Annotated in this window: 48 protein-coding genes (1 of these 48 running past the window's edge); 25 read left to right on the forward strand and 23 right to left on the reverse strand. The window is 58.1% G+C overall.

Going from position 1 to position 57,671, the window contains the following annotated elements:
- The first annotated feature begins 227 nt into the window (after nt 1–227).
- The 4 genes from NTD86_RS07275 (at nt 228) to NTD86_RS07290 (ending at nt 5,085) form a co-directional block, all read left to right on the forward strand.
- Nucleotides 228–872 carry a sorbitol dehydrogenase family protein gene (locus NTD86_RS07275; RefSeq protein ID WP_262201493.1) on the forward strand — a complete coding sequence of 215 codons (645 nt, stop codon included), beginning with the start codon at nt 228–230 and terminating at the stop codon, nt 870–872.
- Nucleotides 869–2,461, forward strand: a complete 1,593-nt coding sequence (locus NTD86_RS07280) for a GMC family oxidoreductase (RefSeq protein ID WP_262201495.1) — start codon at nt 869–871, stop codon at nt 2,459–2,461. Before NTD86_RS07275 ends, NTD86_RS07280 begins: the two co-directional genes overlap by 4 nt.
- 1 nt (nt 2,462) lies before the next feature.
- A complete protein-coding gene (locus NTD86_RS07285) occupies nt 2,463–3,818 on the forward strand; it encodes a cytochrome c (RefSeq protein ID WP_262201496.1) in 1,356 nt (451 codons plus the stop codon).
- A 118-nt stretch (nt 3,819–3,936) separates the two neighbouring features.
- Nucleotides 3,937–5,085 (forward strand): MFS transporter, encoded by a 1,149-nt coding sequence (locus NTD86_RS07290; RefSeq protein ID WP_262201497.1) that lies wholly within the window; start codon nt 3,937–3,939, stop codon nt 5,083–5,085.
- Between the two features lie 73 nt (nt 5,086–5,158).
- On the opposite strand, the gene NTD86_RS07295 is transcribed toward NTD86_RS07290, so the two are convergent.
- The 4 genes from NTD86_RS07295 to NTD86_RS07310 all read right to left on the reverse strand — a co-directional run bounded on the left by NTD86_RS07295 (nt 5,159) and on the right by NTD86_RS07310 (nt 10,171).
- On the reverse strand, nt 5,159–7,576 hold the full coding sequence (locus tag NTD86_RS07295; protein ID WP_410016961.1) for a TonB-dependent siderophore receptor: 2,418 nt from the start codon (nt 7,574–7,576) through the stop codon (nt 5,159–5,161).
- Nucleotides 7,577–7,732: 156 nt separating this feature from the next.
- Nucleotides 7,733–8,710, reverse strand: coding sequence for a FecR family protein (locus NTD86_RS07300; protein WP_262201499.1), 978 nt, complete (start codon nt 8,708–8,710; stop codon nt 7,733–7,735).
- Nucleotides 8,710–9,204, reverse strand: coding sequence for a sigma-70 family RNA polymerase sigma factor (locus tag NTD86_RS07305; protein WP_262201500.1), 495 nt, complete (start codon nt 9,202–9,204; stop codon nt 8,710–8,712). Before NTD86_RS07305 ends, NTD86_RS07300 begins: the two co-directional genes overlap by 1 nt.
- 76 nt (nt 9,205–9,280) lie before the next feature.
- On the reverse strand, nt 9,281–10,171 hold the full coding sequence (locus NTD86_RS07310; RefSeq protein WP_262201501.1) for a LysR family transcriptional regulator: 891 nt from the start codon (nt 10,169–10,171) through the stop codon (nt 9,281–9,283).
- 132 nt (nt 10,172–10,303) lie between these two features.
- Here NTD86_RS07310 and NTD86_RS07315 point away from each other — a divergent pair, with 132 nt between their 5' ends.
- Together NTD86_RS07315 and NTD86_RS07320 are read left to right on the forward strand one after the other, a co-directional pair.
- Nucleotides 10,304–11,314 carry a D-cysteine desulfhydrase gene (locus tag NTD86_RS07315; RefSeq protein WP_262201502.1) on the forward strand — a complete coding sequence of 337 codons (1,011 nt, stop codon included), beginning with the start codon at nt 10,304–10,306 and terminating at the stop codon, nt 11,312–11,314.
- A 159-nt stretch (nt 11,315–11,473) separates the two neighbouring features.
- Nucleotides 11,474–12,178 (forward strand): aspartate/glutamate racemase family protein, encoded by a 705-nt coding sequence (locus tag NTD86_RS07320; RefSeq protein WP_262201503.1) that lies wholly within the window; start codon nt 11,474–11,476, stop codon nt 12,176–12,178.
- A gap of 144 nt (nt 12,179–12,322) precedes the next feature.
- Here the strand turns inward: NTD86_RS07320 and NTD86_RS07325 are convergent, their stop codons facing one another.
- The 5 genes from NTD86_RS07325 to NTD86_RS07345 form a co-directional block, all read right to left on the reverse strand.
- A complete protein-coding gene (locus tag NTD86_RS07325; RefSeq protein WP_262201504.1) occupies nt 12,323–13,642 on the reverse strand; it encodes an MFS transporter in 1,320 nt (439 codons plus the stop codon).
- Nucleotides 13,643–13,930: 288 nt separating this feature from the next.
- Nucleotides 13,931–15,361: an efflux transporter outer membrane subunit gene (locus tag NTD86_RS07330; protein WP_262201505.1), complete on the reverse strand. Its 1,431-nt coding sequence runs from the start codon at nt 15,359–15,361 to the stop codon at nt 13,931–13,933.
- Nucleotides 15,358–16,422, reverse strand: a complete 1,065-nt coding sequence (locus NTD86_RS07335) for an HlyD family secretion protein (protein ID WP_262201506.1) — start codon at nt 16,420–16,422, stop codon at nt 15,358–15,360. The genes NTD86_RS07330 and NTD86_RS07335 overlap by 4 nt, the downstream gene beginning before the upstream one ends.
- On the reverse strand, nt 16,419–17,969 hold the full coding sequence (locus NTD86_RS07340) for an MFS transporter (RefSeq protein ID WP_262201507.1): 1,551 nt from the start codon (nt 17,967–17,969) through the stop codon (nt 16,419–16,421). Before NTD86_RS07340 ends, NTD86_RS07335 begins: the two co-directional genes overlap by 4 nt.
- Nucleotides 17,970–18,124: 155 nt before the next feature.
- On the reverse strand, nt 18,125–19,033 hold the full coding sequence (locus tag NTD86_RS07345; RefSeq protein WP_262201508.1) for a LysR family transcriptional regulator: 909 nt from the start codon (nt 19,031–19,033) through the stop codon (nt 18,125–18,127).
- A 345-nt stretch (nt 19,034–19,378) separates the two neighbouring features.
- On the opposite strand from NTD86_RS07345, the gene NTD86_RS07350 reads away from it, so the two are divergent.
- A complete protein-coding gene (locus NTD86_RS07350; protein WP_262201509.1) occupies nt 19,379–20,164 on the forward strand; it encodes an SDR family NAD(P)-dependent oxidoreductase in 786 nt (261 codons plus the stop codon).
- Between the two features lie 55 nt (nt 20,165–20,219).
- On the opposite strand, the gene NTD86_RS07355 is transcribed toward NTD86_RS07350, so the two are convergent.
- The gene (locus NTD86_RS07355; RefSeq protein WP_262201510.1) at nt 20,220–21,254 is read right to left on the reverse strand and encodes an ABC transporter substrate-binding protein; all 1,035 of its coding nucleotides are present in this window, start codon (nt 21,252–21,254) and stop codon (nt 20,220–20,222) included.
- A gap of 143 nt (nt 21,255–21,397) precedes the next feature.
- Nucleotides 21,398–22,171 carry a class II aldolase/adducin family protein gene (locus NTD86_RS07360; RefSeq protein ID WP_262201512.1) on the reverse strand — a complete coding sequence of 258 codons (774 nt, stop codon included), beginning with the start codon at nt 22,169–22,171 and terminating at the stop codon, nt 21,398–21,400.
- A gap of 153 nt (nt 22,172–22,324) precedes the next feature.
- On the opposite strand from NTD86_RS07360, the gene NTD86_RS07365 reads away from it, so the two are divergent.
- The 13 genes from NTD86_RS07365 to kch (NTD86_RS07425) all read left to right on the forward strand — a co-directional run bounded on the left by NTD86_RS07365 (nt 22,325) and on the right by kch (NTD86_RS07425) (nt 36,119).
- Nucleotides 22,325–23,773 carry a PLP-dependent aminotransferase family protein gene (locus NTD86_RS07365; RefSeq protein WP_262201513.1) on the forward strand — a complete coding sequence of 483 codons (1,449 nt, stop codon included), beginning with the start codon at nt 22,325–22,327 and terminating at the stop codon, nt 23,771–23,773.
- A 153-nt stretch (nt 23,774–23,926) separates the two neighbouring features.
- Entirely contained in the window at nt 23,927–25,012 is a 1,086-nt protein-coding gene (locus NTD86_RS07370) for an FUSC family protein (protein ID WP_262201514.1), read from the forward strand.
- Between the two features lie 566 nt (nt 25,013–25,578).
- Nucleotides 25,579–25,881, forward strand: a complete 303-nt coding sequence (locus NTD86_RS07375) for an urease subunit gamma (RefSeq protein ID WP_048369202.1) — start codon at nt 25,579–25,581, stop codon at nt 25,879–25,881.
- A gap of 51 nt (nt 25,882–25,932) precedes the next feature.
- On the forward strand, nt 25,933–26,457 hold the full coding sequence (locus tag NTD86_RS07380) for an urease subunit beta (RefSeq protein WP_262201515.1): 525 nt from the start codon (nt 25,933–25,935) through the stop codon (nt 26,455–26,457).
- Nucleotides 26,458–26,543: 86 nt separating this feature from the next.
- Nucleotides 26,544–28,262, forward strand: coding sequence for an urease subunit alpha (locus NTD86_RS07385; protein ID WP_262201516.1), 1,719 nt, complete (start codon nt 26,544–26,546; stop codon nt 28,260–28,262).
- Between the two features lie 101 nt (nt 28,263–28,363).
- Nucleotides 28,364–29,041 carry an urease accessory protein UreE gene (gene ureE / locus NTD86_RS07390; protein WP_262201517.1) on the forward strand — a complete coding sequence of 226 codons (678 nt, stop codon included), beginning with the start codon at nt 28,364–28,366 and terminating at the stop codon, nt 29,039–29,041.
- A 21-nt stretch (nt 29,042–29,062) separates the two neighbouring features.
- Nucleotides 29,063–29,749: an urease accessory protein UreF gene (locus tag NTD86_RS07395; RefSeq protein WP_262201518.1), complete on the forward strand. Its 687-nt coding sequence runs from the start codon at nt 29,063–29,065 to the stop codon at nt 29,747–29,749.
- Between the two features lie 53 nt (nt 29,750–29,802).
- The gene (gene ureG, locus NTD86_RS07400) at nt 29,803–30,459 is read left to right on the forward strand and encodes an urease accessory protein UreG (RefSeq protein ID WP_262201520.1); all 657 of its coding nucleotides are present in this window, start codon (nt 29,803–29,805) and stop codon (nt 30,457–30,459) included.
- The gene (locus NTD86_RS07405) at nt 30,456–31,418 is read left to right on the forward strand and encodes an urease accessory protein UreD (protein ID WP_262201521.1); all 963 of its coding nucleotides are present in this window, start codon (nt 30,456–30,458) and stop codon (nt 31,416–31,418) included. The genes ureG and NTD86_RS07405 overlap by 4 nt, the downstream gene beginning before the upstream one ends.
- Nucleotides 31,419–31,478: 60 nt before the next feature.
- Nucleotides 31,479–32,462 carry an urea transporter gene (yut, locus tag NTD86_RS07410; RefSeq protein ID WP_262201522.1) on the forward strand — a complete coding sequence of 328 codons (984 nt, stop codon included), beginning with the start codon at nt 31,479–31,481 and terminating at the stop codon, nt 32,460–32,462.
- A 24-nt stretch (nt 32,463–32,486) separates the two neighbouring features.
- The gene (locus tag NTD86_RS07415; RefSeq protein WP_262201523.1) at nt 32,487–33,545 is read left to right on the forward strand and encodes a HoxN/HupN/NixA family nickel/cobalt transporter; all 1,059 of its coding nucleotides are present in this window, start codon (nt 32,487–32,489) and stop codon (nt 33,543–33,545) included.
- A gap of 93 nt (nt 33,546–33,638) precedes the next feature.
- Nucleotides 33,639–34,811 (forward strand): voltage-gated potassium channel protein, encoded by a 1,173-nt coding sequence (gene kch / locus NTD86_RS07420; RefSeq protein WP_262201524.1) that lies wholly within the window; start codon nt 33,639–33,641, stop codon nt 34,809–34,811.
- A 132-nt stretch (nt 34,812–34,943) separates the two neighbouring features.
- Nucleotides 34,944–36,119 carry a voltage-gated potassium channel protein gene (gene kch / locus NTD86_RS07425; protein WP_262201525.1) on the forward strand — a complete coding sequence of 392 codons (1,176 nt, stop codon included), beginning with the start codon at nt 34,944–34,946 and terminating at the stop codon, nt 36,117–36,119.
- Between the two features lie 70 nt (nt 36,120–36,189).
- Here the strand turns inward: kch (NTD86_RS07425) and NTD86_RS07430 are convergent, their stop codons facing one another.
- From NTD86_RS07430 to NTD86_RS07475, 10 genes are all read right to left on the reverse strand, one after another.
- Entirely contained in the window at nt 36,190–36,819 is a 630-nt protein-coding gene (locus tag NTD86_RS07430) for a flagellar biosynthesis protein (protein ID WP_262201526.1), read from the reverse strand.
- A 95-nt stretch (nt 36,820–36,914) separates the two neighbouring features.
- Nucleotides 36,915–37,295 carry a RidA family protein gene (locus NTD86_RS07435; RefSeq protein WP_262201527.1) on the reverse strand — a complete coding sequence of 127 codons (381 nt, stop codon included), beginning with the start codon at nt 37,293–37,295 and terminating at the stop codon, nt 36,915–36,917.
- Between the two features lie 113 nt (nt 37,296–37,408).
- Nucleotides 37,409–38,992, reverse strand: a complete 1,584-nt coding sequence (locus tag NTD86_RS07440; RefSeq protein ID WP_262201606.1) for an ABC transporter ATP-binding protein — start codon at nt 38,990–38,992, stop codon at nt 37,409–37,411.
- Entirely contained in the window at nt 38,985–40,016 is a 1,032-nt protein-coding gene (locus NTD86_RS07445; protein WP_262201528.1) for an ABC transporter permease, read from the reverse strand. The genes NTD86_RS07440 and NTD86_RS07445 overlap by 8 nt, the downstream gene beginning before the upstream one ends.
- Nucleotides 40,016–41,086, reverse strand: coding sequence for a microcin C ABC transporter permease YejB (locus NTD86_RS07450; protein ID WP_262201529.1), 1,071 nt, complete (start codon nt 41,084–41,086; stop codon nt 40,016–40,018). Before NTD86_RS07450 ends, NTD86_RS07445 begins: the two co-directional genes overlap by 1 nt.
- Nucleotides 41,073–42,923, reverse strand: a complete 1,851-nt coding sequence (locus NTD86_RS07455; protein ID WP_262201530.1) for an extracellular solute-binding protein — start codon at nt 42,921–42,923, stop codon at nt 41,073–41,075. Before NTD86_RS07455 ends, NTD86_RS07450 begins: the two co-directional genes overlap by 14 nt.
- Before the next feature lie 17 nt (nt 42,924–42,940).
- Entirely contained in the window at nt 42,941–45,295 is a 2,355-nt protein-coding gene (locus NTD86_RS07460; protein ID WP_262201531.1) for a TonB-dependent siderophore receptor, read from the reverse strand.
- 87 nt (nt 45,296–45,382) lie between these two features.
- Entirely contained in the window at nt 45,383–46,333 is a 951-nt protein-coding gene (locus NTD86_RS07465; RefSeq protein ID WP_262201532.1) for a FecR family protein, read from the reverse strand.
- A complete protein-coding gene (locus NTD86_RS07470) occupies nt 46,330–46,842 on the reverse strand; it encodes a sigma-70 family RNA polymerase sigma factor (RefSeq protein ID WP_262201533.1) in 513 nt (170 codons plus the stop codon). Before NTD86_RS07470 ends, NTD86_RS07465 begins: the two co-directional genes overlap by 4 nt.
- 388 nt (nt 46,843–47,230) lie before the next feature.
- Complete coding sequence (locus NTD86_RS07475) at nt 47,231–48,127, reverse strand: EamA family transporter (protein WP_262201534.1); 897 nt, start codon at nt 48,125–48,127, stop codon at nt 47,231–47,233.
- Between the two features lie 935 nt (nt 48,128–49,062).
- Between NTD86_RS07475 and NTD86_RS07480 the strand changes: the two genes are divergently transcribed.
- Complete coding sequence (locus tag NTD86_RS07480; RefSeq protein ID WP_262201535.1) at nt 49,063–49,851, forward strand: IclR family transcriptional regulator; 789 nt, start codon at nt 49,063–49,065, stop codon at nt 49,849–49,851.
- A gap of 12 nt (nt 49,852–49,863) precedes the next feature.
- Here the strand turns inward: NTD86_RS07480 and NTD86_RS07485 are convergent, their stop codons facing one another.
- Entirely contained in the window at nt 49,864–51,342 is a 1,479-nt protein-coding gene (locus NTD86_RS07485) for a class I adenylate-forming enzyme family protein (protein ID WP_262201536.1), read from the reverse strand.
- A 2-nt stretch (nt 51,343–51,344) separates the two neighbouring features.
- On the reverse strand, nt 51,345–52,370 hold the full coding sequence (locus NTD86_RS07490; RefSeq protein ID WP_262201537.1) for an alcohol dehydrogenase catalytic domain-containing protein: 1,026 nt from the start codon (nt 52,368–52,370) through the stop codon (nt 51,345–51,347).
- Nucleotides 52,371–52,516: 146 nt separating this feature from the next.
- Here NTD86_RS07490 and NTD86_RS07495 point away from each other — a divergent pair, with 146 nt between their 5' ends.
- The 4 genes from NTD86_RS07495 to NTD86_RS07510 form a co-directional block, all read left to right on the forward strand.
- Nucleotides 52,517–53,218 carry an enoyl-CoA hydratase/isomerase family protein gene (locus tag NTD86_RS07495; protein WP_262201538.1) on the forward strand — a complete coding sequence of 234 codons (702 nt, stop codon included), beginning with the start codon at nt 52,517–52,519 and terminating at the stop codon, nt 53,216–53,218.
- Between the two features lie 92 nt (nt 53,219–53,310).
- Nucleotides 53,311–55,815, forward strand: a complete 2,505-nt coding sequence (locus NTD86_RS07500) for a TonB-dependent receptor plug domain-containing protein (RefSeq protein WP_262201539.1) — start codon at nt 53,311–53,313, stop codon at nt 55,813–55,815.
- Nucleotides 55,816–55,821: 6 nt separating this feature from the next.
- A complete protein-coding gene (locus NTD86_RS07505) occupies nt 55,822–57,186 on the forward strand; it encodes an MFS transporter (RefSeq protein WP_262201540.1) in 1,365 nt (454 codons plus the stop codon).
- Nucleotides 57,179–57,671, forward strand: partial view of an acyl-CoA dehydrogenase family protein gene (locus tag NTD86_RS07510; RefSeq protein ID WP_262201541.1) — the beginning only. The gene runs 692 nt beyond the window's last position; only the first 493 of its 1,185 coding nucleotides appear in the window; it begins with the start codon at nt 57,179–57,181; its stop codon lies beyond the right edge, outside the window. Before NTD86_RS07505 ends, NTD86_RS07510 begins: the two co-directional genes overlap by 8 nt.

Here is a 57,671-nt window from a genome sequence, read left to right on the forward strand (position 1 = left end):
TATTTAAAAGATCGCGAGGCAAGCTCGCTCCTACAAATCAATAATGATTTGCATTTCCAAAAACACATATATAAATAGCCGCACTCCAAGGATCCAACACCCGCTTTATTAATCTGAAAGTCCCCTCCCTGACTAACAATCAAAACTTGCTGTTAGTTGTATTTTGGCTATAAACAACTTTCAACGTATTAACACCGGACGTTAATCAGTTTGCCAGGGTGGGCACTATGTCTATGGATCGTCGTTCCTTTCTTGTATCGCTGGCCTTGATACCGCCTGCCTTGTATTGGTCGAGTGCGCTGCTGGCCGCAGGGTCTGCTTCAGATGCGTTTCGCGAGGTGAGCCGGATCATTACCGGCGCCGACAACCTGACCTCCGGTGCCGCCGCACGGATCGAGGCCTTGCTGACTGAGCGCCATCAGGATTTCGCCGCACATCTTGCGTCGCTGCATACAGCCCTGATCGCCAGCGCCAGCCGTGAAGCCGGTTTGTCAGCATTAACCGGCACTGACCTGGACACCGCCCTGATCATCGCCAAGCCCTGGTACCTGGGCTACGTCGGCACGCCGTCGGGGCGGATTCTCGAGGATGACGCCGCGTTTGCCACCTTTCTTGAAATGCAGGCCTATGCCAAGACGGGCGGCATTATCCCTGCGCAGAGCTATCCGCCGGGCGCGGCAGGCTGGTGGCGAGACGCGCCGCGCGGGGTCGACGCCTCAGACTTGCCCGAAGGCGCAACCACCTGGGCGTATCAACCCCTGAAGCACTACACCATCGCCACCCCCGACCCGGCCTGGCACGCCTATGCCGCCGGTAAATTCGACACTATCGAGGCTGCTCGCACGGCACTGGGCCTGGAGGCCAAGTCATGAGCGATTTCGATGCAGATGTGATCGTGGTCGGTTCAGGCTCGCTGGGCTCCATGGTGGCGCTGGAACTGGCCCGCGCAGGCAAAAAAGTTATCGTGCTCGAAGCCGGCCCGGAAACCACCGACTGGAAAGTCACTGACAACTTCCGAAACTCGGCCAGACAGAACAATTTCAACGCACCGTTCCCGGATGTGCCCTACGCCCCCAACAGCTTCAGCCCCGGCTATATCAGCCCGCACCTTGAAGGGATCGAGGTGTTCCCCGGCACCCTGCGTTCAGTGGGCGGCACCTCACGGCACTGGACGGCGGCCACCTGGCGCCTGCTGCCCGAAGACATGGCCTTGAAATCCAGTTTCGGACTCGCCGTGGACTGGCCGATCACCTACGACGAACTTGAGCCGTTCTATTGCGACGCCGAATACGAAATCGGGGTCAACGGCATCGCCGACTATGACGAATCCGGCCAAGGCCTGGGGTACACCTACCCGCCACGTTCGCGGCCTTTTCCCCTTCCGCCTGAAGCCAAACCCTACGCTATTCAACGCTTGCAGCAGCAGATTGCAACCAAGGGTTATCGCATCGACGTGGCGCCGTCTTCACGGATCAGTAAACCTTATGACGGTCGCCCCGCCTGCATTGGCAACAACATGTGCAACTGGAACTGCCCGATCGGCGCCAAGCATTCGGGTTATCACGTTGTCGAAAAAATCCGCAAGCTGGGCGTGGACCTGCGCAGCAACGCCGTGGTGCACAAGATCGAAACCGGCGCTGACGGCAAAGTCACCGCCCTGCACTACCTGAGCCCAAGAGGTGGCGCCACGCGGCTGACAGCCAAAATCTATGTGCTGGCCGGTCACGGCTTTGAAACCCCCAAGCTGATGCTGATGAACAATCTCGGCACACGCTCGGGGATGGTCGGTCGCAACCTGATGGTGCACCCCACCATCGACATGACCCTGCTTTCATCTGAGCCACTGTGGGCCGGGCGCGGGCAAAACATCCATGGCGCGATCATGCAGCGGCGCAATCAGCCGGACCGCACCCGCATCCCGTCCACACGCTATGACTTGCTGAACAACCCGCCAACCGTCGGCATCGCCGAAACTGCGCTTTCGGGGCACAAGATCGGTGCTGCGCTGGATGATGAAATCTACGACCGTTCAGCACGAATGTTTACCTTTGAAGCGCTGACCGAGGATTTGCCCGACAAAGCCAACGGGATAAGCCTTAACCCCAGCTTCAAAGATTCGCTGGGCCTACCGGGACTGCGCCTGAACTACCGGATCTCGGACTACACCAACGCCAACTTGCCCCGACTGATGGATGACTTTGCCAACTTTCTGCAAGCCACCAACGGCACGCGGATCAGTGCACCGACCACGTGGATTTGCCAGCAACACATCATGGGCACGGTGCGCATGGGCACCCAGGCAGAAGATGCCGTGGTCGACCGCGACCTGCGGTGTTTCGATCACCAGAACCTGTTTCTGGTCACCACCGGCGTGATGCCCACGGCGGGCGGCGTCAACCCTACGCTGACCGGGATGGCGCTGGCCATCCGGGCCGGCAAACACATCGCCAAGGAGGTGTGACATGCGCAAGGCTCTGATCTTCGTCGCCCTCGCCCTTGGCTCCCAATGGGCCAGCGCCCAGCAAAGCGATGCCGCGACCGTTGAGCGCGGCAAATACATCGCCACGGCGGCCGATTGCGCGGGCTGCCACGGTGAGAACCTGGCAGGCGGTGCACCGATTGCCAGCCCTTTGGGGCCGATTTATGCCTCCAATATCACCCCAGACACGCCAACCGGGATCGGTGGCTGGAGCGAAGCGCAATTGCGCGATGCCCTGCGCAAAGGTCGCGCTCCCGGCAAAGGCTGGTTATACCCGGCCATGCCGTACACGTCCTACACCGGCATGACCGACAACGATGTGTCTGCGCTCTACGCCTACCTGCAGAGCGTACCGGCGGTCAGCCATCAGGTGCGCGCAACCGACTTGGGGTTTCCGTTCATCCGCCCCGCCATGCTGGCCTGGAACCTGCTCTACCTGAAAGAAGGTCACGCGGCAGGCGAAATACCGGCACAAGGGGAGTCAGCAGAGCGCGGACGTTACCTGGTTGAAGCCTTGGGCCATTGCAGTACCTGCCATACACCCCGTGGAATGTTGATGGCCGAGTTGCCGGACCAGCACCTTGGTGGCGCGTTTGTCGGCGGCTGGCATGCGCCCAACATTACCAACGACGCCTCCGGCCTTGGGCGCTGGAGCGATCAGGACCTGACAACGTTTTTGCAAAAGGGCCACAACTCGGTAGCTGTCGCGGGCGGCGATATGGGCCTGGCGGTCAGTCGCAGCCTGAGCCATCTGGGCGATAGCGAAATCGCCGACATCATTGTTTACCTGCGCCAGGTGCCTGCTGTCGCCTCTGCCGCCTTGCCAGCAGCGCCATCAACCCCTGCCCATGTAGACCCGGACAAAGTCGAGGGCCCCATCACCGGCTGGCGAAACCTGGCCAACAACGACACGCTGGATGGCGCGGTGTTGTATCAATCAGCCTGCGCCAGTTGTCATGGCCTCGACGGGGCCGGTGGGGCCGGGCCTGAACTGGGCCGGTTACGGGATTTGCGCTCGGCGCATCTGAACAACCTGGTGCAGGTCATTGCCGGAGGGATCAACCTCAAAATCGATGACAGGCATATCCTCATGCCCGGTTTCAGCGATCAAATGAACAACGAACAAATCGCCGCCGTGGCTCGCTATGTACGCTCGACCTTCGGGCAAGTGCCAGGTTCAGGGCCGGACGAGCAAGAGGTTGCGAACATTCTGTCGGATAAAACGCCGGTCAGTTGGATCATCAACTCTGCAGCAGCGCTGGCCTGGACCGGGATTGGCGTGTTTGTTTTGCTGGTGGCCTGGATTGTCTGGAGGCTGTTCTGCCGACGCAAACCCTAGACCTTCTGTGCGGCTCCCACAGGCCAATGAACCAGGCAATACGCTCACCCTCGCGAGGTCGATGGCAACTGTGTAAGGATGTGTCCTTGTTTTAATCGCACCTCCTTCAAGGAAGACCATGACCTCTATCCCTAAAACGCCCCCAACTCCGGGGCGTCTTGAACAGATATCGACACGTATTGCCTTCTTTATCGCTGGCTTCGGCATTGCGGCCTGGGCGCCGCTGGTGCCTTATGCCAAAGCGCGGGCCGGGCTGGATGACGCGACGCTCGGGCTGTTGCTGTTATCGCTGGGCGTCGGTTCGATTCTGGCGATGCCAATTGCCGGGGTGCTGGCGACCCGTTTTGGTTGCCGCCGCGTATTGATCGCCGGCACGGTGCTGATCTGCCTGAGCCTGCCGCTCCTGGCGACAGTCAGTTCCATTGGCCTGTTGATCGCCACCCTGTTTGTGTTTGGCGCGGGCCTGGGCACTGTCGATTCGACCGTCAACCTGCAGGCGGTGATTGTCGAGCGCGCCAGCGGACGCCACATGATGTCTGGCTTCCATGGCCTGTTCAGTGTCGGCGGGATTGTCGGTGCGGCGGGCGTCAGCGGCCTGCTCGCACTGGGCTTGACGCCTCTGTGGGCGATGGTCGTGGTGATCGTGCTGATCCTCGCGGCGCTGCTCAAGGCGGCACCGAACATGCTGCCCTACGGCAGTGAAAGCACCGGCCCGGCCTTTGCCATTCCGCACGGTGTCGTGCTGTTTATCGGGTTGCTGTGCTTTACCGTATTTCTGGCTGAGGGCGCGATGCTCGACTGGAGTGCGGTGTTCCTGACCTCCGAAAAGCACATCAATGAGGTGTATGCCGGGCTCGGTTATGCCTCGTTCGCATTGACCATGACCGTGGGACGTTTGTTAGGCGACACCATTGTCAGCCGACTGGGCGCGCGTCGGGTCATCGTGCTGGGCGGATTGTTCGCCGCTGCCGGGCTGGCCTTGGCAACATTGGCACCGGGATGGGAAGTCTCACTGTTGGGCTACGCGCTGGTAGGCGCCGGCTGCTCGAATATCGTGCCAGTGCTCTACACCGCTGTGGGCAAGCAGACCGTGATGCCAGAAAGCATCGCCGTGCCGGCCATTACCACGCTGGGTTATGCAGGGATTTTGGCGGGCCCCGCTGCCATCGGCTTTATTGCCCATGCCAGCAGTTTGAATATCGCTTTCGGATTGATCGCCGTCCTGCTGGTGGGCGTGGCCATCAGCGGGCGCATCTTGAAAGTCTGATTCACTCTGTAGGAGCGAGCTTGCCTCGCGATCTTTTAAACCCTCAAAAGACCGCGAGACAAGCCGTGCTGCTTTAGAACCCTACGCTGGCCTGCACGAAGAACGTGCGCGGTTCACCCACGTAGATACCCGAGTTGTTGTCGCTGGAACGGGTGTAGTACTCCTGGTTGAACAGGTTCTTGATGCCCGCGCCCACTTTCAGGTTCGAGGCTTCAGGGCCGAAGTCATACCCTACACGCGTGCTCCAGGTGGCATAGCCCGGAATATCACCGTATTGGCCGTCTGGCGTCGGGTCGGTGATGTACACGCCGCCCGTGCCGGGTGCGTGCTGTTGCGACTGGGCAAACATGTCGATGTTGTAGCTCCAGCGGTTAACCACATAGCGAGCCCCAAGGTTGACCACCTGACGCGAATACAACGGCAAGTCACGGCCTTTGAAGTTCGGGATATCACCTTCAGAGGTTGCCTTGGTGTAGGTGAAAGCGGCATTCACCGACAGGCCGTCCAGGGCCGGGTTGAGGGTCGACATGTCGTAGTGAACCGATGTTTCGATACCCTGGTGCTTGGTCGCGCCGAGGTTGGTCCAGCCCACATCGTTGCTCACATATTGCAGTTCGTCAGAGAAGTCGATGTAGAACAGCGTGACTTCACCGCCCCATACGCCATTGTCGTAACGGGTACCGATTTCATAGGTCTTGGCTTTTTCAGGCCGCAGGCCATCTGCAGTCTGATCGCCCCGACCGCCCTGCCCCAGCTGGAAGTACTGCAAGCTGCCAAACGAGGTTTCATAGTTGGCGAACAGTTTCCAGGCATCGGAGAGGTGGTACATCACGCTCAGTGCAGGCAGCGCTTCGTTGCTGTCGATGCTGCGATTTTTCTCCAGAACCGGCACGCCTTTGTTGTCCAGCACCGGGTGGTCATGCCAGTTGGTGCTGATGCGCTCGAAGCGGATACCCGGGGTGATGGTCCACTTGCCGACATCGATCTTGTCATCGATATAGAACGAGTTGGCCTCAGTGCCACCCGTACGGTCCTGATAAATGTGGCCGTCAGCCCCCGGGCCCGGTACAGGCACGTTGTTGACCAGTTGCAACTGGCTGGCTTCTTCCTGCATGGCTTCTTTCAGGTAGCGATAGCCCAGGCCCACCTCCTGTGTGACATCACCCAGGGTGAAAACGTGGGACACGCGCGGCTCGATACCGAAGGTGTGGTAGCTGCGCGGATACGAAGCCAGGGTCTGCAGGTTGCGCGCCGCAATGTTGCTGCCACGGAAGCTGTCGGTGTAGTAGGTCAGGACTTCAAATTGGGTCTGGTCATCAATCTGACGCAGGTACTTGAAGGACACGTCTTTGCGGCGCCCGGTGAAGTTGTCCCAGTCACGCACGGATTGATACGGGTCAGCATCAAACTGCTTCTGCGTCAGGCCGCCCGGCATGTCGGCAGTAGCGTCGTAGTAGTGGAAGTTAAGACTGAAATCGTCCTGGTCGGTCGGCGCCCAATGGGTTTTCAACAACACGTCATTGATGTCGTTGTTGTTATTGCTCGAGCGATACCCATCACCTTTCACACCGGAATAAAGCAGCGCAGCGCCGATACCGTTGTCGGCCGTACCGCCCAGGAAGGCCGACTCCAGATGTTTCCAGCCACCGCGCTCTGAGGTTTCCAGCGTAGTGCCGACCTCGCCCTGGAACGTTTCCGGGATCGCGCGGGTAACAAAGTTGATAACACCGCCTACGTTCTGTGGTCCGTAGCGCACCGAACCGGCGCCGCGAACCACGTCGATGCTGTCCAGGTTGCCCGAGGAAATCGGCGCCATCGACAATTGTGGCTGGCCGTAAGGGGCAAAAGCCGCCGGTACGCCGTCAATCAATACCGTCGAACGCGGCGACAGACGTGAAGTCAGACCCCGCACGCCGACGTTCAGGGAAATATCGCTGCCACCGGTGCCGTTGGATTCCTGGACCTGCACACCGGGAATGGTCTTGAGCACATCGCCGACAGTCATCGCGCCCTGCTCGACCATCGCTTCACGGCGTACGACTGTCCGCGCACCGGGGTGGTTCTGCACCACCTCAGAGTTGGCGTCGCCCAGCCAGTTACCGACCACCTTCACATCAACCGGGCCCAGCTCCAGCGGGCCGGAACCGTCCGAGGCACTGACCGTCGCCGCCGGGCTCAGGGTCACGGCGTCACCGTTGAGCTGGTAGTTCAGGCCACTGCCTTGTAGCAGTTCACGCAGGGCTTGCTCAGGCGAGAGGTTGCCATTGACGGCCGGGGCCTGTTTGCCAGCCACCAGTTGCGGGCTGTAAAACACCTGCAAGGATGTTTGCTGGGCCAACTGGCTCAAGGCAGCACCCAACGGCTGGGCCTGGATGTGAATCGCGCTCGCAACAGGTTCGCTGGCAAACGCACACGGAATCGCCGAGCTGACCGCCAGGGCCAGCGCCAATGGCAACAAACGCGATCGTGCAGTAGACGAGGGAGCGTTCAAAGATGATTTAAGCGAGGAAAACCGCACACAAGGATGGTTGTTTTTCACGTCGAGTCTTGCCCAGTTGATCGCAGGTGATTGCGTTTGTTAATGCAAACCAGTTGCAGTTGATCAAGAAGACGAAGAACTCGAAAAAAACCTGAATCCAATCTGAGATTATTTTGCCGAAATGATTTCCTGACTGCCATCGGCGCGGTTTCTGATCGCCACCGGCAGGATACGCGGCAACGCGCTGAGTAGCGCCTGGGTGTCATTGGTCTTGAAAACACTGGACAGGCGCAACTGCCCCAAGGCTGGGGTACTCACGTGCAGCGGTTGGTCACGATAGCGCGACACCTCGGCGGCCACTTCCGCCAGGCTCGCGTTATTGAACACCAATTGCCCCTTGCGCCAGGCCGTCAGCGCTTCGGTATTGACCGGCTGCACGGCCGCCACCTGCCCTTGGGCATTGATCACCGTCCCCAAACCTGCCGTCAGGTTAACCCGCGCCGCAGAGTCTGCCCCTTGCACCCGGACACTCCCGGACTCCACGGCAACTTGCGCCTGACCACCTTCGTGGCGCACATCAAAACGGGTGCCTGTGACCGTCACCTGCCCCGGCCCGGCGAGTACTACAAAAGGCCGGTCCGTGTCATGCGCCACATTGAACATCGCCTCGCCTTGCTGGAGGACGACCGTACGTTGCGCAGGTTCAAAGTTGACCTGCAACTGGCTGCGACTGTTGATTTCGATAGCAGAACCATCTGGCAATGTCACCGTACGGCGCTCTCCCGACACCGTGGCGAAGCTGGCCTGGTAATGGCTTGAAGACTGTAACTGTGACCAGACCAGCGAACCGCCCGCCATGGCCAGCACGCTGGCCGCCAGCCCAAAGCCCAACACTGAACGGCGCTTGATAGGCGTGACCGGGACCTCGCAGAGCGCCTGCAACCGCTCTTTAGGCAGCAAGTCGGTCGCCGACCATAGATTGACCAACCACTGGTACTCGGCCTCATGGCTCGGATGCCCGGCACGCCAGGCCTCGAATTCAGCCTGCTCGGCCACATTCAAAGACTGCGCCTGCACACGGGCAAACCAGGTGGCCGCCGCATCGCGCACACTGGCGTTGTCGAAGGTGCCTTCACGCGTATCCATTATTGAGCCTCCACCCGTTCACGCAGATGACGCAGGGTGCGGATCATATATTTTTCCACCATGTTCTTGGACAGTCCCAGGCGCTCGGCAATCTCGGCCTGGCTCATGCCCTCGATTTTTTGCCAGACAAACACCTTCCTGCAATTGAGCGGAAGCTCTTGCAGAGCTTTTTCAACAGACTCAGCCAGTTGGATAGCACGCATGTACTGCTCCGGGTCGCCCGTCTCGGACGAACTTGGGGGAACGGCTGCCTGCTCCTTGGCATCACGCAACTCTTCTCGGCGAAAACCATCGACAGCGATGTTACGCGCCATTTGATGCAAATAGGCACGCGGCTGCTCGACGGCCTCCGAAGCGGATTCGAGCACGCGTACAAAAGTGTCATGGGCCAAGTCTTGCGCCTGCTGGCGATTGCGCAAGCGACGCGTCCAGGTTCCGATCAACTCTTCGTAATGTTCAAAAAAGCCCGCTCGGCGGGGCACTTTGTGAGTCATCGCACTGGACTGAATAGGTGGGGCGCGAATAGTAATGCTTCCTATTAATCCCAGCAATCATTGCGCTGACGGAAGGTTAATTGAGGTTCTGGGTAATCTTGCTCCAAAGACGCGATACTTCAGCCTTGCGCGGCATCAAATGCCGATAAAGGATGATCTCCATGTCGACGCAAGGAAAATCGGCAATGAGCTTCAGTTCACCGGCCTCAAGTTCTTTGGCCACAAGTCTTGAAGGCAGCCAGGCCATGCCGACACCTTGAAGCACCATGGCCTTGATGCTCTCGGTCAATGCCGTTTCGTAAACAAGATTGAAGCGGGTGTGTTGCGCGAACCTTGGCAAACACTCTTTATGAATCAGGCGACCAAAAAATGCTTCTATCGGAAAGCCCACCAGATCAACGTTGGCCAACTCCTCAAGACCGCCCGCGTAAATCTCTGGATTCACGCACACCGGAATAAGTTGCTCTGTCCCTACTCGGGCACTGACGACATCATCGCGATCAAGTTCCTTATAGATTCCTGGCGCGAAATAGCAGAGCAAAAGATCACTGTGAGCCGACAAGAACGATTCGATGCAGTCATGCAAGTTACTGGCATTGACCCTCAACGCCTTGCCGCCAACAGCCGCACTTAACGTGCTGTACCACTGCGGAATGAACGACACACTCAGTGAATGCTGGGTGGACAACATCACGCTGTTTTCGTGATTGGACTGGGCTTCGACGCGGGCTCGCAGGTCGTATAGACGGCCCAGCAGATCGTGCATCGGCGCAATGAGCTCTACACCCATCTCCGTCAATTTTGTCGGGAACGCGCTGCGATCGACCAGACTCCCGCCCAGCCAGCTTTCCAGCGAGCGGATACGCCGGCTGAACGCGGGTTGAGTCACAAAGCGCGTTTCAGCCGCCTTGGTAAAGCTCCCTTGCTCAGCCAAGACCAGGAAGTCTTCGATCCATTTGATGTCCATCTTGTGTTTATCCTTTGCGCTAGCAGGCCATGCAGAAAACTAACCGGTTCCAGCCATAAAAGCATTGGTTTCGCTGCAAGTGATCGCCTAACTTCGCCCTCGTTTTCATCACAAAAACGAAGGGTTACTTTCATGCATCTTTCTCGCTTTCCACGCATCCGCTTTGCTCACTTGTCGACGCCGCTGGAGCCTATGGCCAACCTCAGTAAATTACTAGGGGGGCCCAATCTCTGGATCAAACGCGATGACTGCACTGGCCTGGCTGGTGGCGGTAACAAAACACGAAAGCTTGAATTCCTGATGGGGGATGCCGTTCAAAAAGGCGCGGACACCATTATTACCCAAGGTGCCACGCAGTCTAACCACGCCCGCCAAACCGCTGCCATCGCCACCAAGATGGGCATGGAGTGCCACATCCTTCTGGAAGATCGTACCGGCAGCAAAGATATCGAATACAACTACAACGGCAACGTGCTGCTGGACCAACTGTTCGGCGCATCGCTAAGCCAATTCCCGGCCAACACCGACATGAACCTGGCCATGGCCGAACTGGCTGAAAAGCTCAAGGCCCAAGGCAAGAAGCCTTACATCATTCCGGGCGGCGGTTCGAACGTGGTGGGCGCGCTGGGCTATGTCAACGCAGCATTAGAAATCCTCGGTCAGGCCAATGACATGGGCCTGCGCATCGATAAAGTCGTACACGCCACCGGTAGCACCGGCACACAAGCCGGGCTGGTCACCGGCTTCGTCGCCAGCAACAGCCTGATTCCGGTATTGGGCATCGGCGTGCGCGCGGCTCGCGAAGCGCAGGAAGCGAACGTCTTCAAACTAGCTGAGCAAACCGCCATCCACCTAGGCATTGAGGGTGTGGTCAAGCGCGAACACGTGGTTGCCAACTGCGATTATGTCGGCGCCGGCTACGGTATCCCGACCCCCGGCGGCATTGAAGCCATCGAACTGTTTGCCCGCACCGAATCGATCTTGCTCGACCCGGTGTATTCGGCAAAAGGCGCTGCCGGGTTGATCGACTTGATCAGAAAGGGCCACTTCAAGAAAGACGACAATATTGTGTTCGTTCACACTGGCGGCAGCCAGGCACTGTTTGGATACCGCAACGCGTTTGATTATCCCAACTACCGTTAATTAAACAGCGCTCGAGGGGCGGTGAGGGTTAGTAACTTCCACCCTCCCTGCTTGTACCCCACTCAGTAAAGCCAGTCGTTTACGTTCGCCAGACCAGGGCCGGACAAACGCTGGCGGCTACTTATTCAATAACGCATAACGTGAGAGCGGTAATAGAAGATGAGCGATAGAACTGTTGGCATTATCGGCGGGATGGGGCCTGAAGCCACTGTTGACCTGATGAGCAAAGTCATCAACCTCACGCCGGCCAAAGACGATGCCGACCATATCCGCATGATTGTCGACAACAATCCAAAGATTCCGTCACGCATCAAAGCACTGATTGATAAAACCGGCGAAAGCCCTGCCCCGGCTTTGGTGCAAATCGCCCAGTCTCTTCAGGCCTATGGTGCCGACTTCATTGTCATTCCCTGCAATACCGCTCACCACTATTACAGCGACGTGGCCCAGGCCGTGACCATTCCGGTGCTTAACATGCTTGAACTGGTGGTCAGCCATGTAAGGCTTAAGCAACCGCAGATCAAAAAAGTCGGCCTCCTGGCTTCAACTGCCGTGATTGGACTCAAACTGTACGACAGGCTGTTTGCAGATCACGGTATTGAAGTCGTGGCACCGCAGACACCGGTTCAGCAAACCGTCATGGACTCAATCCTACAGATTAAATCGGGGATAAAAGATCACACCACGGTCGCAGTACTCAATGAAGCCATCAAACATCTTGAAACCCAAGGTGCGGAATGCATCATCATTGCCTGTACCGAACTGTCGGTTATTGAACGACTGCTGCACAGTGAAACGGATATTTATGACGCAGCCCACTTACTGGCTGAAGAAATAGTCACACAAGCAAAAACAAATAATTAAAGATTCCCTCCTAAAAACAAGATTCATGCCTGAGCATCCAGGCATGCCAGCCTTCAGGGCAGGCCCGGGTCAATAATGCTCTATCGCCAGGATGGGTTTTTGGGCTACGCCTCTTGCGCAGCCCAAGCCCAGCGCACGGCCGGGCTAGACCTCTGCCAACGCGCGCAAACGCCGCTCGACCTGATGGCCACGGGCAAAGCCGAACCAGCGGGCCGTGAGCACGCCGACCAGGCCCATTACCCCACAGAACAGCACGCACACCCACGGGCTCCACGGCATCAGGGCAATCAGCAACAACGGCGTGATACTGGCCCAAAGCGCGTAAGCGATGTTGTAGGTAAACGAGATGCCCGACACGCGAATCTCAGCCGGGAACAAACCGACCATCACTGACGGCACCACGCCAACGATCCCGCAGGTCAAACCGGCCAGGGCGTAAGCCAGCCCCGGCAAGCCCCATTGCCCGACCAGGCTGGCGTAGAGCACGCCAATCCCCAGCGGCAGTAGCACGCTGTACAGCACGATGCTGCGCCAGACGCCGATCCGGTCAACGATCAGGCCTGCCAACACACAGCCAATGTTCAAAAACACGATGCCCACGCTGCTCAAGGCAAACGTGTGGCTGGCGGTCATGCCGAACTGCTGTTGCATCACGGTGGGGGTAATGACGACAAACACCACCACGGCGCTGGTCAGCACGCAGGTCAGCAACGCAGCGGGCAGCAATGACGGGCGGAAATCCCGTAATACCGTGCGCAAAGGCAGCTCTACCCTGCCCTCGCGGCGCTCGCGCAACGCCAGAAACACCGGGGTTTCGCTCAGCCAGCGACGCAGCCACACACCGATCACGCCAAACACGCCGCCCAGCAAAAACGGAAAGCGCCAGGCGTAATCAAGGATTTCGGCCGGGGTAAACAGTTGCGCCAGCAAGGTCGCCGTCAGGGCGCCGATCAAATAACCGAAGGTCAGACCGGCCTGTAAAAAGCCCAAGGCATAGCCGCGACGCCCGGCAGGCGCGTGTTCGGCAACAAACACCCAGGCACTGGGCACCTCACCGCCGACGGCCGCGCCTTGGAGGATCCGTAGCGCCAGCAACAATAGCGGTGCGAAATAGCCAATGTCGGCATACGTCGGCATGATCCCGATCAGCAGACACGGCAAGGCCATCATCAGGATGCTCAGGCTGAATACCCGTTTACGCCCCAGATGATCGGCAAAGTGCGCCATCAAGATCCCGCCCAACGGGCGAGCCAGATAGCCGGTCACAAAAATCCCGAAACTTTGCAGCAAACGCAGCCATTGCGGCATGTCCGGCGGGAAAAACAGCTGACTTAGGGTCAGGGCGAAAAACACGAAAATGATGAAGTCGTAAATTTCCAGCGCCCCGCCCAGGGCCGCTAACCCCAGGGTTCTATAGTCGGAGCGCGAAAAACGCGTCGTGACAGCGTGAGTATCGGCAGACATAAATACGCTCAAAGTGAACTGGACACGCCTATGCTGGCGCTTGATTCGAGGGCCGAGCATAACAAATCCCTGCGCAGCCTCGCAGATACGAACGCTTTAACTCGTCTTGCTGAATGCTGCAAACGAGCTTGCCTCGGGATCTTTAAGATCAAAAGATCGCGAGGCAAGCTCGCTCCTACAGTGGAGTGGTATTAAAAAGACCCTATCGCGAGACAAACTCGTACTTCGGATTCGGGATGCGCCTCAAATCCTTGGCCCGAGCCTGCCTCGCGATAGGGTCTGGATCACTCAGCCCTGCCAGCCTCCTCCCAGCGCGCCATACAGGCCGACAAGCGACAATGAAACCTGCGCGGTGCTATCGACGAGCGCCGCCTGGTTGGCCAGCAGTGCGTTTTGCACGGTCAGCACGTTAAGAAAGTCCACCGTGCCCTGGGCATATTGCTGATGCACACTGTCCAGCGCCCGTTGGTTATGGGCGACCGCCTGCAGCAAACTATCGCGGCGGCGCTGGTTGGCCTGGTACGCCACCAGCGCGTCGTCCACTTCATGCCAGGCACGCAGCACGGTTTTCTGGAAGCCGATACCCGCTTCCTGCTGACGGCCTTCCTGCAGTTGCAACGCGCCTTTCAAGCGCCCGCCCTCGAATAAGGGCAGGCTCAGGCCCGGCCCAAAGGCAAAACTACGCGAACCCCAACTGCCCAGGTCCGACAGTTGCAAGGCCTGAAACCCCACATTCCCGGACAAAGTAATGCGCGGGTAAAAGTCCGCCTCAGCAACGCCAATGGCAGCCGTAGTTGCATGCAGTTGGGCCTGCGCGCGGCGGATGTCCGGACGTCGCTCGGCCAGTTCGCTGGGCAAGCCAATCGGTACAGTCGCGGCATAGGACGGCACATCGGCCGGTGTACTGAGTTGTTGCTGCAAGGCCCTGGGTTCGCGGGCCAACAACAGGCTCAGGGCGTTGATCAATTGCGCACTGTGCTGTTGCAGCGGTGCCATCCGCGCCTGGATTTCTGCCACTTGCGCCGCCGCTTCCGACACCTCCAGCTCAGTCGCCACGCCTTCCTTGAGCTGCAGCCGGGTCAGTTCGAGGCTGCGCTGGGCGATTTGCAGGTTCTGCTCGACCACCGCCAGCCCTTGCTGGGTGCTGCGCAGTTCAATGTAGTCCTGAGCAGTCTGGACGATGACCAGCAGTTGCAGCGCATGGCGGTCCTCTTCTGCCATTTGCACCGAAGCATCGGCCACCTCGACGGAGCGCTTGACCCGCCCCCACAGATCGGCCTCCCAACTGATCCCCAGCCCACCGTTCCACAGGTTGAATGCCTGCTTGCCGTCTTTACCGGACGGATCACTCAAGCCTCGCTGGCTGTTGCGGCTGCGGCTGTAGTCGGCAGACGCGTCCACCGCTGGCAACGTGTCGGCAGCCACCTGGCGGCGTATGGCACGGCTTTGCTCAAGCCGGCTGGCAGCCATTTGCAGATCGAGGTTACGCGCCTGGGCTTCGCGAACCAGCGCAGACAACTGCTTGTCGCCAAAGCTGTCCCACCAAAGCACATCCACGGGCGATTCGGACGTACCGCTGTGCCCGGACTGGCTGGGTGTCGGCGCCCAATGTTTGCCCAGCGAGGTTTCGGGAGCCTTGAAATCCGGCCCCATCACACAACCACCCAGTAGCATCAGGCTGTAACTCATTGCGGCACAGGCAATAATCTTGATGTTCATCGTGCACTGACCTGCTGCCCGGACGTGCTGGCAGTGTCGACTGACGCATCAACCGACATGCCCAGACGCAGTTGTTGGGTCAACGGCTGATCGGCGTCCAGGGTGATTTTGACCGGGATACGCTGCACCACCTTGGTGAAGTTGCCCGTCGCGTTATCTGGAGCGATGGCCGAAAAGGTCACCCCCGTGGCCGGGGCAATACTGTCGACGGTGCCGTGCAACTGCTCGCCAGGGAAAGTATCGACCGTGACCATGACCCGCTGCCCCGCAGTCATGTGCGTCAACTGATGTTCCAAAAAGTTGGCTACCACATAGGCCTTGGCCACCGGCACCACCGCCAGCAACGTGTCGCCCGGCTTGACGTAAGCCCCTTTACGCAGGCTACGACGCCCGACTACGCCGTCAAACGGCGCAACCAACTGGGTGTACGACAACTCCAGCTCAGCCCGTGCCTGCAAGGCCTGCGCATGTTGCACCGAAGCCTGGGCAGCCGTGTGTTGAGCGGCCAATACCTGGGTCTGCTGACGCGCCGCTTCGAGCGCCGCTTTATGCTGGGCCAATTGCGCACGGGCCGTCTGCGAGCGGTTCTTCGCCTGCTGAGAGTTTTGCAGAGTACCTGCGCCCTGCCCGGCCAGGTGCTCATAACGCTGCAACTCGTGCTCGGCGAACTCCACCTGGGCCAGATCAGCATCGACCGTAGCCTTGGCCTGCTCGATCAGCGAACGCTGGCGCGCCAGCATCGCCTGCGCATTCACCTCCTGCGCCTGCGCTGTGGCCACACCGGCTTGCGCCGCCTGCAAGTTGGCCTGATAGTCCTGCGCGTCAATGCGCGCCAGCAATTGCCCGGCCTTGACTGGCTGGTTGTCCTCCACCAGCACTTCATCAATAAACCCCGCGACCTTCGGCGCGATCAGGGTGAAGTCAGCACTCACGTAAGCGTCATTGGTGCTCTGCTGCGTTCCGCTGGCAAACACCACTCGCCACAGCCCGTACAGCACGGCCAGTGCCAGTAATCCCGCGCCCACCATCACTAAAGGCTTGCGCCCGCTTGTAGTACTCATTTCACTGCTCCCACAGGTGTTCCCGGCGGATAAATCCGCGTCGGGCCAAACGGAATAATTACGATCATTAAAACGGCGACACCGGCCATGCACAGGTACAAGTCTGACGAGGTCAGCACCATCGCCTGCTGGTGCACCCGGCGCGCCAGGTCAACACCGGCAGACACCAGCGGCGAGTTGCCCAGGCGGTCCACCAAGGTCATGGAATGGAAGTGCTCGCGGCTGATGGTCAGCACTTGCAACACACTGCCCGCGGCCACTGCAGAGAAGCCCTTGACCGTGTTGAACCAGGCGGAGGCGAATGGCCCATCAGCCGGATTCAGACCACCAGTGGCCAGCATCAGCAACGGGATCACGGCCATCGGCTGAGCGATGATTTGAATCGCCTGCAAGCTGTAAAAGTTCTCGCGGCTCCACACCGAGGTCACCTGCGAACCGATCACACAGGCCAACGCCAGCAAACCGAGCCCCAGTGCCAGCACCCAGCGGCAATCGACCCAGCGCAAGTTGCACAGCGCGACCACCAGTGGCAGTGCTATGAGCTGCGGCACTGCCACCATCAGCATCACCGGCGCGGTTTCCAGCGGTCGATAACCCTGGATTTCAGCCAGGTAGCTGGAAGGAATCTTGATCACCGCCAGCAGCACAAACAGCACCCCGGCCAAGGTCAGCAAGGCGCTGGAGAGGTTGCGGTTCTTGAGCAACTGCAATTTGAAGAACGGCAGCGGATGCGACCATTCGTTGATGAAAAACAGCACCAGCAACGCCAGCCCACCGACGATAAAGATCCGGATCATTTCGGACTCGAACCAATTCAGTCGCTGCCCCAGCTCAAGACCCAGCACCAACATGATCAAACCGGGCATGCCGAGCAGCAGCCCACGCCAGTCAAATTGTTTGAACCGCTCCAGGCGCAGCGGGTCTTGTGGCAAGCCCCAGGCCACGCATGCCATGGCCAGCAGGCTCAACGGAATGACTTGCCAGAACGCCCACTGCCACCCCGCGTACTCTACCCACCAGGCAGACAGCGGCGTGCCGAAGCTGGGGCCGAACGTGGCAGTCAACGCATAGCTGCCCAATCCATACAATCGAATATTGGCAGGCAAGAAACGCAGCGCGACCGACATCAGCATCGGCGGCAACGCGCCCCCGGCAAACCCTTGCAAGGTGCGCAGAAACATCAGCACAGACACATTTGGGGCTAACGGGCACAGCACGCCCAACAGCAAAAATGCGCCAATTGCACACAAGGTAAAGCGGCGCAGCGAGAACGTCGCCGCACACCATGGGGCAAAGGCCATGGCACTGATCGAGGTGGCGGAATACACCGCCAGCAACCAGGTGCTTTCGTCATAACCGATACCCATCGCGCCGCGAATGTCTGGCATCGCGACTTTGGTGACGTTCTCGTTAAAACCCGAGACCAGCACCGCCAACAGCACGCCGACCAGCCCGGTAAAAATGCGCAGGCCAAAAGCCGCGCTGGCTGGCGGTGCTGCGGCAGGCGGCGGCGCAACGCTGACCGAACCTGCGGCCAGCGACGTCACCGCCAGGCTCCCTGCGCCCAATCACGCACACGTTTAACACGCCAATACATGGCTAACTCCGTCTTCTAACTAGATGACAAAAAGTTTAACCAAGCGGCATTGCTACAAAAATTGATAAATCGCTAACTGTGGAGTGCGTCAGACGCAATCCACAATCAATCGGTAGCGGTATCGCATAACGTCTTGAGGGTACGACGCAGCCAGCGGTGTGCGTGGTCATTGTCCAGACGCGGGTGCCACGCCTGGGAGATCTCTACAGCCTGCAACGTGATGGGCAGTTCGAACGGACGCACCTTCAAGCCCATGGGCTCCAGGGTGCTGAGCAGTAACTTGGGCATGAGCGGCAAAATCAGGTTCGAAGCCGCGAGAGCGAAGATGGCGGAATAAAAGGTCGGCGTGGTAAACGACACACGTCGTTCAAAGCCCATTTCGGCCAGCACCGAATCAATCGGCCCACGCGGTACACCACGGCGCGAGACGCTGATGTGGTCAAACTCGGTGAATCGCTGCACGCTGATTGGCTGATCGAAGATGGGGTGATCTTCTCGCGCCAGCCCTACAAAAGGGCAGTTAAACAGGCGCTGGACCTTGATGTCCGGGGAAAACTTGTTGGTGGCGCAGATGGTCAGATCAATCCGCCCTTCGTTGAGCGCCTGGTCATCAGTAAACCCCTCGGGCACCACCCGCAAGGTGGCCTTGGGCATCTCCAGGGCCATTCGTTGACGCAAGGCTTCGCCATAGACACCAAAAAACACATCGTTGGAGCGGATGCTGAACGTGCGCTCCAGTGAGCGCAGATCACTGTCCTGGCTTTGGGTAAACACCCCATGCGCCAACTCCACCACACCGCGCACCTGCTCGCGCAACTCCAAGGCCCGTGGGGTGGGCACCAGGCCACGCCCGGAACGCACCAGAATCGGGTCGTTCAGCACTTCACGGATACGCGTCAGGGTGCGGCTCATGGCCGGGGCGCTCAGATTCATACGCCGGGCAGCGCCCACCACAGAGCCTTCTTCGAGCAAGACATTCAAGGCAACCAGTAGATTCAAGTCAGGTATTTGCATGGGTCGCAAGGTTAGCGTTTAACGTTCGCAGAGGCCAGATACACCTGCCAGGCTTGTTGGAAGCACACGCCCCATTGTTGCGCAGCAGGTAAAACTGTATCACCGCTACTTAGCTAGCTAACAAAACGAGTCGCAGGTACATTGCACGCCGTCAGGTCGATGCCTGACGCTCTCTTTGGTTTGAGAATCTTGGCCATTAGCGGATCCCCCGTCCGCTAATGGCCTTTTTTATTCCACTGGCCGCTCCCCTGCCTGCCATCGATGTTCATCGATCCCGACTTGCTCCGCACCGCAGCAATGCGCCTATGATGCTCACCCATGAACCCCATCGACAGGAACCCTGGCATGAATCTCAATCTGCATGGAAAACTCGTGGTCATTACCGGCGGCAGCAAGGGCATCGGTCTGGCATGCGCTCGTGCGTTCGGGCAAGAACAGGCCCGTGTGGTGATTGTGTCGCGCTCACTCGAAAACATCGAAACGGCGCTCAAGACGCTGAAAAGCGAAGGCATCCAGGCCAGCGGTTTTGCAGCCCACCTGTCGGTCTATGAAAATGCCGTGCAGGTAATCGCCAATATCGAGGCCCAGCACGGGCCGGTCGACATCCTGATCAACAGCGCCGGGGCTGCCAAACGTTATGACCCCAAAGACCTGGACGGCCAGGCGCTGCGGGCGGGCATGGAAGACAAATACTTCCCGGTGATCAATAGCCAGCAAGCCGTACTGGTCTCTATGAGCGCCCGCGGCCAGGGCGTCATCGTCAATATCATCGGTTCTGGGGGCAAGGTGCCTACCAGCACTCACCTGTCAGGCGGGGCCGCCAATGCGGCATTGATGTTGGCAACCGTCGGTGCGGCCGAACACTATGCCGCGCAGGGTATTCGGATCAACGGCATCAACCCCGGCTACACCCTCACCGGGCGGGTTGAGCAATCCGTGGCCGTGGAAGCCAAGCGTTTGAATATTTCCCCGGAAGAAGCCTTGGCGCGCGGTGTCGCCAGCGTGCCACTGGGGCGCTACGGCAAGCCCGAGGAAGTGGCCGACGCGGCGTTGTTCCTGGCCAGCGACCGCGCCAGCTACATCGTCGGCGCGATCCTGCCGGTGAACGGCGGGCGCACTCCAGTGATCTGAGCCTCTGCGCCATAAACAACGCGGCCTGCTGGCAGGCCGCATTGTTTAGCCGCCGTTACTTGGTTTTGGCGACCCATGAATTGAAGCGTTGTTCCAGTTCTTCGCCATGGTTAACCCAGAATTCGTTATTGATCGGCATGGCCTGGGCCAGGTTATCCGGTGCGGTATTCAGCCGCGCAGCCAGGGCCGGGTCCAACAACGCTGCGGTGTTCAGGTTGACCGAGCCGTAGCCCAACTCTTGGGTATGGATCTTCTGGTTTTCCGGCTTGAGGGTGAAAGCGATAAAGTCTTCGGCCACGGCCTTGTTTTTGCTGCCTGTGGGGATCGCCCACGAGTCGATGGCGTAGATGCTGCCGTTCCAGACCACTTTAAGGTTGGCACCGGATTGTTGAGCGGCGAATACCCGGCCATTGAAGGCGGTGGTCATGACCACGTCACCACTGGCCAGAAACTGCATCGGTTGCGCGCCGGCTTCCCACCACTGGATATCGGACTTGATCTGATCGAGCTTGCGGAACGCGCGATCCACGCCTTCTTTGGTAGACAACTGTTTATAGATGTCGGCATACGGTACGCCGTCGGCCATCAACGCCACTTCAAGCGAGTACTTGGCGCCTTTGCGCAGGCTGCGTTTGCCAGGGAATTTCTGGGTGTCCCAAAAATAGGCCCAGCCGGTCGGCGCGCTGCTGACTTTGTCACCGTTGTAGGCCATGGCCATCGACCACACCAGTACACCGGCGCCACACTCGGACAGCGTGCCGGGTACGTAGTCTGCCGGGTTGCCTAGCTTGCTCTGGTCGAGGGGTTCAAACAGGCCTTCTTCGCAACCGCGAATCAGCTCCGGCGCTTCGACCTGCACGACGTCCCAGTTGACACTTTTGGTGTCGACCATGGCTTTGATCCGGCCCATCTCGCCGTTGTACTCACCCGCGATCACTTTGTTGCCGCTGGCGTTGGCGAAAGGCTTGTAGAACGCGTCGGTCTGCACGTCCTTGCTGGCACCACCAAACGAAATCACGGTAATTTCGTCAGCCATCGCATTGGCCGAAATAGCCGCGATAAGCAAGGCTCCGATTGCTGTCTTTTTCATATCTACCTCTAGGATTAATTGTTATGGCAGAGTTGAATCACGCTTGGCAGCGCTCACTGAGCGAGCGCCCAGTTTCACACATCTGGTTCTGGGACCAGTCGAGTGTTGAGTCAGGCCGTTGACGACCTGACCGCTGCTGTCCCTCAGCTTTGGTAGTCCCCTTCATCGTTGGAAATCAGACGCAACACAGACGACCAAGCCAGTTCATGCAGGTTGTGCTCAATCTCGTCATCGGACTGTTGAGCGGTCAACTCACACACGGCCTCGGATGGGAACCGTAAAATCGCCCCGCCCGCCTGCGCTTGAACCTGGGCCTGACAGGCACGCTCCAGGAAGTAAATCTGATTGAACGCCTCGGCAATCGAACGGCCCGTGGCGAGCAAGCCGTGGTTACGCAAAATCATCACCATGTGCGGGCCCAGGTCGCGCACCAGTCGCTGGCGCTCATCGGGATTAAGGGCGATGCCTTCGTAATCGTGGTAACCCAGACGCCGGTAGAACTTCAGCGCGTGCTGGCTGATCGGCAACAAGCCGTCTTCCTGTGCGGACACCGCGATGCCCGCCGAGGTGTGGGTATGCACGATGCAACTGATGTCATGGCGCGCGGCATGAATCGCTGAATGGATGTTGAAACCCGCACGGTTGACGCTGTCGGGGCCGTGCTGGGCATCGACGGTATTGCCCTCGTAGTCGATCTTGACCAGATCGGAGGCGCGCATTTCATGAAACAAAACGCCGTAGCGGTTGATCAGGAAGTGCCCTTCTTCACCCGGCACCCGAGCGGAAATGTGCGTGTCGATCAGATCGGTCATTCGAAAATGCGCGACCAGCCGGTAAAGTGCAGCCAGATCGCAACGGGTTTTCCACTCGTCATCGGAAATCAGGCTGCGGTCGAATTGAAAAGGCGTGTCGTGCATCGCGGGTCCTTGTTCGATTGAGGGGGGAATGGCATAAGCTTGCCCCCGCACGTCACCGGCGACCATGCACAGAAAACCTGCTGCCAGCGCATTACTGTTATGGTTTTTTTACCGGTACACACACCGCAGCCCTTAGAGCCTGGACGGATGTTTATGATGTTTTTGGATCCCGACTCCGAGGAGTCACTGGTCAACCAGATCGTTTCGGGGATCAGCCTGGCGATCAAAGAACACCGGCTGAAATCCGGCAGCAAACTGCCTTCGATCCGCAAATTCGCACAAACCCACAAGGTCAGCCACTTCACCGCTGTCGAAGCCTACGACCGTCTGGTAGCGCTCGGTCACCTGACGCCGGTGCGCAATGCCGGTTTCTATGTACGCAGCAGCGCAGGGAACCCGCGCCCCGATCCCGTCCCGGTGCCCCACGAGCAAGACACTGAGTTCGACTTTGACGCGCACCTGCTGCTGCAAAAAGTCTTCCAGCCCATGGGCATGGAATTACGCCCGGGCATCGGCCTGCTGCCCGAGCAGTGGACTGACCACGACGGCCTGCAACGCGGCCTGCGCACCTTGGCCCGCAGCGAGCCTGGCAGTTTTTCCGGTTACGGGCAGGCCAAAGGCTCGTTGCGGCTGCGCGGCAAACTCGCAGAAAAACTGGCAGACACGCGCATCGCTGCGCACCCCGAGCAAATCATGCTGACCAGCGGCGGCAGCCATGCGCTGGATCTGGTTACGCGCTATCTGGTGCAACGCGGTGACAGCGTACTGGTCGATGAACCGGGCTATCACAACCTGTTCCTCAACTTGCGTTTGCAAGGGGCCAAGCTGCTGGGAGTACCGCGCACCCGCGATGGTTTCGACCTTGAGGTGCTTGAAGCGCTGATTGTCCAGCATCGGCCCAAAGTGTTTTTCACCAACACCCGTCTGCACTGTCCAACCGGCACCAGCCTGTCACTGGCAGTGGCACACCGGGTGCTGCAACTGGCTGAAAAGTACGACTTTCTGATTGTCGAAAATGACATTTATGCCGACCTCGACAGCTCCGGCCAGCAAGCCCTGGCCGGCATGGATCAGCTGTCGCGGGTGATCTACATCGGCAGCTTTTCGAAAACCATTGCCCCGGCATTGCGGGTCGGATTTGTAGCGGCGCACCAGGAACTGATCGACGAGTTAGTGCCGCTCAAGCTGGTCAGCGGCCTCACCACCTCGCAGCTGACTGAAGAACTTGCCTTGACAGTGTTGCTTCAAGGCCGCCACCGCAAACACGTCAAACAGTTGCAAAGCAACCTCGCTGACGCCCACGAAACCGTCGCACGATTGCTGGAAGGCGTGGGCATGGAGCTATTTGTCAAACCCCATGCAGGGATGTTTCTGTGGGCCCGTCATCCCTTGATCGAAGACTCGACCGCGCTGGCAACCAAAGCCCGGGACGAAAAAATCCTGCTCGCCCCTGGCCAATTGTTTATGCCCAACGCGCAGATCATTCCGTGGATGCGATTCAATGTGGCGCATTCGCTGGATGAGCGCATTTACAGGTTGTTGGAGCGGGAAATAGAGCGCTTCCAGTCAGGCCGGGACCTTGAGAGGCCATTGCCGCAGTAACGGATATGTCCTCAAATCCTCTCTATTTGAAAGCCTCCCTCACCCTAGCCCTCTTCCGAAGGGAGAGGGCGCAGATTAGGGTATGGCGCATGGTCAATCGCGCCAGCCTGAACTACGCTGGCTGCGCGATCCATAGCCGTCGTGGGGCTTTCTATGCAGTTGAATAAAAAGATCTCCAGCCTTGAACAGTTGATCTGCAAGCAATACCGCTGGATTCACGCCGTTCGCATCAGCCTGGCGTTTCTGATCACTTTTGTCGTGATCCGCTATTTCAAGCTGGACGGCGCTGTCTGGATTCTGATTACCCTGCTGATCGTGATGGGACCGCAACCGTATTGGGGCAATGTGTTTTCGAGGGCCTTGCAACGCACCGGCGGCACGGTCATCGGCGCGGTGTCCGGGCTGATCGCGCTGCTTATTGAGATCTATTCGTATCCGTCCATGCTGCTGTGGTGCGCGCTGGTCATTTTTGTCGCCGGTTACCTGACGCTCGGCAAGCACCCTTATATGGCCTTGCTCATCGGCTCCACTCTGGCGGTAGTCAGTTGCTCCCCGCCCAATGACATGGAGTCGGCGGTCCTGCGCAGCGTCTATGTATTGAGCGGCTCAGTGCTGGCAATGATCTACACCAGCATCTATCCGCAGCGCGCCTACACCGACTGGCGGATAACCTTCAGCCAGAGCCTGGGCAAACTCAAGTCCCTGTATGAAAACTACTTTTCGAAGAAAACCCTTGAGCGCCCCGCCCTAGAAGAGCAACTGAAGGATGAGCTCGACACTGTCCTCAAACTGCGCAAATACATCGTCCCGGCCAGCAACGAAAGCAAATTGAAGCCTGCGGTGTTGCATTCTCTGCAGACGCTGCACCGTAATGTGCTGTCGACCTTGTCACTGATGATCGACGCCTACTGGTCGTCAGCCGAGAGCCACACACTGATCGAAAAAGAACCGGTCTTGCGCGATGCCCGGCTCTTGATTCCCCAGGCGCTGGAGTCATTGCAAAACAAGCTGTGCATGGGCATCGGCGACAATGCAATCAGCGACCAGTTGCGCCAGACCACCCGAGATCTCAAGGACCTGGCTCTGCAATACGCCGATCACACCAATGCCGAAACGCCCTTCTATGCCTACGTCTGGCTGACTCTGCAGATGCTCCAGCAATTGACCGAACTGAATGATCAGTTGCATGCCGCGCTGTATCAGAAAAATCGGTCGACAGAGGGGCCTCGAGAAGCATAACTGTAACAAGCCATCTATTTATTTCGGTTAATTCCCACTTACCCAGTAGGAATTAACCTACTAAATATTAAGAATTTACACCTAAAGATGAATATTTAAGCCAGCGAAAATGCTTGGAAACTCCTTTAAAAAACACCAAAAAGATAAATAACTTACTGTTTTTAATCGAATTTTTAAAAAACAGCCCTCGATCACGAATCCAACGTTTTAGCAACCCAGCGTTCAAATACTTCGCCAACTGCTCACCAGTCAAAAAATATCGTCTAGGCTCAGATCGCCCCCACCGTAATGGATTAGAACGGTTGAGCCGATGAGACACACCCGCCTCCGCACTGCTATTCGATTAGTGCCCAAAATGAACCCGGATTTCCTCCTGAGGAAATCAACCGTCCTAGTGTATTGCGCGCCTGGAAACTTCATTAAAGCTCTCACTCAATGCCACCCAACCTGAACGGACCGCCGCGCTGCCAGCGCGTCGATGTGGACGCTATCAGCCTGGCGCAGGGTCACGCCTTGAACAGCAGGCTGAACATTCATTTTTTACCGCACTGTAGACAGGAGGGCTTATGCAGCTCACCCCCAGAGAGATCGACAAACTGATGGTGTACACCTTGTCGGACGTGGCCCTGCGCCGCAAGGCACGTGGCTTGAAGCTGAACTACCCGGAGGCCGTTTCAATTATCACTGTGACCGCCCTGGAGGGTGCCCGCGATGGCAAGTCGGTGGAAGATGTGATGACCGAGGCCAGCAAGGTGCTGACCAAGGACGACGTCATGGAAGGCGTCAGCGAACTGATTCCAAACGTGCAGGTTGAAGCGATTTTCACTGACGGCAGCCGCCTGGTCACAGTCCACGATCCGATCAAGTAACGGCCCGGCTTGGCCGGTCAACGCACACAGACCTGTTTCGAGGAATTCGTCATGAGTACCAAAAAACCCGCTGCCCCTGCTGCACCCGCCAGCGTCCATCAAGACACGCATCCGGCGCATCACATCCCGGATGCCAAAACCCCGAGTGGCGTGCAGCAGGGCCATGAAGAGGATGTGCCGCTGGGCGGCGTTATTTACGCCAGCACGCCAATCAGCTTTAACGAAGATCGCCCGGTGACCACGGTGAAAGTGCGCAACACCGGCGACCGTCCGATCCAGATCGGTTCGCACTATCACTTTTTTGAAGTGAACCGCGCCCTGGAGTTCGACCGCACAGCCGCCTTTGGCAAACGCCTGAATATCACCTCGACCACGGCAATCCGCTTTGAGCCCGGCGATGAAATCGAGGTCTCGCTGATTCCGTACGGCGGCAAGCAGACCGTCTACGGCTTTAACAACCTGGTCGATGGTTGGGCACCGGACGACACCATCGCCGTGCATGAGCGCGCAGAGAAACTGCAAGCCATCCAGCGTGCGACCGACCTTGGCTTCAAGTTTTCCAAGACCGGCCAGTAGCCCACCCGGCACCTCACGCACTTACATTTTTTGCACCTGCGCGGCTGAGCGATCAACACCTGCGCGGCATTAGAAAGGAGCCACCGATGCCAACTATTTCACGCAAAGAATACGCAGGCCTGTTTGGGCCCACCACGGGCGACAAAATCCGCCTGGGTGACACCAATCTGTTCGTCGAAATCGAAAAGGACTTGCGCGGCTATGGCGAAGAGTCGGTCTACGGCGGGGGCAAATCCCTGCGTGATGGCATGGGCCACAACAACAATCTGACCCGTGACAATGGTGTGCTGGACCTGGTGATTACCAACGTCACCATCATTGACCCGATCCAGGGCGTGATCAAGGCCGACGTTGGCATCCGTGACGGCAAGATTTGCGGCATCGGCAAAAGTGGCAACCCGGATGTGATGCCCGGCATCAGCACCAACATGGTGGTGGGTGTCAGCACCGATGCCATCTCCGGTGAGCACTTGATCCTGACCGCAGCCGGGATCGACACCCACATTCACTTGATCTCGCCCCAACAGGCGTATCACGGCCTGTCCAACGGCATCACCACGTTCTTTGGTGGCGGCATTGGCCCCACTGACGGCACCAACGGCACCACCGTGACCCCGGGCCCGTGGAACATCCGCAACATGCTGCGCGCACTTGAAGGCCTGCCGATCAACGTCGGCCTGCTGGGCAAAGGCAACTCCTATGCGCATGCGCCTCTGGCCGAGCAGATCATCGCCGGCGTAGCCGGGCTCAAGGTCCATGAGGACTGGGGCGCCACCTCCAACGCCCTGCGCCACTCGCTGCGCATTGCCGATGAAATGGACATCCAGGTCTCGGTTCACACTGACAGCCTGAACGAAGGCGGCTACGTCGAAGACACCATTGATGCCTTCGAAGGCCGCACCATTCACACGTTCCACACCGAAGGCGCGGGTGGCGGTCACGCACCGGACATCATCCGCGTGGCCAGCCAGCTCAACGTGCTGCCCAGCTCGACCAACCCTACCCTGCCCTATGGCGTCAACAGCCAGGCTGAGCTGTTCGACATGATCATGGTCTGCCACAACCTCAACCCCAACGTGCCCGCCGACGTGTCGTTCGCTGAAAGCCGGGTGCGCCCGGAAACCATCGCCGCCGAAAACGTGTTGCAGGACATGGGCGTGATCTCCATGTTTTCCAGCGACTCCCAGGCCATGGGCCGGGTGGGTGAGAACTGGTTGCGGGTGATGCAAACCGCCCATGCAATGAAAGCCTCACGCGGCAAACTGCCGGAAGACAGCCCCGACAACGACAACTTCCGCGTTCTGCGCTACGTCGCCAAAATCACCATCAACCCAGCCATCGCTCAGGGCGTGAGCCATGTGCTGGGCTCGGTCGAAGTCGGCAAGATGGCCGATCTGGTGCTCTGGGACCCACGCTTCTTCGGGGCCAAACCCAAAATGGTGATCAAGGGCGGGATGATCAACTGGGCCGCCATGGGCGACCCGAACGCCTCCCTGCCCACACCGCAGCCCGTCTATTACCGCCCTATGTTCGGCGCTTTCGGCAAAACCCTGCAGGACACCTGCGTGACCTTCGTGTCCCAGGCCGCCCTTGAAGACGGGGTCAAGGAAAAAGCCGGTCTGGATCGCCAGGTCATGGCGATTCGCAACTGCCGCACCATTTCCAAAAAAGACCTGGTGCGCAACGACCAGACACCAAAGATTGATGTGAACCCTGAGACCTTTGAAGTGAAGGTCGACGGCGTGCACGTCACCTGCGACCCGATCGACGTGGCCGCCATGAACCAGCGCTATTTCTTCGGCTAAGACACCCAAACCTGCAGGAGTCAGCTTGCCTGGCGATCTTTTCAACGATCAAAAGGCGCGAGGCAAGCTGGCCCCTACAGGGTCAAAAAGGAGTTTGTGACGTGATTTTGATTGAACACATTCTGGGCAATGCCAAGAAAGATCCGGCCTGGAAGCAAAAGCTTGAAGGCGCCAAGGTCGACTTGCTGATTCTGGACCAGCGTGAAGCGCAAAAAAGCCGTTGCCGTCGCACCAGCGTGGGCGGGCTCGATCTCGGCATCTCGCTGGAGCGCAACGTGGTGCTGGCCGATGGCGACGTGCTGATGTGGGATGAAGCCAACAAAAGTGCCGTGGTGGTGCAACTCAACCTGCGCGACGTAATGGTGATCGATCTCAAGGAACTCAAGCAGCAGCCGCTGGACGTACTGATCAAGACCAGTTTTGAACTCGGTCATGCGCTGGGTAACCAGCACTGGAAAGCCGTGACGAAAAACAACGAGGTGTACATCCCGCTGACCGTCGAAACCAAAATGATGGATTCGGTGATGCGCACCCACGGCTTTGAACACTTGCCATATGCCTTTATCAGCGGTGCTGCCGTGCTGCCCAACCTGACCGCTTCCGAGGCACGGCTGCTGTTTGGTGGCGCGGAAGAAACCGCCACCCACGTGCATGTCGCCAGCCCGCAAGACAAGCTCGAAGCCGCAGCCTTGCAGATCAAGGGCCAGTACCTGCATGACCCGCACAGCCATAGCCATGACAACGGCCTGACGTTCCACAGCCATGAACACAAGCATTAACCCCGGCAGAAGGCGCTTAGGATGAACGCATCAGACCTGATTCGCATCATGCAGTTTGGCGACTCGGTACTGCCAGTCGGGGCCTTTACGTTCTCGAACGGCGTGGAGTCGGCCATTCAGACCGGCATTGTTCACGATGTCGCCACGCTAAAAGGCTTTGTCCTCACTGCTCTCAAACAGGCGGCCAGTTGTGACGGCATGGGCGTGGTGGCGGCGCACCGGGCCGCCATGGCTGATGATCGCGAAGCAATCCTGCGCGTCGACTGGGCCGTCAACAATCGCAAACTCAACGAAGAAAGCCGGTTGATGGCCACGCGCATGGGTAAGAAGCTCGCCGAAATGTCGATCCACGTGGTTGAAAAGCCGCTGGTGCGCTGGTGGCTTGAGCAGATCAAGGCCGGCAATGCCGCCGGCACCTACCCCGTCACCCAGGCGTTGGTCATGTCGAGCCAAGGCATTGGCGCCCGCGAGGTGGTGGTCATGCACCAGTACGGTGTGGCCATGACCATCCTCAGCGCGGCCATGCGCCTGATGCGTGTCACCCACCTCGACACCCAACGCATCCTGTTCGAGCTTAACCATGACATCGAGACCTTCTGTGACATCGCCGAAATCGGTGACATCGATCAAATGTCCTCCTACGTGCCCATCGTCGATGTGCTTGCGGCGGTCCACGTCAAAGCCCACGTACGCCTGTTCATGAACTGAGGCACGGGCAGCAACCCAGACGAAATCAGTTCCACTTTATTAAGGAAGATCCTGTGAAAAAGATTACGCGTATTGGTATCGGCGGCCCGGTCGGCTCAGGTAAAACCGCAGTCATCGAAGTGATCACGCCGATCCTGATCAATCGCGGCTACAAGCCGCTGATCATCACCAACGACATTGTCACCACCGAAGATGCCAAGCAGGTCAAGCGTACGCTCAAGGGCATTCTCGACGAAGACAAGATCCTCGGCGTCGAGACCGGTGCCTGCCCACACACGGCGGTGCGCGAAGATCCGAGCATGAACATCGCCGCCGTCGAAGAGATGGAAGAGAAGTTCCCGGACAGCGACTTGATCATGATCGAAAGCGGCGGCGACAACCTGACGCTGACCTTCAGCCCCGCGCTGGCGGACTTTTATATCTACGTGATCGACGTGGCCGAAGGCGAGAAAATCCCGCGCAAGAACGGTCCGGGGCTGGTGCAGGCGGACATTCTGATCATCAACAAAATTGACCTCGCCCCTTACGTGGGCGCGAGTTTGGACGTGATGGAGAGCGACACCCAAGTGGTGCGTGGCGGGCGTCCTTACATCCTCACCAACTGCAAGACCGGCCAGGGTGTAGAGGCGTTGGTGGACATGATCGAACACATGTTCCTGTTCGCTCACAAACCTAGCGCACCGGCCTCCCATTCCGGGGTCACGGCATGACCGTGCACAACCAGATTGTGAACACGCCGTCACGGCGGCGCGCGCACTCCGTGGGCAACACTGCCCCGGAGCTCGCGCGCTATCAGGACGAACCGCCGCAAATGCACAGCGGCGCGGTCGGTAAAAGTGGCTACCTGCGGCTGGGCTTTGAAAAGCGCGCGAATCGCAGCGTCCTTGCGGACATGGAACGACGCGTCCCGTCATTGGTGCAAAAAGCCTTGTACTGGGATGAAGCAATGCCCCAGCTGCCTTGCGTCACCATGATTTCGACCTCGGGCTGTGTGCTTCAGGGCGACCGACTGGCCACTGATGTGAATGTGGGGGTCGGTGCCTGCGGGCATGTTACGACCCAGTCAGCAACCAAAGTCCACTCCATGAATGCCAACTACGCCTCGCAAGTACAGCACTTGCGAATTGAAGAAAACGGCTACCTGGAGTTCATGCCCGACCCACTGATTCCCCATCGCGATGCGCGGTTCATCACCGACACGCAGATCAAAATCCATCCGACGGCCACCGCCATTTACTGCGAAACCCTGATGTCGGGGCGCAAGTACCATCATGTGGATGAACGCTTTGGCTTTGACGTGTACTCCTCGCGAGTGTGCGCCGAAACCCTTGAAGGCAAGGAGCTGTTTGTCGAGAAGTACGTCCTGGAACCGAAAACAGAAAGCCTGGACGCTGTGGGCATCATGCAAACCTTCGACGTGTTCGGCAACGTCGTGTTGCTCACGCCCAGCGAGCATCACGATCGCATCGTTGAACGGGTGCCAGCCGTATTTGACCTTAAGGCGGGCGTGGCCAGTGGTGTCACCCGTCTGCCCAACCATTGCGGGCTGATCTTCAAGGTGCTGGGCAATGACAGCGGCGAAGTCAAAGCGCAGATCCGTGCGTTCTGGAGGGTTGCTCGTGAAGAAATTCTCGGCGTGAGCTTGCCGCCGCCATTCTTGTGGAAATAAACGCTGCCGGTGAGCGCCGGCAGATCCGGCGCCCGCAGGGGCTCTATGGGGAGAGTCAATATGCAAGCGGGGTTATCCAAGTGGTCGCAACTGGCGGACGGCAACAGGCTTCTGGAGTTTATTGACGTTAGCCTGCGCGGTTGCGCGCAGGTCATGTTCCAGAACAACCCGCTGACCGGCTTGCTGTTTTTTGCCGCCATTTTTGTGGGCGCTTTTGCCGAGGGCAATCCGGCGGTTGCCTTTGGTAGCGTGTTGGGCACCGTATCTGCCACCTTGACTGGTAGACATCTCAAGGACCGCACGTCCTGGAAAGCTGGACTGTTTGGCTATAACGGCTGCCTGGTCGGGGTTGGCTTGCCGACCTTTCTAGAAGTCACCCCCATCGTCTGGCTGTGCATCATTCTCGGCGGCGTGGTGTCGGTGATTGTCACCATCTGCATCGCCGACATCCTGAAAACCTGGAAAGTCGCGGCCCTCACGGCGCCTTTCGTGCTGGTGACGTGGACCATGTTGCTGGCCAGCTATGCCTTCGGCGGCCTGACCAGCAACGCGCTCCCGCCACCTGACCTGCCCCACGACCTGATTACGCACAATCACGATCTGCTCGATGGCATCAACCTGTTCCAAGCCACGTTCCATGGCATCTCAGAAGTGTTCCTGATCAGTACCGTGGTGGGCAGTTTATTGTTTTTGGCGGGGCTGGCAGTGTCCTCGATATGGGCAGCGCTCTTCGGTCTGCTGGGCTCCTTGTTGGCGGTGCTGGTAGCGGTTGTATTGCAGGCCGAACATTCAAGTATCAACAATGGGCTGTATGCGTTCAGCGCAGTACTGACGGCGATTGCACTGGGTTCAACCTTCAACAAACCGCGCTTGCGTGTACTGATCTACACAGTGATCGGTGTAATTTTCACTGTATTTGTACAGGGTGCTTTGAATACTGTGCTGGGCCCTGTCGGCATCCCGACCCTGACCATGCCGTTTGTGCTCGCGTCATGGTTGTTTCTGGTGCCGAACAAGGACGTAATGCCTTCCCATCGTCAATAAATCCAGTGCTTTTGAGGAATCACAATGACCGCTATCGCTTACCCTTTCAGCCGTTCTGAGCCCGGCGATACCAAAAGGCGGGCAATCTCGTTATTGATAGGGCTGGTCGTCGCCAACCTGCTGGCCTGGGCCTGGGCTTTTATAGAATTCGGCAGCAACCCGATACTGATGGGCACCGCACTGTTGGCCTACGGATTCGGGCTACGCCATGCGGTGGACGCCGATCACATCGCGGCCATCGACAACGTCACGCGCAAATTGATGCAACAAGGCAAACGGCCGATTGCCGTGGGTACATGGTTCTCATTGGGGCACTCGACCATTGTGGTGCTCGCCTCCTTTGCGATTGCGGCCACTGCCATGGCCTTCAAGGACGACATGGAGTGGTTCCATGAAACCGGCGGCTTGATTGGCACACTGGTGTCATCGGTCTTTCTGCTGCTGTTCGGCGTGCTCAACCTGGTGATTCTGGTGTCGGTGTACCGACAGTTCAGGAAGGTCAAGGCTGGATACGCCTTGCCCCCTGAAGAACTTGATCTGCTGGTCGCCAACAAAGGGGGCTTGATGGCCCGGATCTTTGGCCGGTTGTTCAATCTGGTGAACAAAAGCTGGCACATGTACCCGGTGGGTTTTCTGTTCGGCCTGGGTTTTGACACCGCCACTGAAGTCGGACTGCTGGGTATCAGCGCCACCAGCGCCACGCAAGGCATCAACCTGTGGTCAATCATGGTGTTCCCGGTGCTGTTTGCCGCGGGCATGGCGCTGATCGATTCCCTGGATAACTTCGTGATGATCGGTGCCTACGGCTGGGCCTTCTCCAAGCCCGTGCGCAAGCTCTACTACAACATCACCATCACTGCCGCGTCGGTGTTTGTGGCACTGTTTATCGGCGGCGTCGAAGCCCTGGGGCTGATCGCCGACAAACTTGAACTCACAGGAGGGATCTGGGCACCCATCGCCGCCCTCAACGACAATTTTGGTGAAATTGGTTACTGGATCATCGCCCTGTTCGTGCTGTGCTGGATGATCTCAGGGCTCAATTATTATCTGCGCGGCTATGACCGTCTGGGAGCCAGCGGCTGAAAACGCCGGTCAAGGCGCGCAACGCCTGCACGGTCAACCGTAGTAACCTGACCTACACTCCTGAAACCCCTAAATAGACACGTCGTAGGAATTATGACTTTATTACAGGAAGTTAAATCGCGACTCTCATTTGCCTACGGGGTCGCCCTGGTGGCGGCTATCAATGGCCTGGCCTTGATTCTACCGGTGGTACAACGCGGCCTCGCCCACTCCAATGCGGCAGGCGGGGTCTTCAATTCATGGCAAGAGGCCTTGAGTTTTCTGGCCCTGCTGGAAATTCCCGGATTCGTCGTTGGTTTCCTGCTGATACTGATGTCATTCGGGCTGTTGCTCAAATCACGTATCAGTTGGTTCTTTTCGCTGCTGTTGTTGATCTCCACGGTCTGCGTGGATTTTTTCATCGTGAAGAATCCCAACGGCGTCGCCTACTTCTCGTTGTTCACCATCGCCTTGCTGATCTTTTATTGGCGCGGTTTTGACCACCACAGCCTGGCCACTGGCAGCTTCTTTGCAATCGTCAGTATCGCTTCGCTGATTGTCTACAGCACCCTTGGCACGCTGTACATGGGTGATCAGTTCACCCCCCCGGTCAACGATCTGCCTTCGGCGCTCTATTTCTCCATTGTGGTGATGTCGACCGTCGGCTTTGGCGACATCGTGCCCCACAGCACCGATGCCCGGTTTTTCACGCTCACTGTGATCATCTTGGGCATCACCATCTTCGCTGTGTCGGTAGCGTCGATTGCCGGCCCCCTGATCAGCAACAACATCCAACGCATTGTTAAAGGCAGGATTTCCCATATGGCCCGTAAAAATCATTACATCCTGGCCGGTACCGGCTCATTGGCGCAGAACGTCTACAAAGGCCTGACCGACCGCGGCGAACACGTCACCGTCCTCGCCACGCCTAACAGTCAGCACGACTTGCCAGAGAACGCCGACATCATCGAAGGTGATCCCTCTTCAACCGTGACCCTCAAGCAGGCCGGTGCCGATGAAGCGAAATACATCGTCACCTTGCGCGACAACGATGCAGACAATGTCTTTACCATTCTGGCGGCAAAAGAAGTAGCCGGAGACGACACCAAAATCATCGCTCTGGTCAACGAGTCCCAGAACATTCCCAAGGTCAAGCGCGTTGCCCCGAACATGGTGCTGTCCCTGCCATTACTGGGCAGTGAACTGCTGGTGCGTACCCTGCAAGGCGATCAGATCAACAACGACCTGATCACCGAAATCTTCTTTGGCAAACGCAGTACGCTGTAATCCCTCCCCTCCCGCGGCCTGCGATGGCCAGAATAACGGCCATCGCAGGCGCATCCGCGCTATCCGCGTAAACCTCAGAACCTGTCCTACACTCCCCCGAACCTCATAACGGACATGTGGTAGGTAGGCACTATGACGCTCTTACAGGATGTTAAATCACGGCTCGGCTTTGCCTATGGAGTGGCCTTGCTGGTGGCCATCAATGGCTGTGCGATGTTTGTACCGGTGCTGCAACGATGGTTCGCACACACCGAGGCCGCCGGCGACGCATTCCGCTCATGGAAAGACGCCCTGGGCTTTTTAGCCTTGCTGGAAATCCCCGTGGTCATCACCGGTGTCGTGCTGTTGCTGATGTCATTCGGGCTGATGATCAAGTCGCGTATCAGCTGGTTTTTCGCGCTGCTGTTACTGGTAGCGTCTGTGTGCATCGACTTGTTCATCGTGAAAAAACCCAGCAGCGTCACCTATTTCTCGCTGCTGACCGTGGCCGTGCTGCTGTACTACTGGCGACGGTTCGATCACTACAGCCTGGCCACCGGCAGCTTTTTTGCGGTGGTCAGCATTGCCTCGCTGACCGTCTACAGCACGCTGGGCACCCTGTACCTGGGCGAACAGTTCGCACCGCCGGTCACAGACCTGGCCACCGCGCTGTATTTCGCCCTTGAGGTGATGACCACTGTGGCGTTTGGCGACATCCTGCCGCACTCCACCGTGGCGCGGTATTTCTGCCTGACGGTGATTATCCTGGGCATCACCATCTTCGCCATTTCGGTCGCGTCCATTGTCGGCCCGCTGATCAGCAACAATATCCAGCGCATCGTCAAAGGCAGAATCACTCACATGGCGCGTAAAAAGCACTACATCCTGGTCGGCGCCGGCTCTATGGCCCAGAACGTCTACAAAGGCCTGACCGAGCGTGGCGAACACGTCACCGTGATCTGTGCGCCGGGCAGCCAGCATGCGTTGCCAGCCAAAGCCGACATCATCCAAGGGGATCCGTCGGCAACCGCGACCCTCAAAATGGCGGACGTTGGTGAAGCCAAATACATCGTCACCCTCTGTGACAGCGATGCGCAGAACGTATTCACCATCCTGGCGGCCAAAGAAGTGGCAGGCGAGCACACTAAAATCATTGCGCTGGTCAATGACACCCAGAACATCGCCAAGGTCAAACGCGTCAACCCGACCATGCTCCTGTCACTGCCGCTGCTGGGCAGTGAACTGCTGATACGCACCCTGGAAGGCGACAAAATCAACAATGACCTGATCACGGACATGTTCTTCGGCAAACGGACTTCACTGGGGTAAAGAGGCCCCCCTAGTCCCTGAGAAAAGCAACGAAGCCGTGATCACCTTCACGGCCTCGCCGCCCACAGACTTACAGCTGTTTCAGGGTTTCCTGGGTAATGGCCTCCAGGCCCTGCTCGGTGATTTTCTTCCAGGCTCCATCCGTCACAACCTTCGCGTCATCGGTAACCAGAGTTTTCACGCTGTATTCAGGTGCTCCCGTGGTTTTGATCTGCAACAAGGACTGATTGCGGACTGCTTTATCCAGTACCCCTTCAACTCCGGACCATGACCAGAACTCAAGGATCTGCACGTTCACTTGGCGGGCACCAGCAGCATTAGGGGTTTTCACCACTTCATATCCGGCCTGATGATAAGCGGTAGCGACGGCATCACTCACCAACCCGGCCACTGTGCGGCCTTTGGGAAGCAGCACGTCGCCGATCGCCCAATTGAAGTTATTACGCTTGCGCGCAATCGCCCGCTCGGTAATCGACTTGTCGTCAATATCGTCGTACTTCAGCGAAGGGACATCGAAACTGGAGGGTTTGACCTGAAAAACACGATCATCAACAGCGCTGACAAACACCTTTTTGCCATTACTTGGGGCGGGCGTCTGCGTAGTGCCTGGCGGCACCACATCAACATCCACTTCTGCCCGGTTGGTGGCACAACCGGCCAATAGTACCAACGCCACAACGCCCAAAAATCTGCGAACCATCTTCCTTACTCCCTTTCTTTGTGTGCCTTCATTGGCACGGCCAAACACTGGCCGAAAAAGAGTGTAGAAGACCGCTCGCAGTTCGGGACGCTCGATCAGGCCTTGGCGGCCATCGCCGTGACTTCCACACGCATGCCTTCTACCGCCAGAGCGGCTACGCCCACAGCGGCGCGTACCGGCCATGGCTTGGCGAAGAAGCGCTTATACACCTCGTTAAAGGCGGCGCGATCAGCCATGTCAGTGAGGTAAATCGTCAGGTGCAACACGCGGTCCATCGAGCTGCCCGCCTTTTCCAGGGCAACCTTGAGCGCCTGCAAGGTGCATTCGCTTTGCTCGGTGATACTGCCCAACTCCAGACTGCCGTCGGCACGGGTAGGGATCTGGGTGGACACAAGAATGCCGCCAAAACCGGCAACATCGGAAGAGATCGACTCTGCATCAGGATCGGGAGTAAAGGTGATGTCTTGGTTTGCCATGTGGGTCTCTTGGTAGGAGGGATTTAAAGTCTGTTGGTGCCCAGGCAATTCAGGCCTTGGCAGTCACTCGGTACTTTTGCATCGGGAGGGCGAGTTTAACACCGGGATGCGCATCAATCCGCTCGCGACAAGTCGGTAAACGCGGCCGCCAATAACTGCTGGGTGTACGGATGTTGCGGCGCGTCAAAGATGGCCTGTGTCGCGCCCTGCTCCAGCACGTGCCCGTCCTTGATGACCATGATGTCGTGGGCCAGGGCGCGGACCACCGCCAGGTCATGGCTGATAAACAGATACGTCAGCCCATGTTCCAATTGCAAGCGGCGCAGCAAAACGATGATCTGCTTTTGCACGGTACGGTCCAGCGCCGAGGTCGGTTCGTCGAGCAACATCAAGTCCGGCTTGAGCACCAGCGCACGGGCAATGGCAATGCGTTGCCGTTGCCCTCCCGAGAACTCATGCGGATAACGATGGCGCACTGACGGATCCAGCCCGACTTCTTCCAGCACGTTGATCACCGCAGTCTCGCGCTCTTGTGCCGTGAGGTTGGTGTGCACGCGCAAGCCTTCGGCAATGATTTGCAGCACGCTGAAGCGCGGGCTCAAGCTGCCGTAAGGGTCTTGAAAGACCACTTGCATGCGCTTGCGCCACGGGCGCATTTGCCGGGTATCGAGGCTCTCCAGCGCAGTGCCGTCAAACTGAATCGAGCCCTGGGCCTCGATCAATTTGAAGATCGCTTGCCCCAGGGTCGACTTGCCAGAGCCGGACTCACCGACAATCCCCAGGGTGGTGCCCTGACGTATGCTCAAGTCGATGCCTTGCAACGCCTGCAAGTAGTCCCGGCGCCAAAATGGCCCGCCCAGTGAGAAACGCACAGCCAGTTTGTGCACCCGCAAAAGATTCTCTGAAGGCGCCACCGGCAGCGGATCACTGCCGGGTTCAGCATCCAGTAACTGCCGCGTGTAGGGATGCTGCGGATGCGTAAACAGGTCGTCGCAGCGAGCCTGTTCGACCACCTCGCCGCCGCGCATCACCGCCACCCGCTGGGCGATCTGCCGCACCAGGTTGAGGTCATGGCTGATAAACAACATCGCCATGCCCATTTGCTGCTGAAGGTCGCGCAGCAGTAACAAAATCTTGCGCTGTACCGTCACATCCAGCGCAGTGGTGGGCTCATCGGCTATCAGCAATTGCGGTTCGCAGGCCAAGGCCATGGCGATCATCACCCGCTGCCGCTGGCCGCCAGACAATTGATGCGGGTAGGCTTTAAGCCGTTGCGCCGGTTGTTGAATACCCACCCTGTCGAGCAGCTCGAGAATGCGCCGACGGATAGCGTGCCCGTCCAGTGCCGTGTGCAGTCGCAAGGTTTCGCTGAGCTGACGTTCGATGGTGTGCAACGGATTGAGCGAACTCATGGGCTCCTGAAAAATCATCGCCACCTGATTGCCGCGCAGTTTTCCCAAACGCGCAGCCCCCACACCCAGTAACTCCTCCCCGCGCAACCGAATACTGCCTTCGGTACGGCTGCTGGACGGTAACAATTGCAGGATCGAATGCGCGGTCACTGACTTGCCGGAGCCGGACTCCCCCACCAGCGCCAGGCATTCGCCCTGGCGTATGTCCAGGTCAATACCCCGCACCACCGGCTGCCCGGCAAAACTGACGCGCAAGTTACGAATTTCGATCAATGGCTCAGGCATGGGCAGTTCTCGGGTCAAACGCATCGCGACAGGCTTCGCCGATAAACACCAGCAAACTCAGTAACAACGCCAGGGTGAAAAACGCAGTGAGCCCTAACCAGGGCGCCTGCAAATTGTTTTTGCCCTGGCTGATCAACTCGCCCAGGGACGCACTGCCCACCGGCATGCCAAAGCCCAGAAAATCGAGGGCCGACAAGGTGCCAATCGCCCCGGTGAGAATGAAAGGCAAATAGGTCAGGGTTGAGGTCAAGGCATTGGGCAGCACGTGACGCAGCATCACTTCAAGGTTGCTCAAACCCAAGGCGCGCGCCGCTTTCACGTACTCCAGATTGCGCCCGCGCAGCACCTCGGCCCGTACCACGTCGACCAGGGTCAGCCAGGAAAACAGCGCCATGATGCCCAGCAACCACCAGAAACCTGGCTCGACAAACCCCGAGAGGATGATCAACAGGTACAGCACCGGCAAGCCAGACCAGATTTCCTGCAGGCGCTGACCAAACAAGTCGACCCAACCGCCGTAATAGCCCTGCAACGCACCGGCACAGATGCCGATAAAGCTGCTGATCAAGGTCAGCGCCAGGGCAAACAGCAGCGACAGGCGCACGCCGAAAATCACCCGGGCCATCACATCCCGCGCCTGATCGTCTGTGCCCAGCCAGTTTTCCCTACCCGGCGGGCTGGGGGCCGCCGTGCGCAGGTCGTAATTGACCGTGTCGGCACTGAACTCAATCGGCGGGAACAACATCCAGCCGCCCTGCTGCTTGATCATCTGGCGAAAATAAACGCTGCGGTAGTCCGGCTGGAACGGCAATTGGCCGCCAAACTCCTGTTCGGTGTAACGCGACACCGCCGGGAAATACCAGTGCCCCTGGCTGACCACCAGCAGTGGTTTGTCATTGGCCAGCAACTCGCCGCCCAAACTGGCGGCAAACACCGCCAAAAAAATCCACAACGACCAATAGCCTCGGCGATTGGCCTTGAAACGCTGCCAGCGACGCTGGTTAACAGGAGACAGACTGGGCATCAATAGCGCCTCGTGGAGAAGTCGATTCGCGGATCAATCAACCGATAACAGAGATCACCCAGCAGTTTGATCAGCAAACCGAACAGGGTAAAAATGAACAGCGAGCCAAACACCACCGGGTAATCGCGCGAGACCGCCGCGTCGTAGCTCATGCGGCCCAGGCCATCGAGGCTGAACACCACTTCAATCAACAATGAGCCGCCAAAAAACACGCTGACCATGGCCTGCGGCAATCCGGCGACCACCATCAGCATCGCGTTGCGCAGCACATGGCCGTACAGCACCTGCCGCTCCCCTGCGCCTTTGGCCCTGGCGGTGATCACGTACTGGCGTGACATCTCGTCCAGAAAGCTGTTTTTGGTGAGCATGGTCAACGTCGCAAAACCGCCCACCACCAACGCCGTGACCGGCAGCACCAAGTGCTTGAGGTAGTCCAGTACTTTGCCGGCGGTGGACAACGACGCGAAATTCTCGGAGACCAACCCGCGCAGCGGGAACCAGTTAAGGCCACTGCTGCCGGCGAACAGCAGAATCAGCACTAGGGCGAACAAAAAGGCAGGCAAGGCATAGCCGATGATGATCGCGGCGCTGGTCCACACATCGAACGCGCTGCCATGGGCGACGGCCTTGCGAATGCCCAAGGGGATCGACACGCCATAGGTAATCAGCAAGGCCCAGAGGCCGAGCGAGAACGTGACCGGCAGCTTTTCAGCGATCAGATCAGTGACCGTAGCGCCACGAAAAAAACTGTTGCCGAAGTCCAGACGGGCGTAGTTCGTGATCATCAGCCATAACCGCTGCAAAGGCGGCTTGTCGAAACCGTATTGGCGTTCAATGTCCGCCACCAGCTTTGGATCAAGACCGCGATCGGTGGCTGAGCCCGACGCTGTATTCAGGATTTCTGCATGCCCGCCGCCAATCGACGCACCACCGCCCAGGCCCTGCAAACGAGCAATCGCCTGTTCTACCGGCCCGCCTGGAGCCGCCTGCACAATGACGAAGTTGACCAGCAAAATGCACAGCAAGGTCGGGATGATCAGTAACAAGCGCCTCAGGCTATAAATCAGCATGGCTTTGCTCCTGTTGTGCGTGCATCTGCGAGTTGGTCAACGGCTGTGTGCTGACTTGCCACCAGGTGTCTAGCCCGGCGTCGAAGACTGGTGCTATCTCAGGTTGAGCGAAGCGGTTCCACCACACCGAGCCGGTGCCTTCGCTGTAAAAACTCGGTATCCAGTAGTACCCCCACTGCAGCACCCTATCCAGTGCGCGCGCATAGGTGACCATGGTTTTGCGGTCTGTGGCCCGGGTCAAACCCGTCATCAGCTGATCAACTGCTGGATCGTTGAGGTTCATGTAGTTGTTGGAGCCCGGCGCACGAGCTGCCGACGAGCCAAAGTAATTGAACAGCTCACGCCCAGGAGACGCCGATACCGGGTAGCTCACTACGATCATGTCGTAGTCGCGAGTGCGCAGGCGGTTGATGTATTGCGCAGCGTCGACCGTGCGGAAATCCAGGGTCACGCCGATCTGTTTGAGGTTACGGATATAAGGCAAAACCAGCCGTTCATAACCACTGCCGCTGTTGAGAAAAGTCAGGCGCAGGGGTTTGCCCGCCGCATTCACCAATTGATCGCCCTGTGGGCGCCAGCCGGCGGCTTGCAGCAGGGCCAGCGCCTGTAATTGCTGGTCGCGGATAATCCCGCTGCCATCGGTGCCAGGCGGGTTAAAGACGTCGCTGAAGACCTCTGGCGGCAGTTGACTACGCAGCGGCTCCAGCACCTTGAGTTCCTCGGCGTCGGGCAAGGTTTTGGCTGCCAGTTCGCTGTTGGAAAAAAAGCTGCGCTGACGGTGATAGGCGTCATACATCAGGCTGCGATTGGTCCATTCAAAGTCCCACAGCATGGCCAATGCCTGGCGCACGCGACGGTCGGACAAGATCGGGTTGTCGAGGTTGAACACAAATCCCTGAGTACCTTGAATGGCCAAGGGCGCCAGACGTTTTTTTTGCAGGCGCCCGTCATTCAGTGCTGCACCGTTATAGGCGGTGGCAAATTGCGCAGAAGAACCGACCACATTGAAGTCAAATACCCCTGCGCGCAAAGCCTCGACATCGACGCTGCCGTTATCGGCAAAGTACTCGATGCGCACCTGATCAAAGTTGTACTGGCCACGGTTGACCGGCAGGTCGGCGCCCCACCAGTCCGGCACACGCTGCAAATGCACGCTGCGCCCAGGGTCAACCTTGACCACGCGATACGGCCCGCTGCCGGGCGGAATATCAAAACCGGCGCCATTGGCAAAATCATGCTCACGCCACCAGTGCGCAGGCAGGACCGGCAATGTCGCGAGGTCCAGCGCCAGGGTGCGGTTATCGCTGCCGACGAAGTCAAAACGCACCTGCAATGGCGACTCGATCACCACCCTGGCGACGTCGGCAAACTGAATGCGGTACTTCAGTTTGCCGTAGGTGGTCAGTTGCTCGAAGGTGTAGCGCACATCGTCAGCGGTGATGGGCGCGCCGTCGTCAAACCGGGCCTGCGGGTTGAGGGTGAAGCGGATCCAGCTGTGGTCCGGCGCCAACTCCATGCTCTGCGCGACATCGGCATACACCGTATAGGGTTCATCTTTCGAGCGCTGGGCCAACGGCGCGTAGAGCCAGCCATCGAGCTTGTCCACGCCCTGCCCCTTGTCCACATACGGCAGCAAGTGATCAAAGGGCGATGTCTGCCCGGACAGGCTGAAACTCCCTCCTTTGGGGGCATCCGCCTGCACATAGTCGAAGTGCTGAAAACCGGGCGGGTATTTCGGCGCTTCGCCGTAAACCGTCAGCGCCTGTTGTGGCTGGGCATGCGCCAGCGGCGCGCACAGCAACAGCAGCCCGGCACAGTATGCGAGTCGTTCAAACATGGTCGGCGCCCGCTGCGTTAAAGGTCGAAACTGACGTTAAGCGACAGCGTGCGGGGAGCACCGACGAAGATGTAATCCGAAGACAGGATGCCCCAGTACTTGTGGTCAGTCAGGTTGTCGACTGCGCCGCGCAAGGTCACATTGTGGTTATCGACCTTCAGGCGATAGCTGGCACCCACCCCATACAACGTGTATTCCGGCAGCTTCCAGGTGTTGTTGTCATCGGCTTCGGATGAGCCGGTGTAATGGGCGTCGGCGTAGACTTTCAGGCCTTCGATCCCGGCCACCTTGTGGCTGACTTGCAGCACTTGCTGGAAGCGCGGCGCACCGGAAACCCGGTTGCCCACCAAGCCGTCCTCGTTTTTGGTAAAGGTCGCGTCCAGCCAGGTCGAACTGCTGCTGACGGTGGTGTTGTCGGTCACATCAAGGTGGCCGTTTAGCTCAACCCCTTGATAACGCAACTCGCCGTCCTGCACGTAATAGTTCTGGCTGTTACCGTATTGCGCGCCGCGTTCAATGCGGAACACCGCCGCCGAGCCGCCCCAGTTTTTACGATCGGTTTTCACCCCAACTTCGTATTGCTTGCTCTTGATCGGGTCGAGCACTTCGTTGGCGTTTTTGTAGGTGATGCCCGCCGTGCCGCCCGACTCAAGGGCCTCGACATAACTGGCATAGAACGTGGTGTCCGGGCGCGGTTTGTACATCAGCGCAATCGTCGGCGTCAGCGGCGTTTCGTGGTAAGTCGAGGTGCGGCTGCCGCTTTTGCCGTAGGTGTCCTGGGTGTAGTCGGTCAGGCGCAGGCCGGCCAGCAACGACCAGCCGTGGGTCAGGTCCAGGGTGTCGCTGGCAAATACGGCGCGCTGATCGATGTAGGCCGTGCGGTAAGTCGAGTAATCGAAGCTGCCGTCATAGGTCAGGCGGTCAGGGGTGTCGTAGAGGTTGTTGCCACCGATATCGGCACTCAGGTAATTGAGGCTCGCACGTCGAGTCAGGCCTTGCCAGGACACGCCAAACACGGCTTTGTGGTCAATCGGCCCGGTGCTGAAACTGCCTTGGGTCATCGCCTGTACTTGGTCATAAATCGCAATACTGTGGCCGACGTTCAGGTTGTCCCGAAAATTACCGGCCTTGTCCAGCAGTGACATCCATTCAGCGGCGTACACGCGTTTATCGCTGAAATGGCTGTAATCCACGCTGGCGGACCAGTCCGGGGTCACATTCCAGTGCAAGCCCGTGGCGGCCAGCCAAATGCGCGACTGGAAGAAGGTGTCATCAAAGGCAGACAAATCGGTCCGGCCACTGATTGGCTTGGGCAGTTTATCGCCGGTGTAACTGTTGAGGTCGAAGTCTTGAATGCCGCCATTGATACGGCGTTCCTGGTACAACGTGTCAGCGGTCCAGGTCAGGTCGGGCGTGATGCGCGCATCGAGCGACAACGACGCCGAATCGCGGTGCACGTTGGAGTGGCTGTAGGTCTCACCCTCTTCGTGCACGGCGTTCAAGCGATAGCCAAACGTGTCGTCCGCTCCGACCCGGCCGCCCGTATCCACATGCTCACTGTAAACACCATTGGAGCGCATGCCCGCGTCGACACTCAGCGTAGTCTCGTCAGTCGGCTTTTTGGTGACAAAGTTGATCACCCCGCCCGGCGCACCAAACCCGTACATAAAGCCCGAAGCACCCTTGAGCAACTGCACGGAATCAAAGGCTTCGAGCGGCAGTTCGACAGTGGTCATGTAAATCGGCAGGCCGTTGATCTTGTAGCTGCCGCCGTCATCCAGCGGCAGGCCGCGTACGCTGATGGAGTAAGCGTTCAGCGAAAAGGTATCGCCGTTGGACACCACCGAAGTGTCTTCGGAAAACACCTTGCCTAGCGCCTTGATTTGACGCTCCTCAATCTCGGCACTGCTGACCTGGCGCGTCGAAAACGGCGTATCCAGCTCACTGGCGCTGCCCAACGCCCCGGCAATAATCTTTGGCTGCTCGATCTTCTGCCCAGTGACGGTCACGGTTTTCAATTGCGTGGTGGTTGAATCCTTGGGGGCATCGGGTTGTACGCTCAAGCCGATATCGCTTTGTACCCGATGCAGTCCGGTGCCACGCAGGGCCTGGTCGATGGCTTCATTGGCGGTCAGGTCACCGCTGACCGGTGCGCTTTTCAAACCGTGCAGCAAACGCTGTTCGAAAGAAATCGGCACTGCGCCCTGACGCGAGATGGTCAGCAACACCTGATCCAGCGGCCCGGTTGGCAACTCGAAATGCACCACCTTGCCCAGCGCCTGACCATCGGCCCATGCCGTACTCAAACCGGCGCCGCCGACAATGCTCAACGCCACCCCCAACGCCAACCGCGAAGCCCTTACGTAGCCCATACCCTGCACCTCATTTATTGTCTGATGCAGGTATGTGAAACAGCGCGCGGAAATTTATAGGGGGTGCAGCCATTTATTTAAAAAAATTTAAACCCGCGGCTCGATGCTGACCCAAAACGGCGTGTGGTAGCGCACTGTTACGGGCAACGAATGCTCCAGCAGTTGCAACGTGCGATCACTGTCATCAAGAAAATACAGGCCACTGATACGCAAACTGGCAATGTGCGGGCTGAGCACGATGATCCCGCGGCGATAGCTGCGCAGACGCTCAACTACATCGGCGAGCGAGCTGTCACGCACCTCCAGTTGGCCATCGATCCAAGCGTTTTCGTAGCCAGTTGCCGGGGCGATACTCAGGCTGTTTTTGCCATCAAACGTGGCACTTTCACCGGCTTTTACAACCTGTTGAAGCCCCGAGCGTGTGGTGATTTCTACTTGAGAATGCAGCATAACGATGCGTGTTGAGTCGTCGCGGCGCTGCACCACAAACCGGGTGCCCAAAGCCCGCATCCGGCCATGTTCGGTTTGCACCACAAACGGCCTGCCGGCGTCCCGCGCCACATCCACCAGCAACTCACCGCTGCGCAACAGCAGCAAACGCTCCAGCGCATCAAAATGCACCTGCACCAGGCTGCGTGCATTGAGGGTCAAGGCGCTGCCATCGTCCAAGGTTAATGAACGGCGCTCAGCCGTGCCGGTCAGCAGCTCGCCCGGCCATGCCACCAGCCCATAAAACCGGCCAAGCCCCAGACTCAAAGCCCCCACCCCGACCACAGACAGGGTTTTACCCAAAAAGCGCCGTCGACTCGAAGGGCTGTTGAGACTGCTCATCAGGCTCTGACGCGGAATCGCCCGCAGCGCATCCACCGGCAAACGGCCCAAGCCGCCACCCATGCGTGCACACACCTCAGCGTGTCGCGGGTCACTTTCACGCCAGGCCGCAAACGCCTGGAACTCCTCAGGGCTGGCATGCCCGGACTGCACCAGCGCCATCCATTGCGCGGCTTCGTTGATCACACGGCTGTCAATCGCACTCATGCTTCATCCATTACGGTGTAGATCCTTTTGAACGCTTGAACCATGTACTGCTGCACGCGGCTGACCGACACACCCAGTTGCTGGCTGATCTCGGTGTACGTCATACCGTCCAGTTGGTGATAGAGAAACGCCGCCTTGGCGTTTGCCGACAAACCATTGAGCAAGCGGTCGACCGTCAGCAAAGTCTCGATAATCAGCGCCTGCTCTTCGGGCGAGGCATGAACGCTATCGCCCTGAGCGGCCATGCTTTCACGGTATGCCTGCTCCAGATCACGGCGCCGCCAGCCTTCGTACATCAAACGCCGGGCGATCGTCGTCAACAGCGCACGCGGCTCACGAACAGTGAAGACATCCCGCAGGCCCAGCACCTGCACAAACGTCTCCGCGGCAATATCTTCGGCACCGTGCGGGCAGCCAATATCTTTGCCGACCCTGGCACGCAACCAACGATATTCGTTCCTAAACCATTGTCCGATCAGAAGACTGCGGGATTTATGATCGACATCCATGGATGACTCCAAACGAAGCACTGTCAGCTGGCCGAAAAAGGGGGCCACTATGCTCCGAGCGGATAAAATCCCAAAAGAACAAAAAAACGTGATTTATTCCTGAAAAGCATAACAAAGCCTTTCAAAAGGAGAATTAGGGTATAGGGAAAGATCTCGGCCTGTAAGATCTGCCGAAGGCTACGATCTTTTGATCTTGGAATTAAAAATGCGCAGCCATTCTGAAAAACGGCCGCAGAGCTAGCTGCAATACACTCATAGCACCTAACACGCTAAAGATGCTTTTCGCAGCCTGATCGAATATACCTGCTGGCGACAGACACCATACTGCTGCACTGCCCATCACACCCAAACCAACAGCTATGACATGAGATGTGTGCGGCATTTTCGATCACTCTTCAGCGCTCAATAATTTTTTTATAGGCACCTCAAGAATAATAAACACCATACCCGTGAAAATAATAGAAAAAGCCAAAAATATTTCAGCAGTAAAATTTTGCCCATAAAAAACAGACGCAATACAAAACTGAGTCAAAGGCAACAGAAATTGTAGCAAGCCCATTACACTTAAAGGCAGATGTTTTGCAGCAAAAGCAAAAAGCGCCAGTGGGACCAATGAGACAAGACCACAACTTAAAAGCAACGACCCTCTAAATACGCCTAATCCCTTAGGCACCCCTACCCCACCATCAATATATGAAATCAAAGCAGCAGTTATAAAGGTGAGGATAAAAGACTCAACAAACAACCCAGATATTGGGTCTAAACGGGCCATTTTCTTCAACCAGGTGTACATCCCCCACGTCACGCCGATACTTAAATAGACACGAAAATCCAAACCAGGCACTCTAAAAATCAAAAAAAATACGCTTGATACTATAAAAAAAATAATCACACCTCTAAAAAAAGATAAGTTCTCTTTATAGAAAACAATCCCTAAGCCAATCCCAAGTATCGGAGCAATCAGGTAACCCAGCCCGGTTTCAAATACCCGCCCATGAATGGAAGACCAAATAAACACGCCCCAATTACACGCCACCAAAAGTGCTGCAGTTCCATGCAGTGCTACATCCCTCAACTCAAGCCCAAACAATAAAAGCCTAAGTTCTTTGCGAGCCAGCAAAATCAATGTCACACACAACATTGAAATAAACACTCTGTATCCGAGCAAACTAATAGACGACAGTTCACCCAGTGCCTTCCAATACAATGAAGAAAACCCAAGAAAAAGATTGGACATTATTGCCGCTAGCAAACCGGCTTTGGTCCCGACGCGTACATGACTCATGACAGTTTCCCAGTGAGAAATATCGACCACTCCTAAACCTCACACAGAAATTTTAGTGCCTTCACATAAAGTAGCCCGCATTTGAGACTTAGTTCTCCAACCAACAAAAACCTAATTTCAACTATCTCGTTAGAGCACATAATCTCGCCCTTCCTTTAGGCGAGATCTTTACTGATCCAACATTCACTCTCCTGGCAAAATAAGCAGCCCAAGTACTTGCCATTGCTCGGCATACAAACCCAAAACTTAAGCACAGCAAATCACAGCCAGTACGACAATTTAAAATTCGTTAAAAAACCACAACCCAAGATAAACCCGAATATTTAACAGATATCCGCACCTCGCACAGCGTCTATAAATATTATATTTTCACCACCCTGTTCCTGCCTTGTGTTTGATTCTTTACTAAGGCACAAGCACCATTAGAAATCATGCCAACTCACACAAAACACCATCCTCCAATAGCCACTAACAGGTCAAGATAAAAAATCACTATTCAAATGACACATTTCGACACACGACAACTTGAAGTGCCAACCCCCTCATTCTTAACACTTCAAACCAAAAAATTAATGACCTTCAAAAGGATTACACCCCAAGAAAAACTGACGAACGGCACATATTCTCGCCTACCAAAACAAATACAAAATACAGACAAAACCATATAACAAATAGATATTTACGGCCAACCCTCACACTTCCAACACGCCACACAGCAATTAAAGCCATTTAAAACAAAGCTTTATTTATTAAAAACACTATTCATTGCAAGTTACAGAACATGCATAGTATAAATTCCAAGACTTTTCCTACGCCAAATCTCTGCACATCCTACGCCCTATTTTTCATCCCCCACGCATTCCCCCCTTTCTCTCCTACCGCGTTCACCGCTACCCTTACCCGCTCGCAAAGGCTCGAACACGCACAGGATTTTAATGGACACTTCTTCACTCCCACTCGCAGCACAGGCCAGCCAGGATAAAGCCGGCAACTGCGGACGCGTTCAGGTGATTGACCGTTCGATTGTCTTGCTCAGGACGCTGGCACAACTCAAGCAAGGCGCGTCGGCGCTGGAGCTGGCTAAGCTGACGGGGATTGACCGCACGACGATCCATCGTCTGCTCAAGACGCTTAATCACTGGAATCTGATCGAGTCCCACGCCGGTACGTACCGGATCGGCGCTGAGTCGTTGATTTACTCGTCGGCGTATCTCAATCGCCTTAATCTGCGCAAGATCGCCCTGCCGTTCACCATTGAGTTGCAGCGCGTGATCGGTGACTTGCAAGCCATTGTCTCGCTGTCGATTCCGGTCGGTGACGAGGTGGTGTTGATCGAGCGGATGTGGACGCCGTCGACGCCGCTGAATGTGATTGTCGATCTGGCGGATCAATTTCCTATCGACGGTAGCCCCAGCGGACGGGCGATTCTGGCCACTTACAGCGCCGAGCAGGCCCAGGGGTTGCTCAGTGAGGAACGCTGGCAGCGGGTCGAACCAACTTTGCAAAAAATCCGCAGCGAGCAGGATTTCGCCTTCGGCCACGAAGAGTTCAAACCAGGCTTGCACTCGATTGCGTACCCAATTCGCCCCGCCAACGGCCATGCCGTCGGTGCGCTGGTTATCGCCGGGCTGGCCATGGAGGAGCAAACCCACTCCGGCTCTGAACTGGCCAGCCATCTGCGCCGCACTTGTCAGGGCATCGCCGCGCAAATGGCGCCCAACTGATACGGGGCACGCTCAGCCGAGTTGCTCAAGCAACCGGTTGAGCTGGATCTTGCCGTAGTGCGAGCGCGGCAAAGTGTCGACGAAGTACATTTGGCGCGGCACTTTGAAACGCGACAACACACGCTGGCAGTGACTTTGCAGTTGCTCACTGGAAGGCTCAGCACCAGGTTTAAGCACCACGGCAGCACAGACTCGCTCGCCCCACTCCAAATCGGCCTGGCCAAATACATGAGCATCCTCTACTTGCGGATGGCTCAGCAGGCACTCAATGACTTCACCCGGCTGGATGCTTTTACCGCCACTGCGGATGATTTCCTTGCTGCGCCCCATCACCTGCAAATAGCCATCGACACGGATTCGCCCCAAGTCGCCACTGCGTAACCAGCCGTCTTGCAGCACCTGCGCGCTCAACTCGGGCTTCTGCCAGTAGCCAGCCATAAGTTGCGGCCCCCCCAGCATGATTTCACCCACGCCCTGGTCATCGGGACGCTCGATACGCAGCCCCGCCGCAAACACCGGGCGCCCGACCAAGCCTTCAGCACTTTCACCGTCACGGCGTAATTGGCCCATTTGCGCGGCCGACAAGTAGCACGTCCAAGGCGCTTCGGTCATGCCGTACAACACACTCAGACGCGGTCCGAACAAGGCGCAGGCATCGTCCAGCACGGACGGTGCAATCGCGGCGGCGCCGATGTCGATACTCTTCAAGGCGCTGAAGTCCGGGTAGGCCAGGCGCGGCTCACGCAGTACTCGCAGCAATTGGGTGGGCACCAGTGAACTGAAGGCCGCACGGTGATGCTGTAATTGCGACACAAAGGTCGCAGCATCGAAGCGTTCTGCCAGGATCAGTTGGCCACCGCTGAGCACATGCGCCAGCAATGCGACCGCCGCAATCGGCCACAGCGGTCGCACGTTGAGCAGTACGTCACCTGGCAGCGCAGCCCTGGCCATGACGATGTTTTGCAGCACCGCACATAGGCTGGCGTGGGTGTGCATCACCGCTTTGGGCGCTCCGGTGGTGCCGCCGGTGTAGTTGAGCGACGCCAGGGCCGTACGCACTTGCGCCACCCGTGCCGCGGCAGCGGGCGCGCACTGGACGCTGACCTCATCCAGGGGCAAACACACTACGCCTTGCTCCAGCAGTTCGGCTGCGACCTGCGAATGACCGGCGCCGAACAGCAGCAGACGCGCACCCGCGTCCTTGATTTGTGCCAGCAATTCACCCGGCGCCAAGGACGGGTCCAGGGGCACACGCACCCTACCATGGGCCATACAGCCGTAATCGGCGAGCAAGTAATCAAGGCTGGTATCGGCCAGCAATGCAACCCGCTCGCCTTCTCCCACACCTAGCTCCAACAACCCGGCGCCAAAGTCATTCAGAGCCTGATTGAACTCGGCAAAGGTCAATTCACGCTGGCTACGTAGCTCCTTGATCGCCAGCGCCTGCGGCCATTTGCTGGCGGCCTGGTTAAACAGAGTGCTGATGTCCATGCTCACCACCCACTGAGGACAATACGGCCATTGACCTGCCGATTTTCGAGCAAGGCATGAGCCTGTGCCACTTCGGTAAACGGCAGCACCCGGTCGATCAAGGGGCGAACCTGCCCGGCGGCAATCATCGCCAGTGCGCTGCGCAGGTCTTCCAGCGTGGCGCTGCCGGAGCCGAGCAAACTCAATCGGCGACCGATCAACAGCCCGGGCGAAACAGCCACCGCGCCTGGCTGCACATTGCCCAGCACCACCACACGCCCGCCCATCGCCATGCTGCGCAGCGTGTCATGCAACGTGTGGCCAACGTTCTCCATGGCCACGTCGACACCCTGGCGGCCAGTCAATTGCCAGACTGCGGCGCTGTAGCCTTCACTACCCGCGACAATCACATCATGGGCGCCGAGGCCACGTAAAAACTCGGCTTTGTCAGCACTGCCCGTCACGGCAATCACCCGTGCGCCGAGCGAGCGCGCCAATTGCACTTGATGCGCGCCCAGCCCACCGCTTGCACCATTGATCAGCACGGTTTCACCCGGTTTGAGCTGCGCCTGGGACACCAGTGCACGCACACTGGTCGCGATCGGGCAACAGGCCAGTGCGGCATCCGCGTACCCCAGGCTGTCCGGTAACTGCACGGCTGACGCAGCAGGCACACGCAGGAATTGGGCATACGCGCCTTCGGTGTCGACCGAGGGCAAGCCCAATGCACGGCACAAATCCTGGCGCCCGCGCAGGCAGTCCCGGCACTGGCCGCAGAAGCGGCGTTGATACACCACCACGCGACTGCCGACCTTGAGGTGATGCACCTGCGCGCCCACCTCGACCACTTCTCCCGCCACTTCATGGCCCAGCACAACGCCTGTGTGCGCACCCGGCAACTTGCCGGCCCGGTGCATCAGATCGTGATGACAGACACCCGCGGCCTCAATGCGTACCAACACTTCATGAGCGTCTGGCTGTGGCGTCGGTACTGTCTCGAGCTGCAACTGCTCAGGGCCACCGAAATCCTTTAGAACGATTGCTTTCATCTTTTATAACCATATGGAAGTACATAAGAATATGTTCATATAACAAACACATTGTTTGTATTGTGCACATGATTTAAGTTTTGCTTACTTTGACGCGGAGCTCAAGGGGCAATGCGTTTTCCTTAAAAACACACTGAATCGAAGCCATGACTGTCGAGTACGAAATAGTTGAAGACGGCGTTTTACTGGTGACGCTCAATCGCCCAGAACGTTTAAATGCACTGAACGGCGCAGCCAAACTGGCGTTGGCCGGTGTGTGGGAGCGTGCGCAAGAAGATCAGGGGGTACGCGCCATCGTGTTGCGTGGTGCGGGTGAACGAGCGTTCTGCGCCGGTTCCGACCTCAAGGAAATCGCTGCCACCGGCGAGACGGTCAGCACGCAGTTGCTGGCCAACTCGCTGCCTGGCGTCGGCACGCCTTTGACCAAGCCAGTCATCGCCGCGCTTCAGGGCCACACTCTAGGGCTGGGCATCAGCCTGGCGATCCACTGTGATTTTCGCATTGCCCGTCATGACACCCGTTTCAGCTTTCCTGAAGTAAGCCACGGCATGCTTTCTGGCTTCAGCACCATCACCCTGCCCAGCCTGATCGGTGAAGCCGCAGCGCTGGACATCATGCTCAGTGCCCGCCCGTTCGATGCCGCACAAGCCCTCGAACTGGGGCTGATCAATCAAGTGGTCGACGACTCCATCGCAACCTCGCTCGAACTGGCTCGGCGTCTGGCAGCCCATGATTCACGGGCCATGCAATTGACCAAGCGCTTGCTGCTGGCTGACCGCAATCAGCGCCTGCAACAGCACCTGGCATTGATCGACGAAGCCCGTATCGACGTAATGAAACCTCACTGACAGCCAACAACTTTTACTCGCCACCACGCCCTGTCAGGAACACCCACCACCAGGAATGGAAAGCGGGCGCCAATCATTTTTGGAGCCTCACCATGTTTCGCCCACAGAAAAATTTCCGTCCCAAACTGAGCCTGCTGACCGTCGGGATTCTTGGCCTTTACGCCAGCCACCCCGCGTTCGCTGAAGAATCGAACACACCCTCGCTGCAAACCGTGGTGGTGACCGGGGCCCGGGATGGCGGCCGCACCGTGGCCAAAAGCCTGGCACCAATTGACGTGATCAGCGCCGATGACCTGATGCGCTCGGGCAAACAGAACCTGCGTGACGCCTTGGCCGCCGCCGTGCCGTCGTACACCAATGCGGCCGGGTTTACCGGCGGCACCGGCTTGTCCGTCAAGTCCGCCACACTGCGTGGCCTGGGCGGCAACCACGTGTTGGTGCTGGTGAACGGCAAGCGCCGCCACACCACGTCGCTGATCTTCGTTCAGACCGCCGCCACTGCCAGCGGCCAGTCACCCACCGACCTGGACCTGATCCCGATTTCGGCGGTCGACCACATTGAAGTGCTGCGTGACGGCGCAGCGGCGCAATATGGCTCGGATGCGATTGCCGGGGTGATCAACATCATCCTTAAAAGCAACAGCTCAGGTGGCAGCGGCAGTGCGCTGTACGGCCAGTTCAAAGACCGCGTGGGTGGCAAAGGAAATTTCGGTGCACGTGGCCAGGCATCGGTGAACCAGGGCTTTGAACTGCCCAACGATGGCTTTTTCAGCCTCAGTGCCGACCTCGGCATTCAAGACAACTCCAACGTGGCCGGTGCCGTGCCCGCTCGTACCCGCATCTATTTCCCGGTCAATGGCCAACCGGACCCACGGGAAAACGGCGAGAGCCGCTACCGCCAGATCATGGGCCAGCCACGCTCGCAGACCTATAACCTGGCCTACAACATGGAGTTGCCGCTTAACCCGGACTACACGTTGTACTCCTTCTCCACCGCCAGCCACCGCAACTCGGAGAGCTGGGGTACCTATCGCACTGCCAACTCGCCACAGAACATCGCCTCGGTGTACCCGGACGGCTTTTCGCCGCGTTTTGTGGTTGAAGAAGATGACTTCCAGACCGTGGTCGGCCTGCGCAACGACAACCTGTTCGGCTGGAAATGGGACCTGAGTACCAGCTTCGGCCAGGACAACGCCAATATCCGCAACGAGAAGTCGATCAACCCGTCTTTCGGGCCAGACAGCCCGCGCAACATGGACGGCGGCAACCTGATTGCCAACCAGTGGACCAACAACCTGGACCTGACCCGCGCGTTCGACACCGGGCTGTTCGAGAAGCCGCTGAACGTATCGACCGGGCTTGAGTTCCGCCGTGAGGGCTTCCAGATCCAGTCCGGCGAACTGGCGTCCTATGGTGACGGCGGCTACGTATTCCCGGTCGGCAGCCCGCTGGCAGGCCAGCGGCCCAACCCTGGCGCACCGGGCCTGACAGGCTTTACCCCTTCGGATGCACACAACTACTCGCGTACCAACACGGCAGGCTACGTCGACTTCAGCCAGAGCCTGACGGACAAGTGGGATGCCAGCGTAGCCGGGCGTTTTGAGCACTACAGCGACTTTGGTGATACCACCAGTGGCAAGTTCTCGACACGCTATGCCTTCACCCCGCAATTTGCCGTACGCGGCACAGTCAGTAACGGTTTCCGCGCGCCTTCATTGCAACAAGAGTATTACTCGTCCTCGCTCACTGCCTGGCGCACCAACACCCTCACTGGCCAACTGGAACAAAACGTCACCCGCTACGTCACCGTCAACGACCCGGCCGGTCAGGCATTGGGAGCCAAAGCGCTGCAGCCGGAAAAATCGATGAACTACAGCGTCGGGTTTGTCGCGACGCCCACCTCCAACCTCGATATCACCGTCGACCTGTACCAGATCGACATCAACAACCGCATTCTGCAAACCAGTAACCTGCAAGGCCCGGCCGTCTCCAATCTGCTGGCCAGCAAAGGCCTGGACCCGAACCAGATCGTCTCCTACTTCGGCAACCTGGCCGACACCCGTACCCGAGGTATCGACCTGGTGGCGGACTATCGCTACGACTTCGGCCAATACGGCAAGGTCAAGTGGACCCTGCTCAGCAACCAGAGCTTGCAGACCGTGCGCAAAGTCAAGGAACCCGCCGCACTGGCCGGCACCGGCGTGACCGCCGTAGGCCGCGACAAAATCGGCAACCTGACCACCGCGTACCCAAAAAACGTGACCTCGCTGAACACCGCGTGGCAACTGGGCGACTTCGACGTCAACCTCAAGGAAACCCACTACACCGGCGTGACGGGACTGAACCAGGTGTCGCCGACCCGCGACGAGAAAATCGATGCGGCCTTTATTACCGACCTGAGCGTGGGTTACTGGATGAGCGACTCGGTAAAGCTGACCGTGGGTGGTGAAAACATCTTCAATCGCCGTCCGCAGCAGCTTAACGACGAAGCCAAGAAGTATTACTTCGCGCCCACCGACAACCCGACCTACAGCTGGTACTCACCCTATGGGCTGGACGGCGCGTACTACTTCGCCAAAGTCGACGTGAGCTGGTAATTGCCCATGAACCCGCTTATTGCCTCGCCCGTCACCCAGCCCTTGTCGCGTGCGGCCGAGGGCTTCGATCAAGCGCTGTACCGCAAGCTCGCCTGGCGGATCATGCCCTTTCTGTTTTTGTGCTTTGTGCTCAATTGGCTGGACCGGGTCAACATCGGCTTCGCTCACTTGCGCTTCAAAACCGACCTGAACATCAGTGATGCCACGTTCGGCATCATTGTCGGGGTGTTTTCCATCGGCTACTTGCTGTTCGAGATTCCCAGCAACTTGCTGCTGGAAAAGATCGGCGCAAAAAAGACCATGACGCGCATCATGATCCTCTGGGGGCTGGTGACCGTGGCCACCGCCTTTGCCCAGACGCCCGCGCAGTTTTATGTACTGCGCGTGCTCCTGGGCGCGGCCGAGGCCGGGTTCTTCCCGGGGGTGATCCTGTACCTGACCTACTGGTTTCCGGCCAGCCACCGGGCACGGATCACCTCGCGCTTCATCATGGCGATAGCCGTGTGCGGGATTGTCGGCGGGCCGCTGTCGACGTCGATCATGAGCCATTTCGACACCGTGGCCGGGTTTCACGGCTGGCAATGGCTGTTCGTGCTGACCGGCCTGCCGCCGATCCTGGCAGGCATTTTTGCCTGGTATTGGCTGGACAATCGTCCAACCGATGCGCGCTGGCTCAGCCAGGATGAAAAGCAGCGTATTGAGCAGGCTCTGGCCGCCGAGCGCGGTCGCCGCCAACCGGGCGGCCATCAGCATTTTCTGGGTGCTCTCAAGGACCGAAAAGTCTGGTTTATCGTGCTCGCCTACTGCCTGACCATCATGAGCACCGGCAACGTGACCAACATCTGGGCACCGTCAATCATCCGTGACTCGGGCATTACCAGCCTTGGCCAGTTGGGCCTGCTCTCAGCCCTGCCGTACATCATCGCCGTGGGGGTGATGCTGCTGGTTTGTCGCCACTCGGACCAGCAGCAGGAACGGCGCTGGCACTTCGCCGTGCCCGGTCTGCTGGCAGCGCTGGCCATGTTGATCCTGCCGCAATGCCTGAGCAGCCCCACTGCCACCGTGGCAACGATGATCCTGATGACCACCGGCTACCTGAGCGCCACTGCAGTGTTCTGGACCATCCCCACTTACTACCTCTCGGACCGGGCGAAAGCCGCGGGCCTGGCCATGGTCAACTGCTGCGGGCAAATCAGCAGCCTGCTGACCCCGATCATGATCGGCCAGATCAAAACCGCCACCGGCGACATCCGCCTGGCGCTCTATATCGTCGCCGCCATGGTTGCCAGCGGTGCCCTGATCCTGTTCTTCGGCGTGCCGCGCAAAGCCTTGCGCGACGCCCCTTCAACCCTGGAAAAAGCATATGACTGACTACGTCGCCCTGGCCACAGAACTGGCTGCGCAGATCCAACCCGGCGCTGCGCAACGCGATGCCGAGCGCACCTTGCCTCATGAACAAATTGAATTGATCCGCCAATCAGGCCTGGGCGCCGCGCGGGTGCCCGTCGAGTTGGGCGGTGGTGACATCAGCCAAGTCGACGTCGCACGAATTTTCATCACCTTAGCCAAGGCCGACCCGTGTGTGGCCCAAGCCATTTTTCCGCACTTCGCCACGGTCGAGCACTTGCGCCTGATCGCCAACCCAGAGCAACAGGCCCGTTACCTCGGGGCTTTCGCAGACCGCCAATTGTCATCGGGTGCCATTGCCGAGCGCAGCGGCACGTTTCGCGGCGAGATCCACACCCGCCTCGAACGTCGCGGCGAACAACGGGTCCTTAACGGCAGCAAGTTCTACAGCACCGGCTGCCTGTTTGCCGACCTGCTGAAAATCCAGGCCGTGGACGAAGCCGGTGCAG

Origin of the sequence: Pseudomonas sp. 7P_10.2_Bac1 (assembly GCF_025465935.1) — a bacterium.
Taxonomy (GTDB): Bacteria; Pseudomonadota; Gammaproteobacteria; order Pseudomonadales; family Pseudomonadaceae; genus Aquipseudomonas.

Coding starts and splice junctions, on each gene's coding strand:
- NTD86_RS07275 (WP_262201493.1), top strand. CDS start 228: ATGTCTATGGATCGTCGTTCCTTTCTTGTATCGCTGGCCTTGATACCG.
- NTD86_RS07415 (WP_262201523.1), top strand. CDS start 32,487: ATGACCGCTATCGCTTACCCTTTCAGCCGTTCTGAGCCCGGCGATACC.
- NTD86_RS07440 (WP_262201606.1), bottom strand. CDS start 38,992: ATGCCTGAGCCATTGATCGAAATTCGTAACTTGCGCGTCAGTTTTGCC.
- NTD86_RS07350 (WP_262201509.1), top strand. CDS start 19,379: ATGAATCTCAATCTGCATGGAAAACTCGTGGTCATTACCGGCGGCAGC.
- NTD86_RS07345 (WP_262201508.1), bottom strand. CDS start 19,033: ATGCAAATACCTGACTTGAATCTACTGGTTGCCTTGAATGTCTTGCTC.
- NTD86_RS07335 (WP_262201506.1), bottom strand. CDS start 16,422: ATGAGTACTACAAGCGGGCGCAAGCCTTTAGTGATGGTGGGCGCGGGA.
- NTD86_RS07475 (WP_262201534.1), bottom strand. CDS start 48,127: ATGAGTCATGTACGCGTCGGGACCAAAGCCGGTTTGCTAGCGGCAATA.
- NTD86_RS07485 (WP_262201536.1), bottom strand. CDS start 51,342: ATGGACATCAGCACTCTGTTTAACCAGGCCGCCAGCAAATGGCCGCAG.
- NTD86_RS07505 (WP_262201540.1), top strand. CDS start 55,822: ATGAACCCGCTTATTGCCTCGCCCGTCACCCAGCCCTTGTCGCGTGCG.
- NTD86_RS07465 (WP_262201532.1), bottom strand. CDS start 46,333: ATGAGTGCGATTGACAGCCGTGTGATCAACGAAGCCGCGCAATGGATG.
- NTD86_RS07285 (WP_262201496.1), top strand. CDS start 2,463: ATGCGCAAGGCTCTGATCTTCGTCGCCCTCGCCCTTGGCTCCCAATGG.
- kch (WP_262201524.1), top strand. CDS start 33,639: ATGACTTTATTACAGGAAGTTAAATCGCGACTCTCATTTGCCTACGGG.
- NTD86_RS07360 (WP_262201512.1), bottom strand. CDS start 22,171: ATGCACGACACGCCTTTTCAATTCGACCGCAGCCTGATTTCCGATGAC.
- NTD86_RS07300 (WP_262201499.1), bottom strand. CDS start 8,710: ATGGATACGCGTGAAGGCACCTTCGACAACGCCAGTGTGCGCGATGCG.
- NTD86_RS07380 (WP_262201515.1), top strand. CDS start 25,933: ATGAGTACCAAAAAACCCGCTGCCCCTGCTGCACCCGCCAGCGTCCAT.
- NTD86_RS07445 (WP_262201528.1), bottom strand. CDS start 40,016: ATGCCCAGTCTGTCTCCTGTTAACCAGCGTCGCTGGCAGCGTTTCAAG.
- yut (WP_262201522.1), top strand. CDS start 31,479: ATGCAAGCGGGGTTATCCAAGTGGTCGCAACTGGCGGACGGCAACAGG.
- NTD86_RS07385 (WP_262201516.1), top strand. CDS start 26,544: ATGCCAACTATTTCACGCAAAGAATACGCAGGCCTGTTTGGGCCCACC.
- NTD86_RS07330 (WP_262201505.1), bottom strand. CDS start 15,361: ATGAACATCAAGATTATTGCCTGTGCCGCAATGAGTTACAGCCTGATG.
- NTD86_RS07450 (WP_262201529.1), bottom strand. CDS start 41,086: ATGCTGATTTATAGCCTGAGGCGCTTGTTACTGATCATCCCGACCTTG.
- NTD86_RS07290 (WP_262201497.1), top strand. CDS start 3,937: ATGACCTCTATCCCTAAAACGCCCCCAACTCCGGGGCGTCTTGAACAG.
- NTD86_RS07460 (WP_262201531.1), bottom strand. CDS start 45,295: ATGGGCTACGTAAGGGCTTCGCGGTTGGCGTTGGGGGTGGCGTTGAGC.
- kch (WP_262201525.1), top strand. CDS start 34,944: ATGACGCTCTTACAGGATGTTAAATCACGGCTCGGCTTTGCCTATGGA.
- NTD86_RS07325 (WP_262201504.1), bottom strand. CDS start 13,642: ATGTCTGCCGATACTCACGCTGTCACGACGCGTTTTTCGCGCTCCGAC.
- NTD86_RS07280 (WP_262201495.1), top strand. CDS start 869: ATGAGCGATTTCGATGCAGATGTGATCGTGGTCGGTTCAGGCTCGCTG.
- NTD86_RS07480 (WP_262201535.1), top strand. CDS start 49,063: ATGGACACTTCTTCACTCCCACTCGCAGCACAGGCCAGCCAGGATAAA.
- NTD86_RS07370 (WP_262201514.1), top strand. CDS start 23,927: ATGCAGTTGAATAAAAAGATCTCCAGCCTTGAACAGTTGATCTGCAAG.
- NTD86_RS07470 (WP_262201533.1), bottom strand. CDS start 46,842: ATGGATGTCGATCATAAATCCCGCAGTCTTCTGATCGGACAATGGTTT.
- NTD86_RS07375 (WP_048369202.1), top strand. CDS start 25,579: ATGCAGCTCACCCCCAGAGAGATCGACAAACTGATGGTGTACACCTTG.
- NTD86_RS07310 (WP_262201501.1), bottom strand. CDS start 10,171: ATGGACATCAAATGGATCGAAGACTTCCTGGTCTTGGCTGAGCAAGGG.
- NTD86_RS07500 (WP_262201539.1), top strand. CDS start 53,311: ATGTTTCGCCCACAGAAAAATTTCCGTCCCAAACTGAGCCTGCTGACC.
- NTD86_RS07490 (WP_262201537.1), bottom strand. CDS start 52,370: ATGAAAGCAATCGTTCTAAAGGATTTCGGTGGCCCTGAGCAGTTGCAG.
- NTD86_RS07355 (WP_262201510.1), bottom strand. CDS start 21,254: ATGAAAAAGACAGCAATCGGAGCCTTGCTTATCGCGGCTATTTCGGCC.
- NTD86_RS07435 (WP_262201527.1), bottom strand. CDS start 37,295: ATGGCAAACCAAGACATCACCTTTACTCCCGATCCTGATGCAGAGTCG.
- NTD86_RS07395 (WP_262201518.1), top strand. CDS start 29,063: ATGAACGCATCAGACCTGATTCGCATCATGCAGTTTGGCGACTCGGTA.
- NTD86_RS07365 (WP_262201513.1), top strand. CDS start 22,325: ATGATGTTTTTGGATCCCGACTCCGAGGAGTCACTGGTCAACCAGATC.
- NTD86_RS07320 (WP_262201503.1), top strand. CDS start 11,474: ATGAGCGATAGAACTGTTGGCATTATCGGCGGGATGGGGCCTGAAGCC.
- NTD86_RS07455 (WP_262201530.1), bottom strand. CDS start 42,923: ATGTTTGAACGACTCGCATACTGTGCCGGGCTGCTGTTGCTGTGCGCG.
- NTD86_RS07315 (WP_262201502.1), top strand. CDS start 10,304: ATGCATCTTTCTCGCTTTCCACGCATCCGCTTTGCTCACTTGTCGACG.
- NTD86_RS07405 (WP_262201521.1), top strand. CDS start 30,456: ATGACCGTGCACAACCAGATTGTGAACACGCCGTCACGGCGGCGCGCG.
- NTD86_RS07495 (WP_262201538.1), top strand. CDS start 52,517: ATGACTGTCGAGTACGAAATAGTTGAAGACGGCGTTTTACTGGTGACG.
- NTD86_RS07305 (WP_262201500.1), bottom strand. CDS start 9,204: ATGACTCACAAAGTGCCCCGCCGAGCGGGCTTTTTTGAACATTACGAA.
- NTD86_RS07430 (WP_262201526.1), bottom strand. CDS start 36,819: ATGGTTCGCAGATTTTTGGGCGTTGTGGCGTTGGTACTATTGGCCGGT.